The sequence below is a fragment of the Philodulcilactobacillus myokonensis genome (assembly GCF_027923585.1).
Taxonomy (GTDB): Bacteria; Bacillota; Bacilli; order Lactobacillales; family Lactobacillaceae; genus Philodulcilactobacillus; species Philodulcilactobacillus myokonensis.
Genome location: NZ_BRPL01000002.1, coordinates 1 through 57,671 on the forward strand (window position 1 = coordinate 1; position 57,671 = coordinate 57,671).

Annotated in this window: 49 protein-coding genes and 2 rRNA genes; 19 read left to right on the forward strand and 32 right to left on the reverse strand. The window is 35.7% G+C overall.

Going from position 1 to position 57,671, the window contains the following annotated elements:
- Nucleotides 1–18: 18 nt before the first annotated feature.
- Together WR164_RS00035 and WR164_RS00040 are read right to left on the reverse strand one after the other, a co-directional pair.
- Nucleotides 19–2,930 (reverse strand): 23S ribosomal RNA (locus WR164_RS00035).
- A gap of 230 nt (nt 2,931–3,160) precedes the next feature.
- Nucleotides 3,161–4,736 (reverse strand): 16S ribosomal RNA (locus WR164_RS00040).
- The 16S and 23S rRNA genes sit together here, the layout of an rRNA operon.
- Nucleotides 4,737–5,205: 469 nt before the next feature.
- Here WR164_RS00040 and WR164_RS00045 point away from each other — a divergent pair.
- From WR164_RS00045 to WR164_RS00055, 3 genes are all read left to right on the forward strand, one after another.
- A complete protein-coding gene (locus tag WR164_RS00045) occupies nt 5,206–6,384 on the forward strand; it encodes a thiolase family protein (protein WP_286135489.1) in 1,179 nt (392 codons plus the stop codon).
- Between the two features lie 92 nt (nt 6,385–6,476).
- The gene (locus tag WR164_RS00050) at nt 6,477–7,010 is read left to right on the forward strand and encodes a GNAT family N-acetyltransferase (RefSeq protein WP_286135490.1); all 534 of its coding nucleotides are present in this window, start codon (nt 6,477–6,479) and stop codon (nt 7,008–7,010) included.
- A 12-nt stretch (nt 7,011–7,022) separates the two neighbouring features.
- A complete protein-coding gene (locus WR164_RS00055) occupies nt 7,023–7,214 on the forward strand; it encodes a hypothetical protein (protein WP_286135491.1) in 192 nt (63 codons plus the stop codon).
- A 58-nt stretch (nt 7,215–7,272) separates the two neighbouring features.
- Here WR164_RS00055 and WR164_RS00060 read toward each other — a convergent pair whose 3' ends face one another.
- The 5 genes from WR164_RS00060 to WR164_RS00080 all read right to left on the reverse strand — a co-directional run bounded on the left by WR164_RS00060 (nt 7,273) and on the right by WR164_RS00080 (nt 17,153).
- The gene (locus WR164_RS00060) at nt 7,273–8,703 is read right to left on the reverse strand and encodes a sucrose-6-phosphate hydrolase (protein ID WP_286135492.1); all 1,431 of its coding nucleotides are present in this window, start codon (nt 8,701–8,703) and stop codon (nt 7,273–7,275) included.
- Between the two features lie 85 nt (nt 8,704–8,788).
- Nucleotides 8,789–12,580 (reverse strand): helicase-exonuclease AddAB subunit AddA, encoded by a 3,792-nt coding sequence (gene addA / locus WR164_RS00065; protein WP_286135493.1) that lies wholly within the window; start codon nt 12,578–12,580, stop codon nt 8,789–8,791.
- On the reverse strand, nt 12,577–16,137 hold the full coding sequence (locus tag WR164_RS00070; protein ID WP_286135494.1) for a PD-(D/E)XK nuclease family protein: 3,561 nt from the start codon (nt 16,135–16,137) through the stop codon (nt 12,577–12,579). The genes addA and WR164_RS00070 overlap by 4 nt, the downstream gene beginning before the upstream one ends.
- An 83-nt stretch (nt 16,138–16,220) precedes the next feature.
- Nucleotides 16,221–16,580, reverse strand: a complete 360-nt coding sequence (locus WR164_RS00075) for a hypothetical protein (protein ID WP_286135495.1) — start codon at nt 16,578–16,580, stop codon at nt 16,221–16,223.
- A gap of 15 nt (nt 16,581–16,595) precedes the next feature.
- Nucleotides 16,596–17,153: an SDR family oxidoreductase gene (locus WR164_RS00080; protein ID WP_286135496.1), complete on the reverse strand. Its 558-nt coding sequence runs from the start codon at nt 17,151–17,153 to the stop codon at nt 16,596–16,598.
- Between the two features lie 181 nt (nt 17,154–17,334).
- Between WR164_RS00080 and WR164_RS00085 the strand changes: the two genes are divergently transcribed.
- The 4 genes from WR164_RS00085 (at nt 17,335) to WR164_RS00100 (ending at nt 20,289) form a co-directional block, all read left to right on the forward strand.
- Nucleotides 17,335–17,943, forward strand: a complete 609-nt coding sequence (locus WR164_RS00085) for a hypothetical protein (RefSeq protein ID WP_286135497.1) — start codon at nt 17,335–17,337, stop codon at nt 17,941–17,943.
- Between the two features lie 277 nt (nt 17,944–18,220).
- Nucleotides 18,221–19,159 (forward strand): aldo/keto reductase, encoded by a 939-nt coding sequence (locus WR164_RS00090; protein ID WP_286135498.1) that lies wholly within the window; start codon nt 18,221–18,223, stop codon nt 19,157–19,159.
- Between the two features lie 120 nt (nt 19,160–19,279).
- Nucleotides 19,280–19,879 carry an NAD(P)H-binding protein gene (locus WR164_RS00095; protein WP_286135499.1) on the forward strand — a complete coding sequence of 200 codons (600 nt, stop codon included), beginning with the start codon at nt 19,280–19,282 and terminating at the stop codon, nt 19,877–19,879.
- A gap of 14 nt (nt 19,880–19,893) precedes the next feature.
- Nucleotides 19,894–20,289, forward strand: a complete 396-nt coding sequence (locus WR164_RS00100; RefSeq protein ID WP_286135500.1) for a MerR family transcriptional regulator — start codon at nt 19,894–19,896, stop codon at nt 20,287–20,289.
- Between the two features lie 69 nt (nt 20,290–20,358).
- Here WR164_RS00100 and WR164_RS00105 read toward each other — a convergent pair whose 3' ends face one another.
- Both WR164_RS00105 and WR164_RS00110 read right to left on the reverse strand, forming a co-directional pair.
- Nucleotides 20,359–20,715 (reverse strand): type II toxin-antitoxin system PemK/MazF family toxin, encoded by a 357-nt coding sequence (locus tag WR164_RS00105; RefSeq protein ID WP_286135501.1) that lies wholly within the window; start codon nt 20,713–20,715, stop codon nt 20,359–20,361.
- A gap of 4 nt (nt 20,716–20,719) precedes the next feature.
- The gene (locus WR164_RS00110; RefSeq protein WP_286135502.1) at nt 20,720–20,950 is read right to left on the reverse strand and encodes an AbrB/MazE/SpoVT family DNA-binding domain-containing protein; all 231 of its coding nucleotides are present in this window, start codon (nt 20,948–20,950) and stop codon (nt 20,720–20,722) included.
- 209 nt (nt 20,951–21,159) lie between these two features.
- On the opposite strand from WR164_RS00110, the gene WR164_RS00115 reads away from it, so the two are divergent.
- Nucleotides 21,160–22,470: an NCS2 family permease gene (locus WR164_RS00115; protein ID WP_286135503.1), complete on the forward strand. Its 1,311-nt coding sequence runs from the start codon at nt 21,160–21,162 to the stop codon at nt 22,468–22,470.
- Nucleotides 22,471–22,553: 83 nt separating this feature from the next.
- Here WR164_RS00115 and WR164_RS00120 read toward each other — a convergent pair whose 3' ends face one another.
- Nucleotides 22,554–22,955 carry a hypothetical protein gene (locus WR164_RS00120; RefSeq protein ID WP_286135504.1) on the reverse strand — a complete coding sequence of 134 codons (402 nt, stop codon included), beginning with the start codon at nt 22,953–22,955 and terminating at the stop codon, nt 22,554–22,556.
- 680 nt (nt 22,956–23,635) lie between these two features.
- On the opposite strand from WR164_RS00120, the gene WR164_RS00125 reads away from it, so the two are divergent.
- Nucleotides 23,636–23,833, forward strand: coding sequence for a helix-turn-helix domain-containing protein (locus tag WR164_RS00125; RefSeq protein WP_286135505.1), 198 nt, complete (start codon nt 23,636–23,638; stop codon nt 23,831–23,833).
- A 46-nt stretch (nt 23,834–23,879) separates the two neighbouring features.
- Here the strand turns inward: WR164_RS00125 and WR164_RS00130 are convergent, their stop codons facing one another.
- The 3 genes from WR164_RS00130 to WR164_RS00140 form a co-directional block, all read right to left on the reverse strand.
- On the reverse strand, nt 23,880–25,151 hold the full coding sequence (locus tag WR164_RS00130; protein ID WP_286135506.1) for an ABC transporter permease: 1,272 nt from the start codon (nt 25,149–25,151) through the stop codon (nt 23,880–23,882).
- On the reverse strand, nt 25,144–26,040 hold the full coding sequence (locus WR164_RS00135) for an ABC transporter ATP-binding protein (protein ID WP_286135507.1): 897 nt from the start codon (nt 26,038–26,040) through the stop codon (nt 25,144–25,146). Before WR164_RS00135 ends, WR164_RS00130 begins: the two co-directional genes overlap by 8 nt.
- An 89-nt stretch (nt 26,041–26,129) precedes the next feature.
- The gene (locus WR164_RS00140; RefSeq protein WP_286135508.1) at nt 26,130–26,747 is read right to left on the reverse strand and encodes a uracil-DNA glycosylase; all 618 of its coding nucleotides are present in this window, start codon (nt 26,745–26,747) and stop codon (nt 26,130–26,132) included.
- 255 nt (nt 26,748–27,002) lie between these two features.
- Between WR164_RS00140 and scrK the strand changes: the two genes are divergently transcribed.
- The 3 genes from scrK (at nt 27,003) to WR164_RS00155 (ending at nt 29,470) form a co-directional block, all read left to right on the forward strand.
- The gene (gene scrK / locus WR164_RS00145) at nt 27,003–27,884 is read left to right on the forward strand and encodes a fructokinase ScrK (RefSeq protein WP_286135509.1); all 882 of its coding nucleotides are present in this window, start codon (nt 27,003–27,005) and stop codon (nt 27,882–27,884) included.
- Nucleotides 27,885–28,042: 158 nt separating this feature from the next.
- Nucleotides 28,043–29,044, forward strand: coding sequence for a zinc-dependent alcohol dehydrogenase family protein (locus tag WR164_RS00150; RefSeq protein ID WP_286135510.1), 1,002 nt, complete (start codon nt 28,043–28,045; stop codon nt 29,042–29,044).
- A gap of 36 nt (nt 29,045–29,080) precedes the next feature.
- A complete protein-coding gene (locus WR164_RS00155; protein WP_286135512.1) occupies nt 29,081–29,470 on the forward strand; it encodes a VOC family protein in 390 nt (129 codons plus the stop codon).
- Between the two features lie 66 nt (nt 29,471–29,536).
- Here the strand turns inward: WR164_RS00155 and WR164_RS00160 are convergent, their stop codons facing one another.
- The 7 genes from WR164_RS00160 to WR164_RS00190 all read right to left on the reverse strand — a co-directional run bounded on the left by WR164_RS00160 (nt 29,537) and on the right by WR164_RS00190 (nt 35,857).
- On the reverse strand, nt 29,537–29,788 hold the full coding sequence (locus tag WR164_RS00160; protein WP_286135513.1) for a hypothetical protein: 252 nt from the start codon (nt 29,786–29,788) through the stop codon (nt 29,537–29,539).
- Nucleotides 29,789–29,893: 105 nt separating this feature from the next.
- Nucleotides 29,894–31,108 (reverse strand): glycoside hydrolase family 25 domain-containing protein, encoded by a 1,215-nt coding sequence (locus tag WR164_RS00165; protein WP_286135514.1) that lies wholly within the window; start codon nt 31,106–31,108, stop codon nt 29,894–29,896.
- A gap of 255 nt (nt 31,109–31,363) precedes the next feature.
- Nucleotides 31,364–32,629: a GH25 family lysozyme gene (locus WR164_RS00170; RefSeq protein ID WP_286135515.1), complete on the reverse strand. Its 1,266-nt coding sequence runs from the start codon at nt 32,627–32,629 to the stop codon at nt 31,364–31,366.
- Nucleotides 32,630–32,742: 113 nt separating this feature from the next.
- Entirely contained in the window at nt 32,743–33,465 is a 723-nt protein-coding gene (locus WR164_RS00175) for a hypothetical protein (protein WP_286135516.1), read from the reverse strand.
- 51 nt (nt 33,466–33,516) lie between these two features.
- Nucleotides 33,517–34,311, reverse strand: coding sequence for a metal ABC transporter permease (locus tag WR164_RS00180; RefSeq protein ID WP_286135517.1), 795 nt, complete (start codon nt 34,309–34,311; stop codon nt 33,517–33,519).
- Nucleotides 34,311–34,964 (reverse strand): ATP-binding cassette domain-containing protein, encoded by a 654-nt coding sequence (locus tag WR164_RS00185; RefSeq protein ID WP_286135518.1) that lies wholly within the window; start codon nt 34,962–34,964, stop codon nt 34,311–34,313. Before WR164_RS00185 ends, WR164_RS00180 begins: the two co-directional genes overlap by 1 nt.
- Nucleotides 34,961–35,857, reverse strand: coding sequence for a metal ABC transporter solute-binding protein, Zn/Mn family (locus WR164_RS00190; protein ID WP_286136857.1), 897 nt, complete (start codon nt 35,855–35,857; stop codon nt 34,961–34,963). Before WR164_RS00190 ends, WR164_RS00185 begins: the two co-directional genes overlap by 4 nt.
- Nucleotides 35,858–36,075: 218 nt before the next feature.
- Here WR164_RS00190 and WR164_RS00195 point away from each other — a divergent pair, with 218 nt between their 5' ends.
- Complete coding sequence (locus WR164_RS00195) at nt 36,076–36,936, forward strand: N-acetylmuramoyl-L-alanine amidase family protein (protein ID WP_286135519.1); 861 nt, start codon at nt 36,076–36,078, stop codon at nt 36,934–36,936.
- 35 nt (nt 36,937–36,971) lie between these two features.
- Here WR164_RS00195 and WR164_RS00200 read toward each other — a convergent pair whose 3' ends face one another.
- On the reverse strand, nt 36,972–37,883 hold the full coding sequence (locus WR164_RS00200; protein WP_286135521.1) for a UbiA family prenyltransferase: 912 nt from the start codon (nt 37,881–37,883) through the stop codon (nt 36,972–36,974).
- Between the two features lie 145 nt (nt 37,884–38,028).
- Here WR164_RS00200 and WR164_RS00205 point away from each other — a divergent pair, with 145 nt between their 5' ends.
- From WR164_RS00205 to cydC, 5 genes are read left to right on the forward strand one after another with little or no spacing between them, the layout of a single operon-like run.
- A complete protein-coding gene (locus WR164_RS00205) occupies nt 38,029–39,204 on the forward strand; it encodes an NAD(P)/FAD-dependent oxidoreductase (protein WP_286135522.1) in 1,176 nt (391 codons plus the stop codon).
- Nucleotides 39,205–39,220: 16 nt separating this feature from the next.
- The gene (locus WR164_RS00210) at nt 39,221–40,660 is read left to right on the forward strand and encodes a cytochrome ubiquinol oxidase subunit I (RefSeq protein ID WP_286135523.1); all 1,440 of its coding nucleotides are present in this window, start codon (nt 39,221–39,223) and stop codon (nt 40,658–40,660) included.
- Nucleotides 40,657–41,682 carry a cytochrome d ubiquinol oxidase subunit II gene (gene cydB, locus WR164_RS00215; RefSeq protein ID WP_286135524.1) on the forward strand — a complete coding sequence of 342 codons (1,026 nt, stop codon included), beginning with the start codon at nt 40,657–40,659 and terminating at the stop codon, nt 41,680–41,682. Before WR164_RS00210 ends, cydB begins: the two co-directional genes overlap by 4 nt.
- A 21-nt stretch (nt 41,683–41,703) precedes the next feature.
- The gene (gene cydD / locus WR164_RS00220) at nt 41,704–43,440 is read left to right on the forward strand and encodes a thiol reductant ABC exporter subunit CydD (RefSeq protein WP_286135525.1); all 1,737 of its coding nucleotides are present in this window, start codon (nt 41,704–41,706) and stop codon (nt 43,438–43,440) included.
- Nucleotides 43,441–45,186, forward strand: coding sequence for a thiol reductant ABC exporter subunit CydC (gene cydC / locus WR164_RS00225; RefSeq protein WP_286135526.1), 1,746 nt, complete (start codon nt 43,441–43,443; stop codon nt 45,184–45,186). It begins immediately after the preceding gene.
- Here the strand turns inward: cydC and WR164_RS00230 are convergent.
- From WR164_RS00230 to cls, 10 genes are all read right to left on the reverse strand, one after another.
- Nucleotides 45,175–46,146, reverse strand: a complete 972-nt coding sequence (locus tag WR164_RS00230; protein WP_286135528.1) for a polyprenyl synthetase family protein — start codon at nt 46,144–46,146, stop codon at nt 45,175–45,177. The two genes, cydC and WR164_RS00230, sit on opposite strands and share 12 nt — an antisense overlap.
- A gap of 103 nt (nt 46,147–46,249) precedes the next feature.
- A complete protein-coding gene (locus WR164_RS08430; protein WP_507763361.1) occupies nt 46,250–46,507 on the reverse strand; it encodes a hypothetical protein in 258 nt (85 codons plus the stop codon).
- 915 nt (nt 46,508–47,422) lie between these two features.
- Nucleotides 47,423–48,211 carry a hypothetical protein gene (locus WR164_RS00235; protein ID WP_286135529.1) on the reverse strand — a complete coding sequence of 263 codons (789 nt, stop codon included), beginning with the start codon at nt 48,209–48,211 and terminating at the stop codon, nt 47,423–47,425.
- Between the two features lie 52 nt (nt 48,212–48,263).
- Nucleotides 48,264–49,196, reverse strand: a complete 933-nt coding sequence (locus WR164_RS00240; RefSeq protein WP_286135530.1) for a DMT family transporter — start codon at nt 49,194–49,196, stop codon at nt 48,264–48,266.
- A gap of 116 nt (nt 49,197–49,312) precedes the next feature.
- A complete protein-coding gene (locus tag WR164_RS00245; RefSeq protein ID WP_286135531.1) occupies nt 49,313–50,017 on the reverse strand; it encodes a hypothetical protein in 705 nt (234 codons plus the stop codon).
- Nucleotides 50,010–50,726: an ABC transporter ATP-binding protein gene (locus WR164_RS00250; protein WP_286135532.1), complete on the reverse strand. Its 717-nt coding sequence runs from the start codon at nt 50,724–50,726 to the stop codon at nt 50,010–50,012. The genes WR164_RS00245 and WR164_RS00250 overlap by 8 nt, the downstream gene beginning before the upstream one ends.
- 60 nt (nt 50,727–50,786) lie before the next feature.
- Nucleotides 50,787–51,602: a ThiF family adenylyltransferase gene (locus WR164_RS00255; protein WP_286135533.1), complete on the reverse strand. Its 816-nt coding sequence runs from the start codon at nt 51,600–51,602 to the stop codon at nt 50,787–50,789.
- A 499-nt stretch (nt 51,603–52,101) separates the two neighbouring features.
- Nucleotides 52,102–53,337: an MFS transporter gene (locus WR164_RS00260; RefSeq protein WP_286135534.1), complete on the reverse strand. Its 1,236-nt coding sequence runs from the start codon at nt 53,335–53,337 to the stop codon at nt 52,102–52,104.
- Nucleotides 53,338–53,448: 111 nt separating this feature from the next.
- Nucleotides 53,449–53,868, reverse strand: coding sequence for a hypothetical protein (locus WR164_RS00265; protein WP_286135535.1), 420 nt, complete (start codon nt 53,866–53,868; stop codon nt 53,449–53,451).
- 36 nt (nt 53,869–53,904) lie between these two features.
- Nucleotides 53,905–55,356 carry a cardiolipin synthase gene (gene cls / locus WR164_RS00270; protein ID WP_286135536.1) on the reverse strand — a complete coding sequence of 484 codons (1,452 nt, stop codon included), beginning with the start codon at nt 55,354–55,356 and terminating at the stop codon, nt 53,905–53,907.
- Between the two features lie 97 nt (nt 55,357–55,453).
- Between cls and WR164_RS00275 the strand changes: the two genes are divergently transcribed.
- A complete protein-coding gene (locus WR164_RS00275; RefSeq protein ID WP_286135537.1) occupies nt 55,454–56,113 on the forward strand; it encodes a hypothetical protein in 660 nt (219 codons plus the stop codon).
- Nucleotides 56,114–56,205: 92 nt separating this feature from the next.
- Here the strand turns inward: WR164_RS00275 and WR164_RS00280 are convergent, their stop codons facing one another.
- A complete protein-coding gene (locus tag WR164_RS00280; RefSeq protein ID WP_286135538.1) occupies nt 56,206–56,889 on the reverse strand; it encodes a CPBP family intramembrane glutamic endopeptidase in 684 nt (227 codons plus the stop codon).
- Between the last annotated feature and the right edge of the window lie 782 nt (nt 56,890–57,671).

Below are 57,671 nucleotides of genomic sequence, written 5' to 3' on the forward strand. Positions count from 1 at the left end.
TCAACCGTTCCACCTTTTGTGGTTAAGTCCTCGATCGATTAGTACTAGTCCGCTTCATGCATCACTGCACTGCCACTTCTAGCCTATCTACCTGATCATCTTTCAGGGATCTTACTTTCCGAAGAAATGGGAAATCTCATCTTGAGGTAAGTTTCACACTTAGATGCTTTCAGCGTTTATCTTATCCATACATAGCTACTCAGCAGTGCGCCTGGCGGCACAACTGATACACCAGCGGTATGTCCATCCCGGTCCTCTCGTACTAAGGATAGATCCTCTCAAATTTCCTGCGCCCGCGACGGATAGGGACCGAACTGTCTCACGACGTTCTAAACCCAGCTCGCGTACCGCTTTAATGGGCGAACAGCCCAACCCTTGGGACCAACTACAGCCCCAGGATGCGATGAGCCGACATCGAGGTGCCAAACCTCCCCGTCGATATGAACTCTTGGGGGAGATAAGCCTGTTATCCCCAGGGTAGCTTTTATCCGTTGAGCGATGGCCCTTCCATATGGAACCACCGGATCACTAAGTCCGACTTTTGTCCCTGTTCGACTTGTATGTCTCACAGTCAAGCTCCCTTATGCCTTTACACTCAATGAATGATTTCCAACCATTCTGAGGGAACCTTTGAGCGCCTCCGTTACAATTTAGGAGGCGACCGCCCCAGTCAAACTGCCAACCTGACACTGTCTCCCGCCACGATTAGTGGCGCGGGTTAGAGTGTCCACACAACAAGGGTAGTATCCCAACAACGCCTCCACCGAAACTAACGTTCCGGTTTCTACGGCTCCTACCTATCCTGTACAAGTCATGTCAACACCCAATATCAAGCTACAGTAAAGCTCCATGGGGTCTTTCCGTCCTGTCGCGGGTAACCTGCTTCTTCACAGGTATCTCAATTTCACCGAGTCCCTCGTTGAGACAGCGCTCAGATCGTTACACCTTTCGTGCGGGTCGGAACTTACCCGACAAGGAATTTCGCTACCTTAGGACCGTTATAGTTACGGCCGCCGTTTACTGGGGCTTCATTTCTGAGCTTCGCCGAAGCTAACTCATCCATTTAACCTTCCAGCACCGGGCAGGTGTCAGCCCTTATACTTCATCTTACGATTTTGCAAAAACCTGTGTTTTTAATAAACAGTCGCCTGAGCCTTTTCACTGCGGCTGCACTTGCGTGCAGCACCCCTTCTCCCGAAGTTACGGGGTCATTTTGCCGAGTTCCTTAACGAGGGTTCACTCGCTCACCTTAGGATACTCTCCTCGACTACCTGTGTCGGTTTGTGGTACGGGTAATTAGTTGCTCACTAGAAACTTTTCTCGATAGTGTGACGTCAGTTACTTCCTTACTAAACTTCAGTCCTCATCACTGCTTGTCAACCCGGTCATAAGCATTTGACTCATGACCTGACTTACAGTTTGAACATGCACATCCAACGGCATGCATAACTTAGCCTCCTATGTCCTTCCATCGTTCAAACACAACTAACTAGTACAGGAATCTCAACCTGTTATCCATCGCCTACGCCTTTCGGCCTGGGCTTAGGTCCCGACTAACCCTGGGAGGACGAGCCTTCCCCAGGAAACCTTAGTCATTCGGTGAACCAGATTCTCACTGGTTTTTCGCTACTCATACCGGCATTCTCACTTCTAAGCGCTCCACAAGTTCTTACGATCCTGCTTCAATGCCCTTAGAACGCTCTCCTATCACGTGACGAAGTCACGTCCACAATCTCGGTAACATGCTTAGCCCCGGTAAATTTTCGGCGCAAAATCACTCGACTAGTGAGCTATTACGCACTCTTTAAATGATGGCTGCTTCTGAGCCAACATCCTAGTTGTCTATGCAACTCCACTTCCTTTTCCACTTAGCATGTATTTAGGGACCTTAATTGGTGGTCTGGGCTGTTTCCCTTTCGACGGTGGATCTTATCACTCATCGTCTGACTCCTGGATATAAATCAATGGGCTTCGGAGTTTATCTAAACTTAGTAACTCAAGATGAGCCCCTCGTCTAAACAGTCGCTCTACCTCCATGATTCTCAACTCCAAGGCTAACCCTAAAGCTATTTCGGAGAGAACCAGCTATCTCCAAGTTCGTTTGGAATTTCACCGCTACCCACATCTCATCTTAGCACTTTTCAACGTACACAAGTTCGGACCTCCGGTGCGTTTTACCGCACTTTCATCCTGGACATGGGTAGATCACCTGGTTTCGGGTCTATCATTACATACTGAAACGCCCGTTTCAGACTCGCTTTCGCTGCGGCTCCGACTTATCATCTTAACCTTGCATGTAATCATAACTCGCCGGTTCATTCTGCAAGAGGCACGCTATCACCCGTTAACGGGCTCTAACTGCTTGTAGGCACATGGTTTCAAGAACTATTTCACTCCCCTTCCGGGGTGCTTTTCACCTTTCCCTCACGGTACTGGTTCACTATCGGTCACTAGTTAGTATTTAGCCTTGGGAGATGGTCCTCCCGGATTCCGACGATGTTTCACGTGTATCGCCGTACTCAGGATCCTGAACTGAGGGATTTTAATTTCACTTACGGGGCTGTCACCCACTTTGGCAAACCTTTCCAGGTTTTTCAGTTATTAAAATCTTTGGTAACTCAAATGTTCAGTCCTACAACCCCAACGAGCAAGCTCGTTGGTTTGGGCTGTTCCCCGTTCGCTCGCCGCTACTAAGGGAATCGAAATTTCTTTATTTTCCTGCGGGTACTGAGATGTTTCAGTTCCCCACGTTTACCTTTGATTAAACTAAGTTTAATCAATAATAACTCGTTAAAGCTATTGAGTTTCCTCATTCGGAAATCTCCGGATCAAAGCTTACGTACAGCTCTCCGAAGCATATCGCTGTTAGTCACGTCCTTCATCGGCTTCTAGTGCCAAGGCATCCACCATGCGCCCTTCATAACTTAACCTAATTGCCACTACGTGGCGCTTTTGGTTAATTGAGTAATTACGAAAATATATTTATTGAACTCAAAATAACACGGTGTTCTCGGTTGAAATTGAATAATTATATAAATTATCAATTCAATAGAAATTAATATTATCTAGTTTTCAAAGAACAAAGTAGAGAAGCGTAAGCCTCTCAAAACTAAACAAGACATTCGCACAACATGTGTAAGTTTCCGAATTAAATCCTTAGAAAGGAGGTGATCCAGCCGCAGGTTCTCCTACGGCTACCTTGTTACGACTTCACCCTAATCATCTGTCCCACCTTAGACGGCTAGTTCCCCGAAGGGTTACATCACCGGCTTTGGGTGTTACAAACTCTCATGGTGTGACGGGCGGTATGTACAAGGCCTGAGAACGTATTCACCGTGGCATTCTGATCCACGATTACTAGTGATTCCAACTTCATGCAGGCGAGTTGCAGCCTGCAATCCGAACTGAGAACAGCTTTATGGGATTTGCTTGACCTCGCGGTTTTGCAACTCTTTGTACTGTCCATTGTAGCACGTGTGTAGCCCAGGTCGTAAGGGGCATGATGATTAGACGTCATCCCCGCCTTCCTCCGGTTTATCACCGGCAGTCTCACCAGAGTGCCCAACTAAATGCTGGCAACTGATAATAAGGGTTGCGCTCGTTGCGGGACTTAACCCAACATCTCACGACACGAGCTGACGACAACCATGCACCACCTGTCAATCTGTCCCCGAAGGGAACACCTAATCTCTTAGGCTAGCAGAAAGATGTCAAGACCTGGTAAGGTTCTTCGCGTAGCATCGAATTAAACCACATGCTCCACCACTTGTGCGGGCCCCCGTCAATTCCTTTGAGTTTCAACCTTGCGGTCGTACTCCCCAGGCGGAATGCTTAATGCGTTAGCTGCGGCACTAAAGGACGGAAATCCTCTAACACCTAGCATTCATCGTTTACGGCATGGACTACCAGGGTATCTAATCCTGTTCGCTACCCATGCTTTCGAGCCTCAACGTCAGTAACAGACCAGATAGCCGCCTTCGCCACTGGTGTTCTTCCATATATCTACGCATTTCACCGCTACACATGGAGTTCCACTATCCTTTTCTGCACTCAAGTTTTTTAGTTTCCAATGCACTTCTTCGGTTAAGCCGAAGGCTTTCACATTAGACTTAAAAAACCGCCTGCGCTCACTTTACGCCCAATAAATCCGGACAACGCTTGCCACCTACGTATTACCGCGGCTGCTGGCACGTAGTTAGCCGTGACTTTCTGGTTAGATACCGTCGAGATGTAAACAGTTACTCTTACACCTGTTCTTCTCTAACAACAGAGCTTTACGAGCCGAAACCCTTCATCACTCACGCGGCATTGCTTCATCAGACTTTCGTCCATTGTGAAAGATTCCCTACTGCTGCCTCCCGTAGGAGTCTGGACCGTGTCTCAGTTCCAATGTGGCCGATTACCCTCTCAGGTCGGCTACGTATCATCGCCTTGGTGAGCCATTATCTCACCAACTAGCTAATACGCCGCGGGTCCATCCAAAAGCGATAGCAGAGCCATCTTTCAAACATAAACCATGTGGTTTATGTTGTTATACGGTATTAGCATTTGTTTCCAAATGTTATCCCCTACTTCAGGGCAGGTTACCCACGTGTTACTCACCAGTTCGCCACTCGGTTAGATCTTAAGTCAAATTAATGCAAGCACCAACTATCATTAAGGAAACCTCGTTCGACTTGCATGTATTAGGCATGCCGCCAGCGTTCGTCCTGAGCCAGGATCAAACTCTCATTTTAAAAATGAAAAGTTTAATACAAAGCTCTTCTTAAAATAATTAAAAACGAATTAACTTCGTTCGCATAAGTTTGTTTGTTTTATATAAATATAAAACGCCTTACACATCTTAGGTTGTTTAAATATCTTGTTCAGTTTTCAAAGACCTACTTGTTAGCATTGCATCTCTGCAACGCAACATTAATTATCATATCACTTGGTAATTAATATGTCAACAACTAATTTGATTAATTAATTGTTGAAATATTGCTTAACTCGTAAGCAGCATTTATTATAATAGCACAATCATTATCAAATGACAACAATTAATTTTAATAAAAACAATTTATTATGTTGCCTCCAAAAGACAACGTTTACAATAATATCAATTATGTAGTAATTAGTCAAATGTTTTTTTAAATTTAAACTGTTTTTTATCTTAAACATCCATTACAATGATTCAATATAAATAAAATAAAGGAATGATAATTATTGAAAAAAGTTGCTATCGTTAGCACAGTCAGAACACCAATTGGAAAAATCGGTGGAGAATTATCCAGACTATCTTCCGTTCAATTAGGGACGATCGTTACGAAATCTGCAATTAAAAAAGCACAACTATCCCCTAATCAAATTGACCAGGTTATCTTCGGAAATGTTTTACAAGCTGGTTCTGGACAAAATGTTGCAAGACAGATTCAACTTCACTCTGGCATTTCCAATCTTAAAACTGCATATACAGTTAACCAGGTATGTGGTTCAGGAATGAAAGCAATTCGATCTGGACAAGCAGCTATCGTCATGGGCGATGCTAAAATTGTTGTTGCAGGCGGGACCGAAAGTATGTCAAATGCACCCTTTTTAAATCAGTCCATGCGCTTCGGTCATAAATATGGAAACATTAATATGATTGATAGCATTCAAAACGATGCATTAGATGATGCATTTTATCATTTACCAATGGGTGCGACCGCTGAAAATGTTGCCAAAAAATTTAATATAAGTAGAAAAGATCAGGATCAGTTTGCATATCAATCACACAGAAAGGCAGTCAAAGCCCAATTAAGCCATAAGTTCGACGATGAAATCGTTCCAGTTAAGATAAAGGATAAACAAAATCAAGAAAAGATCATTGCAAGAGATGAAGGTCCAAGAAAAGATACATCAATGACAAAACTTGCTAAATTAAGAACCGTTTTCCAAAAGGGAGGAACCGTAACCGCCGGAAATGCTTCTAGTTTAAATGATGGCGCTTCCGCATTAGTAATGATGGATTACGACTTAGCAAAAAAAATGAATTTAAAACCATTAGCGATAATTGAAAATTACGTGGAAACCGGCATCGATCCTAGAATTATGGGCTACGCTCCTTACCGAGCCATTAAGCAATTATTGAAAACATCAGAACAGAAGCAATCAGACATCGATTTATTCGAAATCAACGAAGCATTCGCCGCACCCAGTGTTGCCATCCAAAAGAATCTTCATTTACCATCTGAAAAAGTAAATATTAATGGCGGTGCAATCGCACTTGGTCACCCATTAGGTGATTCCGGTGCTAGAATCGTCACTTCATTAATTTACAATCTAAAACATGAACACAAACGAAATGGGATTGCCTCAATGTGCATCGGAGGTGGCATGGGCATGGCACTTCAAATCAAAGTATGAATACTAATGATTGCAATTTAAATTATTTTAATATAGAATATCTAAGAATAAATACGTCAAAAATTAAAATAGAAGTAAGGAGATGTTCACTGATGAGTGCAATTTACTTAAGAAAAGCAACTGAAAAAGATTTACCAAGCATTTTAGACATTATTGATTCAGCTAAGAAGTACCTTAAGGAACAAAACATCGATCAATGGCAAACGGGATACCCACACGAAGATGATATCAAAGAAGATATTAAAAATGGCGTTAACTACGTTTTAATCGTTGGCAATCAAGTTGCCGGAACCGCTACCCTTGGTCAAGGACTAGATTTAAGTTACTTAAAGATTAAAGATGGTCAATGGGAAAATCCTAGAAACTCACACTATACTGCTATTCACCGGGTTGCAATTTCTAATAACTTTCGCGGTAAAAAACTATCTCAAAAGATGATGAGTGGTATGATCACCATTTCATTAGTATTAGGCTACCGTGATATTAGAATTGATACCCATCCTGATAATAAAGGCATGCAACACGTCATTACTTCTAACGGTTTTGAAAAACGTGGAATTGTAAAGACCGCTGATGGTGACCAACACGATCCACTTAGATACGCATACCAATTAGTAATTGATTAGAGGCCATTAAGCATGACAGCAGCTGATTATGCGGTTCAAATTAAATTAGTGATTATGTATGCAATTGGCATCATTGCAATGTTATCATTGCTTTTTTTCATTTGGCATCGATACCATCAATGGTTTAAAATCACTTCAACGGTGGTTGCATTAATAACGATTGTAATGATGGTCATTTTAATTACAGCAATTAAATTGCCATAAAATAAAAACGGTTCATGAATTAAATTTCATGAACCGTTTTTTCGTCTTTCATATTAAGTTAATTTAATTTCTTTAATTGGGTTAGTTCAACTGCTTGGCAGTCAATCCAAGTTGCATTAATGACACTGTGGCTAAAGAAGACCCTGCCGGACATTAATTTTTCTCCGCCGTTAATGTAAATTTCAAATAAAGAATTATCAAGATAAATCTGGCAATCAGAAACCTTGGCCGTATCCATATTAATAATTCGCTGTTCTTCGTTCCCATTTTTATTTAAACGATGAAGGGTTAGGCGGTTATTATCGTCGTCAACATCAATCAACAAATGACTTTCACCAGAAGTAATTGCGAACTGGCTCCCTTTATTTTCAGTGGGAGCAAAGTCCAATAAACACTGCTTAGGAACTTCCATCCCATTAATTGACTTCAATTCATGGTCAGATAACCCCTTGTTTTCTGCAGCTGGTTTTTGGGTCAACTGTTCACCGTCTAATGATAGTTCACGGACCAGTGACAAAGCATTGGTCCAGCCGTCTTCTGCATCGGGCTCTTCAAGGTCTGGCATTCCAATCCAACTTACTTCAAGCACACGCCCATCAGGAGCATTGATTGCCTGGGTTGCATACGATTCAAAACCATTATCTAATTGTTGAATTTTAGATGGGTTAATAAATTTCATTTTATCCCAATTAAAATCTTTTCCAACAATATAGGTATTTGGGTACTTATTAGCGTATTTCAAATGTTTATGACTCATTCCCTGAGGGCAGAAAATAATTACCGGACGACCATCAATAAAGACTAAATTAGGGCATTCAACCATGTATCCTAAGTCATTAGTGCCAATATCTAATTTTCGGTAATAGTACCATCCGTGATCAAGGTACTTAGAGCGGTAAACTAAAATTTCACCACGGCGGTTATCTGTTTGAGCACCAATAATTGCATAATAATAATTAGCATGTTTGATAATCTGCGGATCACGGAAGTTGCCGGTAATCCCTTCGGATGGCTGATCAATTAACGGATGAGCGAGCTTCGTAATTTGGTTATCCTGGTTCACAAAAGCCCCGTTTTGCTTAGCTTTTCTAACACCATTATCCCAAATATTACCCGTATACATTAAAAATAATTGATCATTAATTGGCAATGCAGAGCCGGAATAACAACCATTTCGGTCGTTGGATGAATCTGGAATCATTGGCTGATGGACATCTTGCCAGTGAATTAAATCAGGTGAAACAAGGTGAGCCCAACTTTTCAAACCGTGAACAGGTCCAAATGGGAATGATTGGTAAAATAAATGCCACTGATGATTATAGTAAGAAAAACCATTCGGGTCGTTTAACAAACCACTTTCTGGTTGGATGTGATAACCCAAGCGCCATTTAGAATCCCGCACTTTAGTCTTTAGTTGGTCAACAGATGCTTTTGACCATTGATCATATGGCAGATTTAAGCGTTCCGCTGTCCAATACTGCTTGTCCATATCAGTAATAACTCCTCTCACTTTTGATGGATTTAAAATCCTTAGTATTTCTATTTTATCATATTTCATGAATCAAAGAGTGAAATTACTTTTTTTCGTTTAAAGGGATGGGTCGATCAATTGAAAGCAAATATAAGTAACGCTGATCAACCGGCCGGTGCAAAATCCGTTTCAAAGCAATTCCATACAGGTTCACTTGACCCTGATAACGCTTGATAATTTTATTAATTCGCATTTCATCATGTGCATCCCTAACATAATCAGTCTTGTAGTCAAACAGGATTACTTTATCATCTAAATCCAAATATCCATCAATAATTCCGTGAATTAATACTTTTGGTTTTGGATCACGGAAGTCTTTAAAAATCCGATTGGCTGAAATCAATAGTGAAAACGGAACTTCCCGGTGAAGTGACCTTGGATGTTTCAAAATAATCTTACCAATTGAACTTTGATAAAACTTCATAATATGATTAGCATCGATTTTTTGAGCAACTTCAGGCGTGACAAGTTGATTTTTAACTAAATCATTAATCTGTTGCTGCACCGTTTCAAGCGTAATTGGCTTTTCAACGTTCAATTTCTGTAAAACTAAGTGGGTTGCCGTTCCAATATCAGTTGATTGGGGTGTTTCGACCGTTTGCATAAATTGCGGACGGTTGAAATTCTGGGTAGTGTACCGGTTGGTTTTCCTAGGGTCCAACGATCCGTTAAAATTACCTAATTCCAAATTATCGGGATCATCAAACAACCGTTTAATTTCTGAAACGGACTGGTAAGCAGTCGTATGGGTTGCCATTTGATTAGGATATTGAAAATCCATAATGGATTTAATTGAATCGCTAGCAACGTTTTTAGGATCATAATGTTCTAAATCTAAATCAACCTTGGATTGAGTTTCAGGATTCGGTGCATCCTTGGCCAATTCCTGTTTATCAATAAATTGTAACTTAAAATGTGATTGGTCATTAGATAAAACGGTTGAATGGGCATCATAATTCCATTGTTTTTTAAAATCTGGATGGCGGACCAATGCCGGCCCAATCAAATCCAAATCATTTTTAGCGTGGCTTCTGGCGGTGAAATTCAAAACGGGATTTTTTGGATCTTGATCGGATGCCATCGCTTCATTTTCCCAACCACTCAATAATTTTTCAACTGGGTTGATTTTCTTCTTAGAACGGCTGGCGTTTTTAATCGCACCCACAATGAACAAACGCTGTTCAGCCCGCGTCATTGCAACGTATAATTTCCGCATTTCTTCTGATAAATCAGCATTCTTTTCGTTCGATACGATGACCTGTTTTTGCAAAGTGTCAATATTAACCCGGTCCTTAGGATTAAAATAGGTCATCCCAAGCCCTAATCGATCATTCAAAACGAAGTTCCCGCGGATTTGATTAAAGTTAAACTGGTGGGCAGCATCAATTAGGAAGACAACCGGGAATTCCAATCCCTTGCTTCTGTGAATCGTCATGACGTTGATTGCATCCTCAGTATGGGAAATTTGAGCAGCAGCTAAATCATCATCGTGTTCTTGAATCCGACGAACGAAGCGGACAAATTGAAATAAGCCTTTGAAACTAGTCTTTTCGTATTCGGCTGCCCGATCGTACAGCGCATGTAAATTAGCCTGACGCTGCTTTCCCGATGGCATTCCGCCAACGTAATCTAAAAAACCGGTCTGCTGATAAATATACCAAATCAAGTCAACTAACTCATGTTGCTGGGCAACGTTTCTAAAATCTGTTAATTGTTCTAAAAATGCCTGGACTTTTTGGTAAACTTTATCCCCAAAATCAGAATTCTCAATTTTATCACCATAAGTATGGTAGAAGTGTTTTAAAGCGTTGAAATAATCACCAGAACGTTGATTAATCCTTAAGTATGCCATTTGATTTTCATCCATTTGAACGATGGGCGAACGTAAAACGGCAGCCAGTGGAATATCCTGGTACGGATTATCAATAATGCTTAGTAGTGACATCATAATCTGAATTTCAGTGGTTTTAAAATACTTTTGAGAATCATCAATTTTAACTGGCAATTGGTATCTGTGAAAAATATCAGCAATCGTTAAATTGTTATTATGGGTTGAAGATAGAATCGCAATGTCATGGTACTGCATTGGACGTTTGCGGCCTAATTTTCGATCAAAAATTTCAGCATGTTTGCTAATTAAGCCCTTAATCTTTTGAGCCACCAATTCAATTTGACCCTGGGCACTATCCTTAATTGGCAAGGTGTTCTCATTCGGATCGCCTTGATTAAATGAATCCTGATCATGACTATTATAAATTAAAACGTCAACCTGAGCTGGCAAATCAGCTGGATAATAAGTGGCCCCTACTTTCAAAAGGTTAGGATGCTCGTTATTAGACGAATCATAATAATCAATTCCACCCAGCCGTTCATCCATAATCTGTTTAAAAATCATATTAACAAATGAAATTACGTTTCGATCAGAACGGAAATTTTCAGCTAAGTGAATGACCCGCGAACCATTTTTTGGATGCTGGCTGTATTTTTTAGAACGGTTCATAAACATCTTAGGATCAGCCAGTCTAAAACGGTAAATCGACTGCTTAACATCCCCGACCATAAATAAATTACCTTCTGGTTTGGCAATCGAGCTTAGGATTTGATCCTGGAGCCGATTATTATCCTGGTATTCATCAACCATGATTTCATTGAACTGCTTAGTTAAATTTGCACGAACCGCTTTTGCCTTGTCCTGCTTACCATTCAAGATCCGGTCAGCATCGTGTTCAATATCAATAAATTCTAAAACATGCTGTTCCTTTTTGTACTGCTGATAAGCATTGGAAAAGGCATGGACAACCTGAATCAATTCTTGAATCAGCCCATAGGCATTTTTCATAATTGATAAATTATCTTTTTCGGATAATTCGAAGAAATTAGAGCCAATTTGATTCAACTGCTTTTTAGCAGCATTTCGGGCATCCTTAGCTTGGTCATGAAGGGATTTTTGATCATCCGGCATTTTCTTAGAGACACTTGGGAAGTTCTTGAACTTAATGCTTTGAAAGGTATTTTTTAATTCGTCCCAGCTTTTAGTTTTTAGTAGATGCTGGTATTTTTTAACCGTTTCCAATTCTACTTTTAATTGGTCAGCATCTTTCGTCTGATCCTCTCTGTCAGCAATGCGAAGTGCCGATTCAAAACCTAATGCAGAATTCTGCAGTTCATCTAATAAGACTGGCAATAAACTTTTTTGATAGAAGTCGCTTTGGGTAATTGAATCATTCACATGGTACATATCTGAAATATGATCAAGCCATGCCGAAGGATTTTGATTGACGTTAGCATAATCATAGGTCTGATAAACCAGATCCATTAAGCCGTCATCATCCCGGTCACCAGAAAAGTTTTCGGTTAAATCAGCAAATTTATGGTTGGAATCGTTGGCATATAAATCCTCTCTGACGTCATTCCAAACGTTCTCACGCATCATTTCACGTTCAGTATTATCATTTAAAATTCTAAAATTGGGATCTAAATTAATAATGTAATAGTAATGTTGGATAATACGCTGACAAAAGGCATCGAAAGTACTGATATAGGCAACTGGAACCTTCCTTAGTTGAGTAATCAACCGGTTCTTCTGCTGATTATCAGTTGTCTTTTTCAACTGTTCCCTGAGTGCCGTTTGAATCCGATCCCGCATTTCCTTAGCGGCCGCCTTCGTGAAAGTTACAATCAAAAGCTGATCGATACTGGTTCCATTCAAGACTTTATGAATCACACGGTCAACTAGGACCCGTGTCTTTCCGGAACCAGCAGAGGCTGAAACTAAAATATTACCGGGACGTTCATCTTGAACTGCCTGCTTTTGAGCTTTAGTATATTGAATCATTTTTTATTGCGCTCCTCTTCTAATAACCGTTTCATATCATTCAAACTTAACTTATGAATTTCATGGTACCGATTTTCTTCCAGTAGTGGATCAAATTGCATGATTGATTTGTATGGTGAATACTGAATCGCACTTCGTTGTTGTTCTTCCGTTGGATAAATCTGAATATCGCCATCAAAAATTCTTTGAGCCGCACCTTTAATTAACTTTTGATTGTGATCAAGCATCATTTCTAAAACATCGGGTTCGATTACCTTGTTGGGTTTGCCAATCGTTCCGCTCTTATTTAATTTAAACGGGAAGACGTGGGACTTCCCATACTTTTTGTTTTTAACTTCTTGATCTAGATTCTTCATTAAATCGGGATAATCAACTAATAATCCGGCATAACGTTGTTTATCAAGCATTGAAATATCAGTACCATGTCGCAAAATGGTATTTAAGTCTAACTTAGGATTATAGACGTGCAGATAAAGGGCGCCAGCGATTTCCGCCTTCTCCTTCTGACTAAAGCGGGATATGTTGTTCTGCAGGACGTCTAGATAGGTCATCATCTGCATTGAATTTCCGTGATAAACCTGTGAAAAATCAAAATCTTTATTGCCAGACTTATAATCAATGATACTTAGAAATTTTTCGCCAGCCGCGACCATTTCATCGATTCGATCAATTCGCCCTCGAACGACAACTTCACGGTCATTGGGCAATTCATATTTCAATGGATTCAGATCATCCTTATTCCCAACGTGTCCAAATGCCACTTCGGTATGCTTCGGCCGCATCGGCGTTCTTTTACTCTGCATCTTAAACGTATGTGCCATCCGTTTAATCGTCTTAATCAATTGACCCTTAATGTAGTTCATTCGGTTCGAACTATTCAAGATGGCATATTGATAATCCTCTTCTTCCAGTAATTTAGCAACGACTTCATCTACTAATTGGTTCATATCCTGATCATCTAACTTAGCTAAATCGATGTGTTCCCGATTGATGATCCGCATTAAATGATCAAGCGTAGCATGGAAGAATTGACCAGTACTGGCGGGCGATAACTCAAAGACATCCCGTTGCTGCAGCTTTAATCCATACTTCAAAAAGTATTCATATGGATCATTATAAAATTGTTCAAGCTGAGAAATCGAAGTGTGAATATGATCACCGTAAAGATCGGTGATGATCTTGGGTGCTAGTTTTGGTGGCTGATTTTGGTAATTTAAACTACCCAATAGTTTATTAGCTAATTGATGATAATCTGGATGTTTCCGGATTAATTGATTAATATACTTCCAATTATCATCGACCGGTTTCTGATTCAATTTGGCATCGTGAACAGCTTGAATAAGGTGCCTTAAAGTCGTCCGGTAAGTCCCCACAAATGGCATGACATCATGATCATCCGCAATTGGTGACATCATCGGATGGGATTCCTTCAAATTAAAATGCCGCATGATTTGTTGAACGTATGGTGAAATTTTGACTTGTGAATCAGACTGGTCATCACTGCCTAGACAATAGGTAAAGATTAACCGATCCGAACCGCTCATGAATGCTAGGTAGTTTAAATACGGATCATTCGCCATCTGCATCTCACTATTATCATTCAAGAATTGATCATCGCCCCATTGGTTAGCTAGGTCATCTCTGTCGGCATCATTAAATAGTGATGTATTTTCAACCCGGTCCGGCATGACATCATCGGTTGAACCAATCATAAAGACAATTCGATAATCCTTCATCTGAACAATTCCACTTTCGGAGACGGCAACCTGATCTAAGGTTGAAGGAATCTGGGCGTAATTAGCACCTTCAAATCCCGCTTTCAATAGTGCTAGAAAATCATCCAATTTAAATGGACGGTCGCCTAGGATGCTAACAAAATTATCCAAAAGATTGCAGAAGGTATCCCAGACCTGTTCCGGTTGGGCAGCTTCTTCTAGGCGTCCGGCTTGGTTAGCTTGGTCTCGCCATTGAGTTAGGCGAGTGACAACCCCATTTTGGACGAGAAATTGATACAAAATTTTAGCGGCATCTTTACCATTCCTGGCCCGCCTCATTTTACGGTAAAATGGCGGAAGCGTGTTGCGGACGAAATGGCGAATCAAATTAATCTGGCTTTCAATGTTTTGATCTTCCTCTGGACGCTTTCCCATATCAACGTCCGAAAGCCATGCGTATTTCCAGTCATCCTTTTGAGTCCAGCGACTGCCTTCATAGCCACTTCTTAAGACCTCGTTTTCACACAAAGCTAAATCAGTCCTGAAGGTTTGAATTGAAATGGGTTGGCCATCAATTTCTGGAATTAATAGTTCCGTTTTCAAAAGCCGCATCACATCTTGATAACGGTAGTTACGGTGCCGTCCTGGCCGTTCGATTGAAAACAATGCATCAATTAATTCAACTAGTGGGTGGTCGTCCATTGATTTCTGGACATCATTAAAGTATGGAATATGTTGCATTTCAAAAATTGGTTTTAAAATATTCTGATAACGATCTAAATGCCTCGTCATAATCAAGAAATCATGATAATGCAGATTGGTCTGTGCTACCATCTGGCGAATTTTAATTGCAACTTGGGCAACTTCAGCATACGGATTATCGGCTTGCAAAACCTGGATGGAATCCTGATTTTTCAATTGATCCGGTTTAATGTTCTGAAAACTATGGGATGCAATCCAATAGTGGTCTAATTTTTGTAAATCGGAATTAACCCGTGGTTGATCCGCGTGCAAGTCGGTTAAAATTGGAATCCGGTTCTGTTTAGCAAATTGGTAAAGCTGATAATACAACTTAGCAGATTGATAAAATAAGTTCGATCCATCGGGCAGTTCAAATGGATATGGACGGTCTAAATTCAAATCAACCGTGACAGAATCTGAACGTTCCATCAAGATTTGAACTAATTCCCTTTCTTGCGCGGTCAATTGTGAAAAACCACTGATGTAAAAACGGGTGTGGGAAAGATTATAATCTGATAAATAAGCACATAGTTGTTTCAAAATATCAGCTTGATAAAGGTATTTGCCATCCGTTTCCACCTCAAAGGCCTTATAGATAATCGCAAAATCATGCATCTTATCGTTTAAATTGGAATTAAAATGCTGATCACCCTGGTCTAAAATTTTCTGTAAATCATCAGCGCTAATTCGACCCGCCTGCATTTCGGCAATCTGGGATGCAATTTGCAATATGAATCCTGGTTGCCCCGTTTCGCCACGGAACACCGTTAATTCATTTTGATGGTCCAAAATAATCTGGTAAATTAACATGTTAATCCCGGAACTATTTAATTCTGGATGTTGATAGACCGCCTGTTGTTTTAAGAAGTACCACACTAAACGGCTAATCGAAAAAATCTGGACGTTCGTCTGGGCATAGGTGTCTAAATTTTTCCGATTTAAACGTTTTAGGGTCGATATTTCTGATTCGAATTTAATATGGTTAGGAACCAGGTAAAAGTATTGATCATGCGGATGCTTTTGCATTGAATGCATTAAATCATCGGTCAGTTTTCGTTCATGATCATAACTTGCCGTTCCTAAAATAAACTGCAATGACATTTAATAACCCCCAAAAATAGTCATAAATTCAATTAAAAAAGAGCTGATTTAAAAACAGCTCTTTCATCATCTAACTTCATCTTTTAATTTTTAATTTTATTATTCATTAAGACCTTGTCCAAAGCTTTATTAACGTTTTGAACCTTTTGTGAAACATTACCACCTGAACCAATCATATTCAACTGTTGTTCCTCAATTGCCCAGCGAGCTAAATCATCGTTTACGGGAACAATATCCCTAACTACGATTAATTGGAAATTATGTTTTTGCTCACGAGCCCTTTTTTTCATAATTTTAATATAATCAGAATAATTAGTTATCATATAAGGTCCGGATTGGGTATCAGGATCATAGTATTGAATAATCATAAAATGGGATGTTCTTTGAGCTTCATTCAAATTATTCTTCATGGCATCAATCATATTTTGATTAATCATTGCCATTCTTACACCTTCTTATTATTGATCAATCATCCCAAGTGATTCACCAATGAATTTCTTTTGCAAAACAATTTGGTTAATTATTGAGATGATACTATCGATTGAAACTTTTCCAACTGAAACGGGGGCACCTTCTGGAATAATTTTCAAATAGCCGCTCGTTTGTTTAACAATTTGAGTGGGACGCAAAATTGTGTATGAGATTTCAGATTCATCTAATACCTTCGCAGCATAACGTTGCTGATTCAAATATTCTTTGACGTTACTAACGTTTGGATACGTTAATTGGCCGTTTACTTCATGGTCAATGCCAGCCGTTGAAAGCATCACAAATTGTTTAACTGGCGGTTGAACTTCACGAATGGCATCAAACAAAGCTTCAAAATCCAAATCAACATCGAGCGGGCCTAAAAGTGAAACAATGACGTTAACTTGATTTAGCGCTTTTTGATAACTTTCTTTTTTAGTGAAATCAACCTTTGCTAGCCTTTGAACATTCAGCTGATCAGATGAATCAAATTGATGGGTTAATTGTTCAGCAAGTTTTCCATCACCTAAAATTAAGACTTTTTCCACAATTGGGTCTCCTTTTTAATTAATATCTTTAGTTTATCAAAATAACGGCAATGCGTTAATAGATATCCGGAAGAATTAATTAAAAAAACGGTTGAAATTAAATCAAAGTGCGTTATAATTTATTACATAAATGTTACAAAAATATTACTTAACCGTTACATATAAATTAGGAGGATTTGTCATGAAGAAATTAGTTCAGGTTTTAACCGTTTTATCAATTGGATTGTTAGCATTCGTGGGAAGTAATCGTGCCAACCAAGCGAGTGCTAAAGGGGTTCATCATCATGTGCAGACCACTCTGAAAGCTTATCCCAAGAATTTAAGAAAAACTTGGTACCATTACGTGGGTAAGTTTAATGGTAAAAATTACTATAATAAGTATTCATTTAACGCTCATCAAATGAAAGAAACCTTATACTTTAGACATAATAATAAAATTTCAGAATTTCACACGGTTAACCCATTAAAATCACATCCCGTCAACTACGAAGTTCCATTCAAAGAAATTATGCACACCCCCAAGTCTGAAATGAACTGGGATATTGCTAACAATGAGAAGATGAACGGTCGTAAGTACATTAACGTGACCGGTTGGTTTGCTGGCGCTGGGAACGGTAACTTCTTCAACGTTTCCAATCAAAAAGTCAATGGTAAAAGTACTAAGATGTTAGCAGATGGTACTGGGATTAGTGCCTGGATGGATGCTAAACGTTCATTCTACTTTAATTCTAAGTTAGCTGCTCGCCATGCTGTTAACCAACATTTCGATCACTTTGATTACTATGCATAATCTGTTTAAAAAATTCATTTATTTTTATAATCGGCATGCAAAAATTATAGTTGCAATTTGGGGATTCATCACTATATATGTTTACTCCAACATCTTATTTGCAGTCACAATGTTTATCATTCTAATCATTCCAATTATAATTAAGGATGTTTATTACAAAAATTAAGCTTTCCACTATCAATCGGTGGGAAGTTTTTTTAATGCAAAATAGTTGTTCCAACCTTAGATGTGTTCGATAATTATATCAGACACTTATTTATTAAGGAGGAATTTCATAATGGTAAAAATCGGTAAATCAAACGTTGAAACCACCCAATTAGGCTTAGGTACCAATGCCGTTGGTGGTAACAACTTATTTCCAAATTTAAAAGATGAAACTGGAATCCAAATCGTTAAAACTGGTTTAGACTCTGGTATTAAAATGTTAGATACTGCCTTTGCTTATGGCATGGGCCATTCAGAAGAATTAATTGGTAAAGCAATTCAAAATTATGACAGAAAGGGTTTCGTAATTGCAACCAAGGGTGCTCAAGACGTTGTGAACGGCAATGTTCGTATCAATAACTCACCTGAATTTCTAAGACAGGCGGTTGCTGATAGCTTAGAACGCTTACACACTGACTATTTAGATGTTTTCTACATTCATTTTCCTGACAAAAATACACCGAAAGATAAAGCTGTCGCTGCTTTAAACGAATTAAAGCAACAGGGTAAGATCAAAGCCATTGGTGTTTCTAACTTCTCATTAGACCAATTAAAGGAAGCTAACAAGAATAACCAAGTTGACGTTGATGAAGATCAATACAGCTTAATTCACCGTGGTGCCGAAAAGACCCTCTTCCCATATCTACGTGAACACAACATTTCATTCGTTCCATTCTTCCCACTTGCTTCCGGCCTCTTAACTGGTAAGTACAGTAAAGAAGTTAAGTTTCCAAAGGATGATATCAGAAATGGGAACCCTGATTTCCAAGGCAAACGGTTCGAAAAGATTGTTGATGCGGTCGATAGCATCAAACCATTGGCTAAGAAGCATGGTATTACCACCGCTGAATTAGTCCTTGCATGGTACATTAAGAACCCTGACGTAACCGTTGTGATTCCAGGTGCTAAACGTCCAGAACAAGTCAAAAGTAATGCGAAGGCTTTATCAGTTAAATTATCAGATGATGAATACAAACAAATTGATGATGCTTTTGCTGAATTCAAAGATTAATTAATATCATTAAATTTATAAAGTAGCGTTGAAATTCAAAATTTCATCGCTACTTTTTGTTTGACTTAAAGTTAGCTTTAAGGACTATCTTTAAATTAATCATCCAAAGGAGGAATTATGATGGAAAATTTCTTAATTATTGGTGCCACCGGTTCGATTGGTAAAACCGTCACCAAACAGTTCAAATCAAATTCAGACGTTCATTTAACATTAATGGCTAGAAATACCGATTCAATTCCAGCATCTAAACAAGTGACGAAAGTTAATGCCGATATTCTAGATCCATCGTCATCAAAATACTTTCAAAATCAAGACGCTGTCTTCGCAGCCTTAAGCGGTAATTTACCTGATATGGCCCAATCCATCATGAATGCCATGCATCAAAATGACGTTCAACGTTTAGTCTTCATTAGTTCCATGGGAATTTATAACGAAATTCCGGCATCTGTGGGTGCCACCGGTAATTTAAAATATAATCCATTTTTAAAGGGTTACCGTAAAACGGCCGATTTAATTGAACAAAGCGATTTAAATTACACGATTGTTCGTCCCGGTTGGTTCGATAACGGCAGTGATGATTATGAAATCACCCAAAAGAATGAACCGTTTGGTGGCCACGATGTTTCAAGAACCGCCATTGCCGATCTGGTTCAAAAACTATTGATGAATCCTAAATTCCAATCCAGAAAAAGTATTGGCATTAATCGGCCTCAATCATAAGGAGGAAAATTTGATTGAATATTAAAGAAGCAAGCCATAAAATTGGCGTTTCATCATCAACAATTAGATACTACGAAAAAATTAGCTTGATTCCGCCGATTTTAAGAAATCAAATTGGAATCCGTGATTTTGATCAGCACATGATTGCTCGCATTAAATTCATCAAGGAGATGCGGGCAGCTGGGATGAGCATTAAAGCCCTCCAGAAGTACATCCATTTGTTTGATAAAGTGAACAATAGTCAAAATGAACAGATTGAATTATTAAAACAGCAAGTTGAAATCATGGAAGAAAAACGCGATGACATCCAATTTGCGATTAACCATTTAAATTATAAAATCAACCACTTCTATGACCATACGTTAAAGACTGAGCAGGAATTGAAAGCATTGGAAAAGAAAAAGCATTAAATTTAATTAGCCCAACTCAAAGGGAGGCTGGTAATTTTTACCAACCTCCTTTATAAGATTATAGTAATATTATTTTTCATCGGCATTTATAATATATTTTATGCATCTCACTACTTTAGAAAAATTTTCTTTTTTCATCTTATCAATAAATTTAACTTGTCTATATTTATAATCAAATGTATGGCATTGAAGTGGATTAACAAATCCATTTACATTAGAATTAATTGAATCAATTTTAATAAGCAATCCGTATTTTACTAAATAATTGTGTTCAGTATGAGTAATTGGACAAACAAATACCAAATCAGTTAATTTACTATATTTACTATTACTTATTACTAAAGCAGGACGACGTTTCCTAATTTCATGACCTGAACTAGGATCAAAATTAATGGAAATAATATCTCTTTTATGTGGTATATACAATTAATTAACTCCATTCTTTATCAGATAATTTTAAATTTTTGCTAATATCATCCTGTTTAATTTTTTTATTAAACCATTTACCTTCAAATGGGTTCTTACTATCAGATACTGGAGTATATATTATTGATCCGTCCTTATCTTTACGAACGCTCATTTTAATATTATCAGGCATATTAAAACTCTTAGGGACTGTTAATGATTTTGAATTACCGGTTTTTCTAATTTTTACAAACATTATTAGCTTTCCTTCTTTCTTATATGTGTATACACAGTGTACACTGTGATACTATTATTATCAATATTAATGTTTATTTACTAATCTCTAAATCAGTAACTCCCTTCTTATTTATTGTTCGTTTATTGTAATTAATACGGTATAATGTTATTATAATAGGTGTTAATTATCATTTAAACACGAACGATATTTAAGGGGAGCGTTAATTTATGGGCGAAAAAATCGCTAATTATTTTCATTTTCATGAATTAGGAACTAACTTTAGAAAAGAAACTTTAGCTGGTTTAACTACATTCATGGCCATGGTATACATTTTATTCTTAAACCCGAACATTTTAGGTGCCACTGGAATGGACAAAGGAGCAGTCTTCACTGCCACTGCATTAGCCAGTGCCCTTGGTTGTTTCATCATGGGGATTGTTGCCAACTACCCATTCGCACTATCAACTAGTTTGGGAATGAATGCCTTCTTCGCATATTCAGTCTGCATTGGAATGAAAGTTCCATGGCAAACAGCGTTGGCTGGTGTCTTTGTTGCATCCATCATTTTTATGATCTTAACTGCATTTAAGATTCGAGAAATTGTGATTGACGCAATTCCAAACGACTTAAAGAGTGCGATTGCCGGTGGAATTGGTTTATTCATCGCCTTCATCGGTTTAAGTGATGGTGGATTAGTGGTTGCCAACAAGAGTAATTTAGTAGGCCTTGGTTCATTAAGCGTTAGTACGACTTGGTTAACCATTTTTGGCTTAGTTGTTACCATCATTTTAATGAGTATGAGAGTTCCCGCTGCCATTTTTATTAGCATGATTTTAACTTCCATTCTAGGGATGGTTACAAAATTAATTCCCATTCCAACCCAATGGGTATCAAGCGTTCCTAGTTTAAAGCCAACCTTCTTAGTTGCTTTAAAACACATTGGCAGCATTAATTCACTGCAGTTAATCGTCGTTGTCTTAACGTTCTTACTAGTATCATTCTTTGATACCGCCGGAACCTTAGTTGGCTTAGCTGAACAAGCCGGTTTCGTTAAACACAATAAAATTCCACGAATCGGTAAAGCACTAGCTGCCGATTCAACTTCAATGGTCGTTGGTTCACTCCTTGGTACTTCTCCCGTGGGTGCATTCGTTGAATCATCATCAGGAATTGCCGTTGGTGGTCGTTCTGGATTTACCGTTGTTGTCACTGGAATCCTATTCATCTTAGGAACATTCTTCTCACCATTGTTAGGTGTTGTTACCGATCAAGTTACCGCTCCAGCATTAATCATTGTTGGGATGTTAATGGCAAGTGCTTTAAAGAATATTCACTGGGAAAAATTCGAAATTGCCGCCCCCGCATTCTTAATTTTAATTGGAATGCCACTAACTTACAGTATTTCAGATGGGATTGCTTTAGGCTTCATTGCCTACCCGATCACAATGATTGCTGCAAAACGTGGCAAGGAAGTTAACGGCATCATGTATGCATTGGCCATTATCTTCGTCTTTTTCCTTTGGATTTTAGAAAAATAAAAATACTTTAATCATATAAAATAAAAAACAATCTTAGCTTAGCTAGTAAAGTTAAGTTACGATTGTTTTGTTAAATTACATTTTTATTTTTGATCAATTAATTTGATTATTCTATTTTTTTCATTAGATGAAACCTTCCATACAACTTGTTTTATGCCAAATATAATTCTACTACTTGCATAATTATTTTTATATAAATTAAAGAAAATATGTGCATGCGGCTTAGTCTGTTTAATTTCAACTCTATATAATAGTTTTGAATTATTTGGAAGAGACTTACCATTATCGGTGTTATCTCCTAATTTATCTCCATAAAAGTCTGACATATAGTCAATCACTTTTTTATTATGTGTTGTTTTTTTTAATTTATTATCCTTATAAATATTAACAGTATTTTCATTTATCCTATTTTGATTTATGATATGAATTCCTGTTAAACAAATTATTAATATTAATAATATATAAATAACATATCTCTTTTTCAAATAAATTATCTCCTTTATTCATAATAATAATAAATTATTTTAAATAAAGCAATAATTTATTATTGTTTTACAATAAAATAATATTGTTTTATAATATTATTTATTAAATTAAAAGAAGGATTTATCAATGAATTTATTTAATAAAATATTATTTAATATTATCCAATTATTAATAAGCGTTTTTTCATCTTTATTATATTTTTTGAATCTTATATTTTTATTTGTATTTATAATAATAATATTTCATTTGGATCACAACAGTTTAATAAAGTATTCTAGTTTAAGTATCAGATCACATATATACTTACATGCTTCAATAATAATTTTCATGATAATAATTATGATATTAAGTTTAATCATAATTTGCCATTATATTCAACAATTAATTAATAATTTGAAGTTAAATAAGTATTTTGTGGATGCTAATGTTTTATACATTAGAAATACAATATTTAGTATGTTAACGTTAATAATTTGTAATATATTTTTAAATGTATACCTATTTATAAATAAAATAAATAATATAACAAATATATCCATAATTTCACATACATCAATTATGAATTATATAATTTATTTTGTAATTTTAGTTATTTCCTATGTTATCTATAATATATTTAAATATGGAGTAAAACTTCAAAAAGATTCAGATAGCTTTATATAAAAACGGAGAGATATCAATGATTAAAATAACACTAAATATTGTTATGTTAGAAAGAAATATGTCTTTAAAAGAATTATCTAGAAAAGTGGGAATAACTCAATCGAATTTATCTATTTTAAAAAATAATAAAGCCAAGGGTATCAGATTTAATACTTTAGAAAAACTTTGCTCAGCATTGAAATGTCAACCTGGAGACATAATAAAAAATGATTAGATATCTATAATATCTAATCATTTTTTATTATAATTCTTTCATTAATTTACTTAGCATCTTGAATACCATGTTTTAAACGTCTAAAGAAGCCACTATCATCGTTTTGCAACATCAAACTACGGTAAATTTTAGTAATCAACCAGGTCAAAATAATTAACGTTGCAAGCAAGATTGCCAGTGAAATTGTAATCTCAATGCTGGTAACGTGGCCATTGATCATTCGAATCGGCATAAAGAACATCGAACTAAACGGAACGTACGAAAGCACTTTTGGAATCATCGTATTGGATGACGATTGAAAATTAATCGCAATGATAAAGAAAGCGAGCACGATGAAAACGACTGGTTGGGCAGCTTTAGCAGAATCAGAAGCCTTGCTTACTAATGCACCACAAAGTGCTGAAATGATAAGGTATAATCCAATTCCTAAGATAACAAATAATAATCCAGGGCTTAAAACATCGTGTAAGATTAAGGATATCATCCGCTGATTTTCAGCATTACTCAAGAATTGATGGACCATATGAATTCGTGAAATGAACTGGTAGATAATGCCACCACCAATAATGTAAATCAAGAACTGGGTAATCACACATCCCATGATTCCGAAGACTTTACCTAAGAAATATTTGGCAGCCGTGGTACTTGAGAAAATGACTTCGATTACCTTAGCACCCTTTTCTTCAGCGACCGATTGAGCCATGACCGAAGCATACGTTAATAAAATCATATAAGTAATGAAGATGATGATAAAGAAGGCAAATTCCTTCGCCCCACTTTGATCTTCTGATTGGGAAGTCTTTGATGCTTTCGGATGCTTATTCAAAATTGATTTAAATGTCGGTTGAGCATTTAACTGGTTGATTTGATTAATTGATAAATGGGCGTTCTTTAAATTCAATTGATGTTGAATTTGATTGATTGAACCCATCAAATCACTCTTAATATCAGAATCAATCTGGTCTTGTCCATGGTAAGTAGCAGTAATCCGATTATTTTTAACGTTTAAGACGACGTATCCATCTAAATCCTGGCTTTTAGTCTTACTTTGAGCAGTCTTTTCATTGGTAACTTTAGCGTCAATATCATCACGATGCTGTTTAATTAACGATTGCCGCAACGACGGCTGGCTTGAAATGATGGCAACTTGGTCGGAACTATCGTTCGATGCATCAGATGAACTGTTCTGGGCAGTAAGAAAACCAATCCCACCAGATACTAGTGCTAAAATAAACGGCATTAAAACCATCAATGCAAAACTCCATGTTTTCACTTGTCTTATGTACGTTTCAAAAGTAACAATCCACATTTTACGCATTGCTATCCCTCACTTCCATTCTAAAGATTTCATCTAGTGTTGGTGGCTGTTGACTAAATTCTTCCACGTATTTTCCATGGGTGATTCGATCAAACAGATCCGGGCCAGCGCTTGGATCATCTAACATTAGGAGGTAACGATGCGGTTCTAAAGTTTTAACATTCATGACATGGGGTAAATTAGATAGTTCCGCTGAACTTTGTTGCGTCGTAACATAAATCTTATTTTTACCAAATTGGTCACGGACGGAATCCGTCGTGCCGTTCAAGACGACGTGTCCATTTTTTAGCATGACCAGATTATCACACAACTCTTCAACGTTATTCATATTGTGACTTGAAAAGATAATCATGGCACCGCGCTGTTTGGCATTAATTATATGCTGCTTAAGCAAATCAGCATTGACTGGATCTAAACCACTAAAGGGTTCATCTAAAATAATCAATGAAGGTTCATGAATTAAAGTACAAATTAATTGAACCTTTTGCTGATTCCCCTTTGACAGTGATTTAATCTTGGTCTTTAAATCACCTTTCACATCAAATTTTTGCATCCACCGTTTAATTTTCGGGCGAGTGGCTTTAGCACTTTGGTCCTTTAACCTAGCAAAATAAATAATTTGCTGTTCTACCGTTAACTTAGGCATTAAGCTTCGTTCTTCCGGTAAATACCCAATTTTGTCGAACGTTTGTTCAGTAATTGGTTGCTGATTCAATTTAATTTCACCATCATAATTAATAAAATTAAGGATACTATGAAAAGTAGTTGATTTACCAGCACCATTTTGACCAATCAATCCCGTAATTTTACCAGGTTGAACGTTGAAACTAACGTTGGATAACGCCTGAACGTTCCGAAAGGCCTTACTAATGTGATTAATAGTTAGCATGCTTCCACTTCTTTACTTCAATTTTGCTAATTGTGATATTTAGCATATTATCAAAGTAACATATATGTGACTAAATTCAAAATTAATTTTTAACGCTTGATAATTTGCTTCAGTTTTTGCATGTCTGCTTCAGCTACCGGACGTTTACTGGGAAACCGGCGGGCATACGAAGGATGATACGTTGGAAAAATCCGGTAGGTGCGTGAACTTAATCCGTATTGATTCCCTCTTCTCACCCTAATCTGGCGTTTTAATAATTTCCCGTGAACATCACCAATTTTAAAGTGATCACCTAAAAGCCTTTGCAAGCCGGTATTTCCAAGCGTTACTAATAAATCATTTTCTTTTGGTAACTGGCTTAATTCATAATCTAAAATCGGTGCATAATCAAACATTTCTTGTTTTGTTGGTTTTCGATCCCGTTTACGGCCATTTTTAATAGAAATTGGTCTAGATCTAACTACCCCGGTAATATAAATTTGATCACGAGTAATTCCTAATAATTTAAGCCATTGATCTAATTGTTTGCCAGCGGGTCCCATAAAGCCCTTTCCGACTTTAATTTCAATTCGACCGGGAGCCTCACTCAAAATCGTAAAGCGCGGTGTTAAAGAACCGGAGCCGGGAACAAAGCCTTCTAATCTTGGATTCTTACTTGCAATTTGTTTTGCCATTTTAATTTCACTTGGATTTAAAAATGTTGCCATTAGATCATCCTCTTTTAATTTTTCGATTATAATATGCTAAGAAATTTAAATTTAGATACCAATTATAAGCATGAATTGGTTATAATAATAATGAAACATGTTTTCAAATGTGTTAATCTATTCTAAATATATCATTTTATAATGTTATATTAATCATATATCTAAGTGATCGAAGTTAAAATTAAAATTAATCTATGAAACGCTCATAAAAATAAAATTTATTCGTTTCAATCCGTAAGGAGTTTCCAAAAAAATATGTTATTAGGAAGTATTGAAGCCGGTGGAACTAAATTCATCTGCGCAGTTGGTGACGAACACTATCATATTGTTGATAAAGTCAGAATTCCAACTGAAACCCCAGACGTAACTTTAAAAAAGACCGTTGAATATTTCAAGCAATTTAAAAATTTAGAGGCAATTAGTATCGCATCATTCGGTCCGATTGAAGTCCGTCACCATTCTAAAAAGTACGGGTATATATTAGACACGCCTAAAATTAGCTGGTCAAACGTTAATTTTTTGGGTTACTTAAAACAAAATTTTTCAATCCCCATGTACTGGACAACCGACGTAAATGGATCCGCATACGGTGAATACATTAAAGCATCCGAAAATCATGAGAAAATCCGTTCCCTCATCTATTATACAATCGGCACTGGCGTCGGTGCTGGTGGTGTCATTAATGGTAAATTTATTGGCATTTTAGGCCATCCTGAAGTGGGTCACGTCAACGTTAAGCGTCATCCGGATGACTTAAAGTTCCCTGGAATTTGTCCATATCACGGTGACTGTTTAGAAGGCCTTGTATCTGGCCCCACTTTTGAAGCTCGATTAGGGAAAAAAGGACCGGAAGTGCCAATCACGAACCATGTTTGGGATATCATGGCATACTATGTTGCCCAAGCCTTAATTCAAATTACATTAATGATTAGACCCGAACGCTTAGTTCTCGGCGGTGGCGTTTTAAATGAAACCTTTCTTAAAAAGATTAGGAAACAATTTAGCCTATTAATGAATGGTTATATTAAAATCAATAATCTTAGTAAATATATTCAATTACCATCAGTTAAAAATAATGGATCAGCAACCCTAGGTAACTTTGCATTAGCCATGCATGTTTTAAAACAAACCAAGTAAAGGGATATTTATCATGGAAATAAGCTTTTAAAATAATCATAATAGCGCTTTCATAATTTATTTTTTCATGATATAATTACCCATGAAAGTTAAAATAATAATTAATGTAAAATTTTTAATTTTACGAACATAATTTATTTATGGAAAGGATCTTTTCAATGAAAGCCTTAGTTTTAACTGGCGTTAAGCATCTTGAAATCCAAGATATTAAAAAACCAGAAGTTAAACCCGATGAAGTTTTAGTTAACAACAAATATGCTGGTATTTGTGGTACTGACTATGCTTTATATAATGGTCTACCAGGTTCAGCCGATGCAGTTCCACCAATCGTTTTAGGACATGAAAATGCAGGTGTAGTTGCAGCTGTTGGTTCAAATGTTCAAAACTTCAAAGTTGGTGACCGTGTCACTGTTGACCCTAACGTCTACTGTGAAAAATGCCGTTACTGTCGTACTGGTCGTCCAGAATTATGTGATAACTTATCTGCAGTTGGTGTTACCAGAAATGGTGGTTTAGAACAATTCTTCACTGCTCCAGAAAAGGTAGTTTACCACTTACCAGATAACGTTGCATTAAAGGATGCCGCTACTTCTGAACCAATTTCATGTGCCGTTCACGGTATGCATTTATTAGACATCGAACCTTACCAAAAGGCATTAGTTATTGGTGATGGTTTCATGGGTCTTATCTTTGCTGAATTATTGAAGTCATACGGTGTTAAGTCCGTTGATTTAACTGGACGTCATGATGACAAGTTAGCTAAAGAAAAGAAGATCATTGGTTTAAACAAGACTATCAACACTACTAAGGAAAAGATTCCTGCTGATTACGATGTTGTCATCGAAGCTGTTGGTCAACCTAAGACACAAGAACAAGCTACTGAAGCAACCGTTAAAGGTGCTCAAGTATTAATGTTCGGTGTTGGTAAACCTAACCAAACATTCTCAATGAACACTTACGAAATCTTCAAGAAGCAATTAACTATCAAGGGTGCATTCATTAACCCTGATTCATTCGAAAGCTCAATCTCACTACAACAAAGCGGTGATGTTAACGTTGATCCAATCATCAATAACGTTATCTCATTAGAACAAGTTGAAAGTGTATTGAACGGTACTTCTAACCTTAAGGGTAAATGTGTCGTTAAGATTGATGACTAATTAAATTAATTAGTTTCACAACTGGAGGCCTTGATTATGGCATTAAGTGATTACTTTACTGGAATCCAACACGTTGGAATTCCAACTGATGATTTAGAAAAAACCATTAAATTTTATAAAACCTTAGGCTTTACTAAAGCCGGTCAATTCAAGAATGGTAAACAAACATGTGCATTCATGAAGTACAATAACATCATGATTGAAACATGGAGTGGTGACCCTGTTACCCATAAAGATGGCGCTATCAATCATTTTGCCATGAATTGTACCGATGCTGAAAAAGCATTCAAGGAAGCTAAAAAATTAGGTTTACACATCTTAAGTGATAAGCCACAAGTTATTCCAACTTACTGGGATAACGGTATTAAATTCTTCCATGTTTTAGGACCCAACCACGAACATGTTGAATTTTGCCAAATTCTTTAGTTTATAAATCATAATAAATTAAAACTCCATCCAATTTAAAAATTGGATGGAGTTTTTTTAGTCTATTTAATTTTTAACCCGATTATAGATATTTATGCCGACAATTAAATCAACACCAAATGCTTTTCTGATTTCTTTAATTGCATTTGATTCATTATCCGATTCGTTGATAATATTTCTAATTTGACTTAAATTTTTAGAATCATTTAAAATGTGATTTAATAATTTTTCATCTTGTGCATTTTCTCGATTACTTTTCTTTTTACTAATGTAAATAATTAATAATATTAATATAATTATGAATATCGCAATTATCATTGAATAAATTTCTTATCATTCCTCCTTTTTATGATTAAAATCATTTTACAATAAAAAACGAAGGATAAATTTCATTATCCTTCGTTTTATCGCTTTTAATTTAAATTAATGCCAAATTGCTTTAACGAACTTCTTATTTGAAGTAAAGGTTGCACCATAAGAATTAGTTGCCTTTGTCATGGTTCGATACCACTTAAATGAATTAACTTTTATAACGACGCCACGCTTAAAGTGATTAACTTTTTTGCCATGGTAGTAGACATTAATTCCATTTTTAGCAGTAACTCTGAATTTCTTAATTTTACTAGAAGAATAATAGTTAGCGTGAATATAAGCTTTTCGTTGAGCGGCAGCTTGCTTAGCAGCTTGAGCTTCAGCAGCCTTCTTAGCAGCTGCTTTTTTAGCTTTTCTTTCAGCTGCAACTTTAGCAGCTTGGGCTTTAGCCTTAGCAGCTGCTTTTTTAGCGGCAGCAGCTCGTTGGGCAGCAGCCTTTTGTGCCGCAGCTTCTTTTGCAGCATTACTTTGGCTATTACTATTATTTTGCTGGTTATTGCTTGAATTATTATTCTGATTATTACTGTTGCTGTTATTACTATTAGTGGTGGTTTGGCTATTATTACTATCACCAATCCAATATGAAATTGGTTTTCCTTGGTCTGGAATAGTAGAAGCATCAACACTTTCACCTAAACTAACACTTGGGTAACGATCAGAATATTGCCATAAATCATAATGATAAGATGGATCAGGCTCAGAAGCCGTATCCGGTTGATAATCACCATATCCAGCGACCCATAAAGTATCGTATGCATTACGATCAGCACTATTTAAACTACTTAAATAGGAAGTATTACCATACAAGATAACGGGACGATTGGTTAAAGAATGCATCGTTTGTGCCCATGCAATCGTTGCTACATCTGGTGGATAATACCCTTCTAAATCATTGACATAGAATTTTGCATTAGGATCCTGATTATATAGTGATCGTGCTTCTGCTTGTGCCTGAGCAACAGAATAATAAGTCGAATAACTATAAATTCCAAATGGAACATTATACTTGTTCAATTCCGCAGAATTATTAGCGAAATCTGCATCTTGATAAGTACCTTGTTGAGCTTTCAAGATTTCAAAACTGGTTTCATTTTTCAATCCTTGAGCTTGATTATCACTAAAGTTTCCTTGCCAATTTGATAAATCAAAAACCGGTTTCATTGATTGCATTGCAAAAGTATGATTACCTGCAGAAAACGTAAACAGTGAAACAAAGCCAATTCCTAACCCCAGGGCTGCCTTTTTTAAAGTCCGGTTAATTTTCATTTTTAAACATCCTTTTTAATTTTTTGTCTAATATCCATTCATTTAACAACCATTATAGTTATTATACAATGATGACTTTACACAGTGATTACATTCAGAAAAAGATTTAATTACGTTAAAATTGAAATTATTTCAACTTTAGGATGTGACTGACCTAGCAGTAATTATATTTTTAACAAGAATATTTTATACACAAAAAGAACGTAGTTTAGAAAAACTAAATTACGTTCCTTTACTAATGAATTGTTTAAAAAATTAACGCCAAATTGCCTTAACGCACTTCTTATTGGAAGTAAACGTCGCACCATAAGAATTAGTTGCTTTAGTCATGTTTCGATACCAATTAAATGAACTAACTTTTACGACGACACCACGTTTAAAGTGATTGACTTTTTTACCATGGTAGTAAACGTTAATTCCATTTTTAGCGGTAACCCTGAATTTCTTAATCTTATTAGAAGAATAATAATGAGCATGGATATAACGCCGTTGAGCAGCAGCCTTCCTGGCAGCCTTTTTAGAAGCTTCTTCAATTGCTTTTTGTTTAGCAATTGCTTTAGCCTTGGCTTTCTTTTTAGCTTGTTGCTTTAACCATTCTTGGTGTTGCTTAGCAACCTGTTTAGCTTTATTGATTGCTGCTTGGTTTTTAGCATTTTGTTCTGCTTGATTATTATTACTTTGATTGTTTTGGTTCGTTTGCTGATTATTATCAGAATTATCAGAATTATTTTGGCTAGTTGAACCACTATTATTAGTATTACTTGGTTGAGTAATTTGAGTACTCTGATTATCATCTGAACTATTACCGGTCCAATATGAAAGTGGTTTCCCCTGATCAGGAATTACAGAAGCATCAACTTCTTGTCCCAAACTAACACTTGGGTAAGAGTTACTATACTGCCATAAATCGTAATGATATGATGGATCCGGTTCAGAATTAGGATCCGGGGTGCCATTATATGGGTATGCGGCCAACCAAAGTGTATCATAAGCATTCCGAGCATCAGCAGAAATGGCATTCGTCATGTAAGATTGATCACTATATAGGATTACAGGACGATTAGTTAATGAATGCATTGTTTGGGCCCATGCAATCGTTGCGGCACTTGGTGGATAATAAGTCCCCGTAGCATTATTTTCAACATCATTTACGTAGAATTTAGCATTTGGATCCTGATTATATAATGATTGGGCTTCATTCTGGGCTTGAGCAACTGAATTATAGGTTGCAAAGCTATAAATTCCAAATGGAATATTATACTTATTTAATTCAGCTGAATTATTCGAGAATGCATAGTTTCGATAGGTTCCCTGCTGGGCATTTAAAATATCAAAACTGGTTTCATTCTTTAAACCTTGGGCTTCATTATCACTTAAAAATCCTTGATAGTTAGAAATATCAAAAGCTGGTTTCATTGATGACATCGCAAAGGCATGGTTACCAGCTGCAAATGTAAACAACGAAACAAAGCTAATGCCGATTCCCAAAGCCACCTTCTTCAAAGTATAATTAATCTTCATTTGAAACATCCTTTTTTAGTTATTTTGCATTGCCATTTGCTTCATTAAATAACCACTATGGCTATTATACAATGATGACTTTACGCGGTAATTACAATTAGAAAAAGATTTAATTACTTTGAAACGGAAACGGCTTTTTTAAGGACATTACTAGGATTACCAGTAATGGTATTAACTAACTTACTATCTTGCCATTTAACGCTACTTGCACCTTCAGTACTATCTGATTGAAGTAAAATACTACCACGCTTGTTAGGGTATGGTAATGTATGGGTTTGTAAGTATTTAACGGCTTTCTTAGCAGTTGGTAAGGCCTTGCTATTACCATTAGTGGAAACATTATTTCCGTGAACAGTAATTGACCAATCACCCATGTTGAAGTGAACGTAAACTTGACCGGCACCGTTATCTTGGGTTCCTTTAATATTATAACCTAAGTTAACTGGTTGGCCACCCATGTCACCCTGGTAGTTGATTTGTTTTTCAGCTTCAGAAGCACTGGCGTACTTTTGAGTAGCAACGAATGAAGCTTGTTTGGCCTTTTTAGCACTCTTAGCTTCATTCGTTTTATTAGACGGTTTCATGCTAGCCTTGTCACTTTGTGAATCAGATTTTGATGAATTTTGTGAACTACTTTTAGCATTATTTGAATTTGATGAATTAGAACTACTACTAGCATCAGAATTAGAACTATTGCTAGAACTAACACTTGAGCTTTGACTACTACTACTTGGTTTCATAGAACTGTTACCCTGGCTGCTATTGCTTTGACTTCCACAACCAGTTAAAACTAAGCCGATCACAACGAAAGGCAATAATTTCTTCAATGTTTTCATTTATTTATAAACTCCTTTTTTAAATCTATCCTGAGTATAACAAATTTTCACTTAATCATCAGACAATTTATTGTAAATGATAGCAATTAGATAAATAATTCCTTCAATCGATGCGATGAAGAAACTGACGGGCCAGTTAGTTGTATAGCTAAGGTATAACCCGAACCAGGTTCCGAATAAAGAAAATAGGAACGTTAACGTCATCATCCCAAAAATTGTATGTGAAAAGTACTGTGCTGCTGAAGCGGGGACGGTAAGTAATGCAAAAATCAAAAGTGATCCAACCACCTGGGCAGTTACACTAACAGTTGAAGCTAATAAAATCAAGAAAGCAATTGAAATCATTGTATTATAGCTTGCATTATAACTCGAACCCACGCTATCAAATGAATTATAAGCCAATTTACGGTACATTAAAAGGACAATGATAATGATGAAAATACTAAGTGAAATGAGCATTTTGACATCATTAAAATCAATTCCGACGATACTACCAAATAAAATGCTGGTGGCATAACTGGATTGACTGTTGGCAAGCGATAGGAATAAGATTCCTAAACCAATGAAGACCGCTGAGAAGACACTAATTGATGATTCACGGCGGCTCATTCGATTCCCAACGGTTCCAATCATTAATGAACTAATAATTGTGAACAATAGCATCCCTAAAATGGGTGAAATTCCAGCAAAAACACCGAATGCAGCTCCTGAAAATCCAATTTCTGACAGTGTATGGGTGAAGAATGAAGTCTTTCTAGCAACAACGAAAACTCCCATTAATCCACATAAAATGGAAATAAAGAAACTGGCAACAAAAGCATACTGCATAAACGCATAACTTAACATTAATCCTGACCCCCAATCCTGTTCATCGTTCCTCTATGATCAGCAATGTGTAAGTTATAATCACCAAATTGTTGAACCAATCCGGGATCGTGGGTAATAAACATGACTGCTAGGTGGTTCTTTTTAATGATGGATTTTACCAGTTTCAATAAATCAACTTTAGCATATTTATCCAAACTGGCGGTCGTTTCATCCATAATTAATAACCGGGGTTGACTTGCTAATGCCTGAGCAAAGTAAACCCTTTGCTGTTCACCACCGGATGCTTTGCCAAGTGGTTCTTTTTTAATCTTGCTTAAATCGGTTGATTGAATGATGGCATCAATCTGACGCCGTTCTTTCATACTGAGCCATGGCAGAAATTTATTTTGCAGGCCTAATCCAATAAAATTTTTGATGCTTAAAGCATAATCATCATCAATATTCCGAAATTGGGGAATGTATTTAATCTGATTGCGCTTGATTTTAAAATCAACGTGATCCTTCTGATGATAATCCTTTAAAAGCGTTTTGATTAGGGTTGTTTTACCAACCCCGTTTTCACCTGTGACACACGTTAATGAATTGCTGTATATATCAAACGAAAGGTTGGAAATCAAACTACGATTTTCAACCTCGACGTTTAATCCTTTAACTGATAGAATTTTGCTCATTTAGTTTCTGACCTCTGAATCTTTGCTAATTGATTGTATTGAGACATCATCCATTGTTGATAATTCATCCCTCTAGGCATACTTTCAGTAACCTTTAATACTGGAATGTGCTTCTGAGCAGCTAAATCTGATAGATGGTTAACGACCTTATCATCTGTCTGGATATTTTTAACAAAGAAAGCAATCTTGTGGTGATTGATATCGTTTTGAATGCCCTTAATTTCTGAAGGAGTTGGATCAGCCTCTTTTTCAATGGCCTTGGCAAATCCACTATCATTTACTTGGTAACCCATTTCCTGTAAAGCATAGTCAAAGACCGGTTCGCTGACGTCAACAACTGACTTCTTGCGATTCTGCTTCAATTGAGCGATCTTCTTATGAATTGGCTTCAATGAGTTAATGTACTTTTTAGCATTGGCTTTGAATTGAGCCTTATGCTTTGGATCCTGTTTACCAAATTTATCTGCTAATGTATTTGCTAATTTAACCATTGTTTGGCTATTATACCATATATGAGGATTATCGTTGTCCCCCTTCCCCATTAGTTTACCAACATTAACTGAATCATTGTTGGAATTATTAAGCATTTTATTAATCCAAGTATCATAGCCAATCCCGTTATAAATAACATCCTTAGACTTGGCAACTGATTCTGATACTTGTGGGGTTGGTGTGTAACTATGTGGATCAACATCAGGATTATTAATAATTGAATGAACAGTCCCATATTTTCCTAGAACTGATTGAGCTGTATTTCCATAAAAATCAATTGATGATGTAACGTTAATTCCCTTATTTTTAGCAGATTTACTACTACAGCCAGTCAAAATTAAGATTGACAGGACGGCTAAAGCAAGAATTTTTAAACCTAAATGTTTCTTCAAAATAAACATCTCCTGAAAATTTTTCACTTATTACTTAATCTGAAATTATTTAATCGATTAACGATCAGTTCAAGAATCATTCATTATTAATCCCTCTGTTTTTAACCATCTTCTTTTATTTTTTAATTTGGTTACTAAAAGTTAGTTTCTTTTATCAAATGTATTGTACTATAATTTAAGGCATAATAACAAAAATAATATATATTAATTATTAAGGAATGACTGATGTGGAAAAATTAACTCATTTTAAAGATGCCCCGTTGATTATTTGGATTTTAAGAATCCTACTACTAATCAGCGTTATCATGGTAATTATCATTAAAATCAGTAGTTATCTAAGTGAACCGCGTGTGATTGCGCAATCTGTTAATTTACGGACAAATCCTAACCCACAATCTAAAATTATTAATCAAATTCCCCATAACACGCGAATTAAAGTCATTCAGAAAGATAATACGACCAAATGGTGGTATATCAAAGATGGCAAACAGAAGGGCTGGATTGCCGCTTGGCTTTTGAAGAATGAAGATTACAATTCTAAAAAAGCTTCTAACATCTCTGAAGCAACCATCGTTTTAGACCCTGGTCATGGTGGAAATGACTCAGGAACCCTATCACAAGACGGTAAGATGGAAAAGACTTATACCTTACCAGTTGCTAAAAAAGTTTTGCAATTAATTAAAGCTCAAAATTCAAGAGTCATCATCTCTAGAACCAGTGATCAATCGGTTAGTTTAGGAGCAAGAACAAGGTTGTCAAATCAAAATCACGCCAACGTCTTTATTAGCTTTCATTTTAATTCATCGGAAATTGACGAAGGTGATAACGGCTATGAGGTCTTTAAAGACCATGACAATGCAAATCGATTGGCCAATCAATTAGACTCAGGCTTCAGCGACTTACCATTAAATAACCGTGGTGTTGATATTGGTAATTACTACGTTTTGCGTGAAAATACCCAACCAGCCGTTCTAATTGAAATGGGCTTCATGAATAATCCCAGTGACTTTGAGCATATCAAAAGTAATGATTATCAGCAAAAAGTTGCTGATGACGTTGAACAATCGCTACAAAAATATTTTAAATAATAATCAAAATTCTCGGAATTAAATCCGGGAATTTTTTAATATCCAAACATGTTTTTAAGCACCAGAGCAATCAAAGTTAATAGCAATAAGTCCAAAGTATTTTTAATCGTTAAAACAAACGTCTTTGCTTTTAAATGAACTTTGAAAAATTTCTTAGTCCGCAGCCAGATGAATGGAATTGCTAACAACGTGATGAGCATGATTGCTGGAAGATAATTTAAAATTACTGCCATAATTAAGGTAATGTACATCAAAACATAGTTAAATCCGTACAACTTAAGTGAATTGAATTGACCGATGTAAGTCACAATCGTTTTTCGCCTTAAACTAAAATCTTCTTTAAGATCACAGATATTATTAGCCAGCATAATATTGGCAAGGGCAAGGATTGGCATGCCAGATGCGAGCAGAGCACTACCAAAAAATGATAAGTGAAAATCACTAGTGGGTACATTAATCATGATATAAGCATAGATCACACCCAATCCCATTGTCATACCTGATACGATTTCACCAAAAGGAGTAGTTGAAATTGGCAGGGGTCCAGCATCATAAAAATATGCAATCGCACAACCCAGTAGGCCAATGATTAATAGCCACATCGTCGTTTCAAACAGCAGGATAATACCAATCAGAACGACCAAAAATAATAATGAACCGTCAATAACGATCGCCATTTTTTCAGAAATTTCATTATTACCCAGGACGTTGACGTGATCAAAAAATTCAGTGACGTGCAATTTTCCTGCCCTGCGATGATCAGCAATACTATCAGTCGTATTCGCAAACATTTGTAAGCACAACACCGCAATAAAGAATAGCAACGAGAGCAGCGGATGAATTTCAAACGATTGATATTGTACAAAAATAATTCCAAACAGAAGTGGTAAAAAAGTTGCCACAAGTGATTTAGCATTAACTAAATCCAAAAAAGATTTGATTGACATAAAATTAACTTCCTCATTTCGATTTCATTTCTAATTATAAGCCGCTTTTATCATTATGACACGCTTACACATTGCCCTTTTCGATTCATCGTATTATGATATATGTAAGGGCTTTCAAATAAACCGTTAAAGAGGAAGTAATCAAATGAATCAAATTTTAATCTTAGGTGGCGGTTTTGCTGGATTACGTGCTTGCAAGCTACTTGCTAAAAATAAATTAAATTTAAACGTAACCCTTATTAATCAAAACACATACCATTATAATTCAACCGCATTACATACGGTTGCTGCTGGAACTAATTTACCTGCTAATGTTGAAATGAACATTCAAGATTTAATTAGCCCTAAAATTAATTTTATTCAAGATCAAGTAACAGACATTGATCATCAAAAACAAGTGGTGATACTCAAAAATCATTCTGCAATGAAGTATGACTACTTATTCAACGCCCTGGGCTTTGAACCAGAAACTTTTGGCACCCCTGGCGTAGAAGAGAATGCACTTCAAATTGCCAACGTTAACACATGCGTTAACGATTACAATATTATTCGAAACCGGCTTCAAAAATATGCGGATGACAAGGATCCTAAATACATTTCGATGGCCGTAATTGGTGGTGGCTTCACTAGTATTGAACTTTTAGGTGAATTAACCTACCAGATTCCAAGATGGGCCCAAAAATACCATTTTAATCCAAAAGATTTTAAATTATACTGCATTGCCCCTAGTTTCCTACCAATGTTTGATTCCAAATTAGATCGATATGCTAAGAATTTCCTCGTGAAACACGGAGTCCAATTTATTACCGGTGGCCTTGCCAAACGGGTCAGCAATGATGGCGTTTATTATGGCGACGATAATAAATTTATTCAAGCTAAAACTGTCTTTTGGGGTGCCGGAGTTCAGGGTAACCACTTGATTAAAGATACTGGATATGATCAGCATCGCAATCGGGTTGCCGTAAATAACCAAATGATTCCCAAAGCCTTTCCAAATGAATACTTGATTGGTGATGTTTCAGCCGTTTTAAATCCAGCTAACCAGCGAATGTATCCCACCACCGGTCAGATTTCCACTCGTGAAGCTGATATCGCGGTTGATAATTTTATTGCCCGTTTAAATCATAAAAAAGGCACACCGTTTACCTATCAATCACTTGGGACGGCATGTTCACTCGGTCCTAAAACGGGAATTGCAGAAGTTAACATGTTTCACCATACCTTTAAATTTAAAGGTTGGATGGTACCATTTATGAAACACTTTATTAATCAGCGAACCGCATTTGAAATCTCCGGTTTAAAAGCCGCACTTCAAGAATAGAAGGGAAGTTTAGATAATGTTAGATTTTGGAATGAGTGTTTTACCACTTGCTCGTTTCCAATTTGCAATGACCACGATTTTTCACTTCTTCTTTGTTCCAATGTCAATTGGACTATCGCTTGTCGTTGCCGTCATGGAAACCATGTACGTCATTAAGAAACAAAAAATTTATCAAAATATGGCTAAATTCTGGGGTAAAATTTTCCTATTGAGTTTTGCCGTCGGGGTCGTTACCGGTTTAATCCAAGAATTTCAATTTGGAATGAACTGGTCCGAATATTCCCGTTTTATGGGTGATATTTTTGGAGCACCGCTTGCCATTGAAGCTTTGTTGGCATTCTTCCTTGAGTCAACATTCATTGGCGTTTGGATGTTCACTTGGGATCGTTTCAAACCATTTTGGCACGCCGTCATGATCTGGATGGTCTTCTTGGGTTCATCCATCTCAGCCCTCTGGATTTTAACTGCCAATTCATTCATGCAGCATCCCGTCGGTTTCAAGATTTCTAGTGCCACCGGCCGCGCTCAAATGACCAGCTTTAAAGCATTATTAACGAATCCACAATTATGGTACGAATTTCCCCATGTCGTCTTTGGTGCCTTTGTCACCGGTGCTTTCATCATGGCCGGGATGTCAGCCTGGATGATTTTTAGAAAACAATCAACTGAATTCTTCAGAAAATCAATGCGAATTGGCTTAGTCATTGGTTTCATTGCATGCCTAGGATCCGCCGCTTCCGGTGATCTACAGACACGCTACGTTATGAATGAACAACCAATGAAATTCGGTGCCACTGAAGGAATTTATAACAAGACTGCTGACCCAGCACCATGGGCAATTTTTCAATTAACCAATCCAACTAAAAAAACTGCCAACGCTAAGATTGAAGTTCCGGATATGTTAAGTATTCTTGCTTACCATCGATTAAATGCTTCCGTTAAAGGAATGAACGAAGCTAATACGAGCTTACATCAAAAGTATGACCATCAATTCGGTAAGAAAATGAACTATTACGTTCCAGTTAACACCCTCTTCTTCGCCTTTCGAACCATGGCAGCCGGCTTTGGTGCTTTAGCTGGCCTTGCCGTTCTTGGACTCTGGTTCTCAAGGAAGCGCAAGAATACGATTGGCAAACAAAGATGGCTCACCATTTTACTTTCAATTGCAACCTTTGGACCATTTATCGTTAATACCAGTGGCTGGCTAATTACTGAACTTGGCCGTGATCCATGGGTCGTATATGGATTACTACCAATTTCAGCTGCCGTCTCACCAAGTACGAGTGCTGCTGCTGTTTTATTCACTAATATCGTTTACTTCTTATTATTCTTAGCATTAGCTAGTTTCATGTTCTTCTATGCCAAAAAGGCATTGTACAAGGGTCCCGAATCAGTTGATGACACTCCTGATCAAAAGACAGAGGATCCATTTTCTAAGGAGGCCTTTTCAAAATGAGTTTCTTACAATTACTTTGGTACGCAGTGATTGGATTACTATTCATCATTTTCTTGGTCTTGGATGGTGCTGATTTTGGTGCCGGCATGGCAACCAAGTTATTGGCATTCAGGCCCAATGAAAGTAATTTAATTTTAAGAACCATTAGTCCCCACTGGGATGGGAACGAAGTCTTTCTCGTTACCGCTGCTGGTGGCATGTTTGCATCACTGCCACTTTGGTACGCCAGTTTATTTTCTGGCTTTTATCTATTACTATTTTTAGCACTAGTTTCATTGATTTTTAGAGGCGTCTCATTTGAATTCAATAACGTTGCTGAAACACCATTCGGTAAGAATGCCTGGATGTGGATCAACTGTATTAGCAGCGCAACGACTACCTTTTTCTTTGGCATGCTATTTACTGACATGATTCAACCACTTCCGATTGATAAAAATGGCAACGTCTTCGTTTCATTAAGTAACGTCATTAACCCACTTTCAATTTTGGGTGGGATTGCACTGACTGCTTTTTGCCTTTATCAGGGATTGCATTACATTTCATTGCATACCGATGGCATGATTAGATATAAGGCCGCCCGTTTAAACATCAATTTATACTGGCTTGCCTATCCGGTTGAATTTTTATTTGTGATTGCACTATTCTTCCAGACGAATTTCTTTGTAAACCACCTGGTAGCTACAATTGTCTTTTTAGTTCTAATCGTTGCATCTACCATTAGTGGCCAATTCATGACGTTTAGTGATAAAGAAATCAAGGCTTACCTATCAAGTACCCTCTCAATTGCATTCTTAGTAATGTTAATCTTTACTGGATTATTCCCCAACGTCTTGATTGCTAAAAATCCAGCCAACTCACTTTTAATTAAAAATGTTTCGTCATCACCGTACACATTGAAAGTCATGACGATTGTTCTATGTATTCTATTGCCAATCTTATTGATTTACTTTGCATGGAGCTATTCGGTTCAATGGAAACGATTCACATTAAAAGACATCGCTAAAAATGGTTCGCAATACTAGTTTAAGAAATCGAGGAATCACATGTTTGATAAAGAATTAATGAATTTTCCCGGAATTAAAAAATTAATCACTAAACTAGGATTACTAGCATTCATCCAATCTCTGGCAATTGTTTTCGAAGCGCTCTTTTTATCGCGCGCAATTGTTAATGCTTGGATGTTGAAAAAAGTAACAGCATCGTTTGATCCCATGCTGTTCTTTTTTCTTACATTCATGCTTCGTTATCTAATTACCAGGATTGAACAACAGATCTGTGATCGATGGGCTAATCAAACCAGTGCCGATTTAAAACAGCGGCTGCTGAAACACATGTATAAACTGGGACCGACCCTAGTTAGCCAATTTGGTTCAGGAAACTTAGTCACGTTAGCATTGGATGGCATGGATAAAATTAAAAACTATTTCAATTTAATCATCTTAAAAATGATTAATTTAACCATCATCCCCATCGTCCTATTAATTGCCGTCTTTTTTAAGGACCACCTTTCAGGCATCGTTTTGCTCTTAGTATTTCCCATCATCATTTATTTCATGATCATTTTAGGGGTGGCTGCTAAAAACAAATCCGATCAGCAATACGATACCTATACCAAAATGTCGAATAACTTTATCGAAACCATTCGGGGATTAAAGACCTTAAAACTATTTGGATTAAGCCATCAGTACCGAAAGAATATTTACAACGTTTCCGAAAATTACCGCAAATCAACGATGAGCATTTTAAAGATTGCATTGCTTTCGATGTTTGCATTGGATTTCTTAACTACGATTTCAATTGCGATCGTCGCAGTTTTCTTAGGGGTTCGGTTAATTAACGGTAGCATTACTTTATATCCGGCCTTAGCCGTTCTAATTATTTCACCGGATTACTTCCTGCCACTACGTGATTTTGGTAATGATTACCATGCCACGTTGAACGGTAAAAATGCACTGAAACAATTGATAAAAGTTATTCGGGTTCCGATTGTGAAGGCCAAGGTAGCATTAAAACCATTTCAAAGCTGGCAACCCGGCAGTACATTTCAAATTAATCATTTAAATTATCGGTACCCTCATGATGAAAATAACAGTTTATCCGATATTTCATTTCAATGCCATGGCAATATGAAAATTGGTATTGTCGGGCCATCCGGCGCTGGTAAATCCACCCTCTTAAATGCCATTGGTGGTTGGCTAACCCCTAGTAATGCTTCCAATTATCCGTTTCAAATCAATCATCAAAAAATAGATAGTTTAGCCCAAAGCAATTGGCAGCAGCACATTAGCTACATCCCACAAAATCCATATATTTTTGCTGGAACAATCAAAGCTAATATTGAATTTTATCGTCATGATCATAACCGATATCGAGTATCCAAAGCAGCGGAAGCAGCTGGTTTGGCATCATTTTTAAAAAGCCTACGGTATGGGATTGACACCCGCATTGGTAAGGGTGGCCGTAACATTTCTGGTGGACAGGCCCAACGCATTGCCCTGGCTCGAATTTTATTCGATCAAAACCGAAGTGTATTGCTTTTTGATGAACCGACCGCCCATTTGGATATCGAAACTGAGTATGAACTTAAAAAGACAATGTTACCGATTTTAAATCATCATTTAGTTTTCTTTGCGACCCATCGTCTCCACTGGATGAACAACATGGATTATTTACTAGTTGTTCAAAACGGACGGATTGTTGAACAGGGAAAACCTGAAGCGTTGATGGAAAAACACGGTGCATGCTACCAATTGGTAATGCAGATTCGAGGCGAAGAATAGATGTTTAAATTCTTAAAACATGACAAGTGGATTCGACCATTCTTGAAGAAGGATCGAAAACGACTCTTGATTACATTTTCACTAGGGATGCTAACGAGTATCAGTGCAATCGGCTTGATGTTCGTTGCTGGCTATCTAATTAGCCGTTCAGCAACCAGACCCGCTAACATCCTGATTGTCTACGTCCCAATTATTTTAGCCCAGGCGTTTGGAATTGGCCGGCCACTCTTCAAATACCTAGAACGGATTAAATCGCATGACTGGGTATTGGGCGTGACTTCTAAACTCCGTAGTTCTCTATACCGGATTTTAGAAAAGCAGGCGTTTTTCTTGGATGAGAAATACCAATTTGGCAGCCTCTTAGATCTATTAGCAGATGATATCGATCATTTAGAGAATCTATATTTAAAGACCATTTTCCCAACCTTAATTGCTAATATAACGGGTCTAATCGTCATTATTGGTTTAGGAATCATCAACTGGGTCATGGCATTAATCATGTTAGGATTTTTCATCATGATTTTGTTTTTAATGCCCTGGCTTTCAATTGTTTTATATGGCAAGTTACAAACTAATAAGAAGCAATTAACCAATCAAGCGTACAATCATACGACGGATACAACGTTGGGCATCACCGATTGGATGATATCCGGAAGACAAAAGGATTATTTAAAACGGAATCTGGAATTCGACCGGCAAATTTCAATTGATGATCATCAATTGAACCATTTTGAATGGAACCGGGATTTAATTACTAAAATCATCCTTGATCTAGTCATCGTGATTGTCCTAGTTTGGGGTAACCTTAATTTTATTGGCTCGCAAAGTGCCGCTAATTACATTGCCGCATTTGTCTTAGGAATCTTCCCGTTGATTGATATCCTGGTTCCAGTCTCCCAAGCAGTTGAGGAATGGCCAATGTACCGTCGTTCATTGGTTCATTTGAACCAATTATCTCAAAATGAGCCCAAAATAAAACGCGTTCCAAACTCTGATCTTAGTCCTGCTCAATTTCAAAAGATCACAATGAAGAACGTGTCATTTCACTATTCAAATGATACACAAACAATTTTAAGAAACATTTCAATTCAGATTAAAAAGGGTTCTAAATTAGCCATTATCGGACCCAGCGGAGTGGGTAAAAGCACCCTCCTACAATTATTTTTAGGAATTATTAACCCAACGAGTGGAAACGTTCAAATTAATGATACGGACGTCAACCAACTGAAGTTTAAATACCAAAAATGGTTCAGCGTTTTAAGTCAGCAGCCGTTCTTGTTCAACACGTCCATTTTAAATAACGTCAGGATTGGCAATGAAAACGCGTCTGATCAGGAAGTTAAACAAGCACTGAAAGACGTCAGATTGGATCATTTTATTCATACGTTACCAGATGGATATCAGACCAATATTCAAGAAAGTGGTGCCCGTTTATCTGGTGGTCAAAAGCAGCGACTATCACTAGCGCGCATTTTGCTTCAGAATCATCCGATCGTCATCTTAGATGAACCAACCGTGGGTCTCGATCCATTAACCGAAAATCAATTAATTGAAACCCTTACTCAAGTTTTAAAGCATAAGACTGTGATCTGGGTTACTCACCACTTACAGGGACTATCAAAAATGGACCAAGTCATTTTCTTAAAAAATGGCAACATCCAAATGGCGGGCAGTCCAAAAGAATTAAGCCATCATAACGCTCACTATCGCCGGTTAGCAGCCATGGATAAAGGATTAGTCAAATAGCATTTTCACAATATCTAAAATAATTTGCCTTGCTTGATTATCAGGAAGCTTTCGAATTAATTTTTTGATTTGCCAAGTTCGTTCTTCTAAATCCTGATGGGCATGTGCTAACGCCCCATCATTTTCAACCATTGTTTTCACTTGATAAAGATCAGCTGGTTTCAGTTGGTCTTTTTTAATGGTTGCAATTAATTGATCCCGATCATTCGTCTGCATGGCATAGATAATTGGCAAGGTGTAAACGCCGCCTAAAACATCGTGGAGTGTAGGTTTTCCCGCCTGCTTCGCATTATCTTCAAAGTCAATTAAGTCATCCCGCATTTGAAATGCCATCCCAATCTGTAAACCAATTTTCTGAATTAATTGGATGGTATTTTCATCAGCACGTGAAATGATGGCACCATTCCCAGCCGCAATCCGAAATAGTTCCGCCGTTTTTCCTTTGATTGAATCCAAATATTGGGATTTGGTCCGGCTTAAATCATACTGGGTTTGATTTTGCTGCAATTCGCCGTTCAAAATACCGCCAACACCGTTAATATTATATTTTAACTGTTCAATATTCGGCATAGCATTTAGTACCAATCTAAAATATTTTACGAATAAAAAATCACCTAAATAGATGGCGGTCCGCTGGCCGAAATCTTGATTAAGAGTTGTGACCCCCCGTCTTAAATCTGATTGATCTAAAACGTCATCATGCACAAGTGAAGCTAAATGGATCAATTCAATTGAAGCGGCTACCTTTTCAAAATAATTATCATGGTTCTTTTGGGTCCCAAAGTTAGTAAACAGTAGTAATAATGAGGAACGCACCATTTTTCCGTTGCCATCGATCAAATTATCAATACCGTTTTTAAATAAATTGCTGTTGACCGTAATTTGGTCGATCATAATCTGCTGGACAGTCTGCAGTTGGTGCTGTAATTGTGGGTATTTTTTCCATAAACGAAGGTCCATGTCATTTCTCCTTAAGACGTCTTTAATATATTATTAATTGTACAACGTTTCGCAACCCCTGACTAGCAGACAATTAGGAAGATTTATATTAACCTAACATAAATTAATTAAACATATTTTTAATATAGTTAGCTATACTAACCTTTTTTACATTAATGGATATTTTTCCATTCATTCCATAAAAAATTTGTTTTATATTTTTATTTTTGGGATTCAAATAACAGATCACTTCATAATAACTATTTCCCTTATATTCTTCTGGCAATGAAGAATAGTCTTTAACATTCCCTTTTACAAGAATGTTCTGTTTATTATTAGGTAAATTTAAAGTAACAATTTGATTTTTACGGATTGAACTAATGTCTTGAGAGTGTCAATAATCTTGTGTAAACACTCCAATTTAGATATTAATTTTATATTAATCTAAAAGTACATTTTTCTTGAAATTATGACTTGATTCATTTTAATAATAATAATTATTTAATATTATTTTGTTATATCCATTATTTTTAATAAACTATGGGAAATAAAATAACATCAAGACTGATTTATCATCATGTGATTATATTAGATAAATAATTAGGTTAAATATATATACTATAGAAACACATATTAAACAGTTTATTATTTTATAAATGTTCTTATAATTATTTTTTTTCTTAAAAAAGAATAATAAGCAAAAAATGTCTACAATTAAAATAATTATTCCTACACAATAAATCAATTTATGTCATCACCTTGTAATATTAATTTCAATGTATTTTTTATTATAATATATTTATTGTGAATTTAAATAGACATTATTTCTTTAATTTTAATACTTTATAATTTTTTTATACTAATATGATTGTCTTTAATACTAATACACAATTAGTATTGTATTTCTTTGCTTGTGAAATTATTATTTCTAGAATCAACGGCTATCATCATTCATGGTGATTATAGTTCTAGTTTAATATCTACTTTTTCATTATGAATTTTACTAATCAACTTATCCCAACTGAATATGCTAGGTGATTTTATAGTTTGTGCCCTATTATTTTGTTTACTCATAATGTTATCAATTCCTTTAATTAAAATAACTTATCCAAAAATAATGGCGACAATTTCTACATAATGATTTCAATAGTAATTGATGAAGCCACTAATCAATTGAAATAAGTAATTCACCCAATCAATTGAATATCAAAAACATTCCTTTATTTAAGCTATTAAATTTTAAAAAGTCTAACTTTTGTATTGCACTTCATAATTTTAGAAGCATTTCTAATTTACACTATGCATTCATCATAAATTCACCATTACTTTCAACGGAAACTTTCTGACTAAAATGGCTGTTTTTATGATGTTTCATAATAATTTGAATATTATAATATTTATGATTCTTTTTACTAATTGGTTGATAAGAAACGTCTTTCTTGTTCAAGCCTTTGGTACGACTAACAAAGTCATCAAAAGCGCTTTGATAAGAATTAACCTTGTTCCTAGATGAGCTTTGTCGCTTAGAATGATGTTTAATAACAAATGGCTTTGGATAATTACCAAAGGTTACCTTCCGCATTTGATAAGCCATTTTTTTAGATGGGTAGTAGAATGAAACATAACCGTGAACTCCACCCATATAGGCAAGCACTTTGATTCGTTTACCCTTATACTTAGGATGCATGACACGCCAAATATCATCACTGCTATAGGTATCATGCAGATTAACATTATCGAATCCGACGGACAACCAGTTTTCATGTTCTACCGGATGGGAATAATAAGCAGCGATGACATTCCTTTGCCTAATATTAATTTTACCATTTGGTCCAATTTTAAAAGAATGGAGCCTACCGTTATTAAATTCAGTAAGTAAATTTTTATAATTGTATTTTGAAAAACTAACTTTTATATCGTGATGCTTACTATCATTAATATACCAATTACCACGATATTTTTTTGGAAAAATTTTAAAAGTCCGTGAGGCATGGTGAACCGTTTTAGCATTAGCATCGATCCCGATATTCAATAATATCAAAGCAGATGCAATCACTGTTGAAATCAAAATAAATATTTTCTTCATTTCTTTATCCCCTTTTAAATATTTTAACATAATCATTTTCGGATCAATTTAATTAAAATAACTTAACCAAAACGACCCCTAAAATCATGATCGCAATTCCAGCATACTGGCGGCCACCAACGAATTTCTTGGGTGAATCGAAGACCCCAAATTTATCAACGATCAAGCTACCAATGATATTACCAAGAAGTGCTAAGACAACAGCGGCCCCGGTTCCAATCCGGGGTGCGATGAAAAGGTTCCCTAAAACGAAGAGACTTCCCATGATACCACCAATCCAGAGCCACCATGGATTACCTTTTCCAATTGCCCGTTTCAAATGATTAAAGTCATGTTCAAGAATGCCAACGAAGACAATTAAAGCAATCGTTCCAGTAATAAATGAAACGTATGAGGCTTTGATGGGTGAATTTAATGCGACCCCTAATTGACCATTAATTGCCGTCTGGGAAGCTTGACACATCCCGGCAATCACGCCAATGATCTGCCATAACAACGCTCCATGCGACTTGGTTTCTTTATCTTGGCTCAATAGACCGGGTTGAACCACCACAATCAAAACGCCGGCAAAGAGAACCAAGACACCGACTAAGCGGATCCAGGTAAACGGGAATTCAGGTGAATGGAATAACCCAAAGTTATCGATCATCATGCTCATGATGATTTGACCCAGAATTGGCATAATTACGGTTTGAATGGCACCTAAACGGGGAAACAATAGAACGTTGGCCGTAATTGCAATGTCACCTAGGATTCCACCAAGCCAAATCCACCACGGATTAGCAACTAAAGCTGCTTTTGAAATCCAAAGGCTCTGTCCAATTAGTAGCGTTACAATGGCAAGAAAAATCGTTCCAACGGCAAAATTAGTCGTCGTCGCTAAAAATGGCGAACCAGCCCGTTTGCCTAAACTAGAATTGATCGACGTCTGAAGCGGTAATTCCACCCCAATCAATAGTCCGATAATGACATTTGCAATTAACAAGCAATCAACTTCTTTCATTTTTATACGTATATCTAAATATTAATGATTTCATTTTAAAATGAAAAGAAAAAACGCTCATCTAGATAATCTAGGTGAACGTTTTACACTAATCGTTTTTATCTCAGTACTTCATCATTCTTCAAGTAATGTTTACAATATTGAACTAAAATTAATGAAACAAATACTAAAATAACGGCACATAATAATGAAGTATATGCTGAATAAGCGCACAAAAATGACAGTGGATTACAAAGAATTGCTACTAAAATAATTGAGCTAATTACAGTAGCTACTTTTGATGATAGTCTGACGCCAATTACAATTGAAGTAGTGATAACAAACAATGATAATAAAACAACAGCAAATGTTACAGCTATAAAACCTATGTAATTAACATCAGGTGGAAGAACATTAGTGATTCTAGAAAAAATAAGGAATAAAATGTTTACTAAAAATGATCCAACTAATTGCGCTAATATTGATACTAATAAAAAAGCACACAATTTCGTTTGAAATATTCCGGTCCTTCCATTGGGATAAAGATATAAAAATACTTTATTATCTCCCATGTAATTAGAAATTATATATTTTACGGATCTAACACTAATATAAATTGAAATTAATAATGCGGATAAAAGACTTGAAAAACCGATTAAAGAATTAAAATGTTCAAAAATAGAATCATCAGATTCACGATCCAAATATCCGACCATGAAGAAGAATATTAAAATCAATAACTGAATTAATAATGAAATTATAAATGTTGATTTAAATGTTTTTTTAAAGTTAGAAATTTCATATTTTAAGTCATCATTAGTCATTATTATGCACCTCCCTATAGTAGTCTTTTATACTACCATTATACTTTTTATCTATTACTTGCATAGAAATCTTGGGAAGTGTTGTTCCATTATTCAAAAAAATCACACTATCCACTAAACCATTAAGATCAGATAATGAATGACTCGTTATAATTATGCTCTTCCCTTTTTCTCTTAATTCCTTAAGAATTGATTTAAATAGGTCAACTCCATCTACATCTAAACCATTAAATGGCTCATCCAAAATGATTACAGTTGGATCACTAGAAATAGCTAAAGCTAATAGCAATCTTTGCTTCATTCCTAAAGATAATTTACCTACTTCCGTATCTAAAGTTACATTTAATTTTACTTTTTTCAAAAGATTTTCAGTTGAATCTACTTGTCTAACTTTCATGTAATGCTCATGCTGTTTAAATAAATTATTAATAGATAATTTAGAAATACTTTCAGGATATTTCAACATGACACCAAATTTAGGCAACAAATAATTAATATTTTTAGATGTCATTTGACTATCATTAATTTCTACTATCCCTGTATCTGCATTAATAAGATTAAGAAGCACCTTTAAAAAAGTAGTTTTTCCCGCACCATTTGGACCAATTAATGCACAAATTTCTTTTGAATTTAATTCAAAATTAGCATTAGACAAAATTTGTTTCCCACCTATTTTTTTATTTATATCTTTCATAGAAATTATTTTCATATTAAAATTACCTCAATCAAAATTTGATATAGTATGTAATTATCAAATAAAATTTTTTATTTAAAATTTTTCATTCTGATTAAAAAATTTAAATTTATTACGATAAAAATCGCCAAGAAATTGGTCTTTATATCTATTTTTAACTACATAATTAAATACATACGTTGATATTACTAGAGCACTCATAAATCCATTTAATATTGAGCCAGAGTTTTCAATAACATAATTATCAATATTAATGTTAGCACTTTGCTTTAAAGCAATTTTTTGAAAAACTTTATAATTACTTTTTGTGATAAAATCATCAGAATGCATTAAAAATGAGTATCCTCCATATATGATTTTTGTTTTAGGGTATTCGTTAAAAATATTATTTAATATGTCCATTTGTAATTTAAAATCATCAGCACAATTTATAAAAAAATCAATTTTTGATAAATCAATTTTTTGTTTTAGATTATCATAAGAAGAAATTTTTTCATTAATAACCTTTACATTAATATTTGGAAATTTAGATTTTATTACACTAGTTTTTAGCTTACCTACATCAGATAAATTATAGTTTTGAGCCATTATATTTTTTTCTTCAATTCTATCTCCATCAATTAATATAAAATTATGAAATCCTAATTTAGTAAGTACTTCTAGTATATAGCTTCCAGCAGTTCCTAATCCAAGTAACAGTATTTTAATATTATTAATTTTATTTTTATATTCAGGATAGGTATAAGAAGGAAAACAGTCTATAAAATTACTTAATCTAATATGTTTATTATCAACCGTACTATTAACTGGATACATCCATTTTTCTTTTATGAAAAAATTAAATATGGAATTAAATTCTTTATCAGTTAATTTGGGTAATTTACTTCTCAATTCACTTTTAGATATTGGATTTTTTACTGATTTAATAAATGAAAATATCTTACTATTATTACTAGAATGTATTTCTTGCTTTATGGAAGGGTTACCTTCATATAAGAATAATTTATTTTGATTAAAATACCAACCAATTTTTTTAATTTATATAACATAAAATATCATCGTTCTTTCAAAATTATAGAAATAAAATGGTCAATAGTAATTATTACTATTGACCATCTAAATACTAACCAAAGATACTCCACCATGAAGCAACAGTTAATTTAGATTCCTTTTCTTCTACATCAATTGTCATGAGAAACTCGCCTCTTTATTAATTGGTATGATTTAATAATATCACTATTTTTTAATATTTCAATAGTTTTTCTTATCTTTTTTTAATTTTATTAATCAAATATTAATAATAGGCAGATAATTATTTAAATATTATTCACAAATAAAAAACGCTCACCTAGAAAATCTAGGCGAGCGTCCTTTAGTTTATAAATTAAATTTATTTTGCTGTATTATGACTTAAACGACGAAGTGCTGGAATTGACATCATGGTAAAGAAACTAATGATGTATGCGACTGATAAACCAGCCATGATAACGCCGAATGAATAGTGATCCATCATGAAACCAATCAAAACGGGTGAAAAACCACCGATGACCCGGCCAGTGTTCATAATCGTATTATTAGCAGTGGCCCTGATTTCAGTTGGGTATAATTGACTCATGATGGCACCGTATCCACCGTACATCCCGTTAGAGAAGAAACCAACAACTGCAGCAAACAGTAGTAAGCTCCAGGCATTAAAGGCATACATCAGACTGAATAATGAAATGGCAGCAGCAATCAAGAAGATGCCAAATGCTTTTCTAGGACCGAAGTAATCCAAGATGGTTCCAAAGGTCATCATCCCTAAACTCATGCCAATAATCGTTGAAATCATCCAGGTTGATGAACCGGAAACACTTAAATTTAACTGTTTTTGCATAATTGATGGTAACCAGTTCATTAAACCATAGTAACCACCGGTTTGAACCGTGATCATAATGATTAAAGCAATTGTCTGCCATGCTAATGCCGGGGTCTTAAATAATTCAGTGATTGAAACTTTGGGTTTGCCAACGTGTTTCGTTTCATCAACAAAGGCTTTACTTTCGTGCATGTGGCTTCTGACGAAGTATGCCAATGCAACTGGAATTAAACCAACTAGGAACAATGCGTGCCAACCAAACATCGGAATGATAAACGATGCTAAGATGGCAGCGATGATTGCACCACCCTGGCCACCAATGGATGAGATTGAAGAAATCTTACCAATTTGGTTAGCTCTAAAGTTTTCAGCAATTAACGTCATCCCAGTTCCGTATTCTCCACCGGCACCAATCCCGGCTAGAAAACGGAAAAAGTAGATGGACGTAATTGAATTAGCAAAATACATGGCACCGGTTGCGATGGCAAAGATAAAGATCGTGTATGAAAATGTCTTTACCCTGCCGTAACGGTCGGCCAAAAGACCAAATAAAATACCACCCAAAAGCATCCCCAGATAGGTAATGGACGAAATCATTCCACCAGCAGCACTGCTGATGTGCAAATCCTTGATCATGGATGAAAGGGTAAAGGATACAAATAAGATATCCATACTCTCCAATCCAAAACCAGTTGAAGTTGACGCAATCGTCCATTTCTGGTTCTTACTTAATGAGTGGCTCTGTTTAGCCGTAGCATATTTTTCCATATTAAATTACCTCCAAAATGAATGCTCACTGACATTCGTTATTTTTTCGTTCAAATTAAATTTTACTCAAACCGTTAATAATTATGGCATAACCCGACTAAAAAATCAAATTCACACTTCATCGTGACCGTTATCAGAAATAATCCCGATCGCAATGATGACAATTAATGCAATTGCAAAGGTAATTCTTAAAATTGGATTATCCAAGAAGACAACTAAAACAATGTCTAAAATAGCGTAAATGGCAATGTACATGGCACGATAGAAAATCATGGCAACATTTAAACCATTCATAATTTTAAAGATATTGCGATAAATGAAAATAGCAGTTAAAGTCAGAATAATGAATGAAACGATGACGTAAAAGTAAAAACTGTTGTTGGCTGCAATACTGTCTAATTTATCAATGATGTTGCGGCTTGAATTCCAAATCGGTTGAATCGATGCACTATACATGTGAAGCCCAAATAGAAAAACAATGTATAAAATTGATGCGATAATATTAAAAATATTATATTTTTTAATACTCAATGAAAACATTCCCTTTCGTAAATTAATATCAATATTTTATAAAATTGGTGCTAATAATCGGCAGAAACTCTGTTTAAACAATAACCACCTTGATTGTTGATCAAACATTTTGGGAGTTTGCCTCGTACTATTTCGAATATCATCCAAGAAAATCCGCTTTAATTTTCGGCTAACGGTTGAATCATACAAAAAGGCGTTGACTTCGAAATTAAGTTTAAAGCTGCGGTAATCAAAATTAGCTGAACCAACTGATGAGATTTCCCCATCAACAACAATCGTTTTCGAATGAACGAATCCCTTTTGGTAGTAATAAATCTTGACCCCTTCCTTCGCTAACTGGTGGGCAAAGTACTGGGTGGCACGGTAGACAAAGGGGTGGTCAGGCATATGCGGAATAATGACTCGAACATCAATTCCAGACATGGCTGCAATTCTCAATGAGTCGTATGTACTGTCATCTGGGATTAAATACGGGGTCTCAATCCAGCAGGATTTTTGGGCCATGTGAATTAATTTAATGTATCCCATTTCAATCTGCCTTAAATCCGTATCTGGTCCGCTCGATACAATCTGCATGTTAGTGGGTCCATCGATATTATTCAATGGAAAGTACCTGATGATATTATCCAAACCGGTAATCTGATGCTTCGAATCGGTAACGTTCCAGTCTAAAATGAAACGGGCTTGAAGGCCAAAAATTCCGGATCCAATAATTCTCAAATGGGTATCATGCCACGGACCAAACTTCTTCTTCCGACCTAAATACTGGTCACCAATATTGAAGCCACCAATGTAGGCCACTTTACCATCGACAACCACAATCTTTCGATGATCTCTAAAATTTAATCTAAAATCCAAGAAATTAGTTCGCAAGAATGGTTCAGCCCGTCCGCCCGCATCAGTTAAGGGTTTAAAGAATCGACGGGTCGTTCCAATCGAACCGAATGGATCGTAAATAACCCTAACGTGAACGCCTTTTTTAGCTTTTTCGACTAATTTGTTTAGAACTTGATTTCCAATCTGATCGTTGTAAAATGTATAGAACTCAACATTAATACTGTTCTTTGCTTGGTCAAAATCGGCCAGCATTTGGTCAAATAGATCATTGCCATCAGTATAAATTTTAACATGGTTATGGCGGGCTAGGAACGAAAGATCAGTATTCATAAACATTTCAACCATTGACCTAGAATTATAGACAATCTGGTCTGCGCCCATTGTGTTCAAACGTTTTAGTTGACGGCGCTGTTTTCTCAAAATGCTATCTAGTTGCATCTGATCTTGACTTTGGAGTTTAAACATGTTCTTTTTAGTTAGCTTCCGGCCAATAAAAGAATAAGCTAAAAAGCCAAAAATTGGGATAAACACAAGAACTAATAACCACGCCCACGTTGCAGCAATATCACGTTTAGTTCTAAAGACGGTAATTAAAGCAAAGAAGGTATTTGCGAAAATAATTAATAATATAATTTCAAGAAAGATTAACATTATTCACCCCACTCACGGTCTACTATTATTATATCATTCAAAGTATCGTGATATAATTGTTATATGTTATTTTATTTTGATAAAGGGAGGGTCATCAATGACATCCAATGTTCAATTAAAAAACATCATCACCCTGGAATCTGAATCTGGGCCTTTTATTTCACTTTTTATCTCACTTGATACCGATAATAATTTCAGTGAAATTTTGGATCATATCAAGCAGGATTTTTCAAAAAAATATCCCAATAGTAATTGGGATCAATATCAAAATCAATTAAACGAACGCGCTGTCAGAAGGGCGATGCGCGCTAGTCGATGCCAGAGTCTAGCAATTTACATCGGACCCAATATCTTTCACATTTTCAAATTAAGACATTACCCGGTTAAAACTTACTATTTAATTGATAATACCATGCAAATTATTCCAGTAATCGCAGAATCTCAATTCAAAAGCCTCAATCATTTAGCAAAATTAAAACAAAAGGCAATTAATAACATCAAGTTTCATTACCAGGCATCAATGAAATTCAAACGGGCTAGTAATGACATTAATGAAATCATGCATGCTGCCACGGCGGGTCGAATTGATGCCTTGATGTTGAATAAAAATGTTTATGATCAAAATGACCCTAAAATCAATGGCATTATGAATGATTTAGCCATTACCACCGCTGGTTTTGGTGGGAACGTGTTCGTATTAAAGAATGAAGAAATGCCCGTCAATGATACGAAAATTGCAATGATTTTAAGAATGTAATTGAAATGATTTATAATAAATTAAAAGAGGATCGTAATTTAGTTTTAATTATCGCTAAATTGCGATTCTCTTTTTACATTTTTATAAGCATTTTATAAATATAAATATGAAATAATAACCCACAAATTAGATAATGCATGAATTAGAATGGATGATTTTAAATCATAATCAGTAAAATAATAAGCAAATGATAGCGTGAGGCCTGAAACCATAAGAATTAAAGACTCAGATGAAAATGGCTGCAAATATGAATGCAACATCCCAAATAATATTCCAGTAATGATTGCACTAACGATTGGGTTAATCTTTTTTAATATCCCCCGTTGAAGGATTCCTCTAAATAGAATTTCTTCAAATATTGGTGATATTACCACAACATCAAGGATTAATACTAAAAATAATCCTGTATTTTTTAATTGAAACAAACTAGCTGCATCAGAAGTTGATGTTGTTGATGAAGTTAAAATATATTGAACCAAGTCCTGCCCACCAATATCTATGATCGTTAATACTAATGAAATAGTAGCTACTTTAATCGTTATTCTTTGTTTTATTATCTTTTTTCCATTAATCTTCTTATAAAACCAAAATAATATTGAAAATATCACAACAAAACTAATTAATGTAAAGGCATAGTGATTAAATAAATTATAACTATGTATGTTTTCTGATCCCCAAAAGGACTCACCAACAGTAGGAATTTGGATAACAAAAAATAGAAAGATAAATAATAAAAAATTGCCTACAAATTTTAAAATTTTTGTGATTAAATCCATCTGTTATACCTCTCAATTTAAAAATAAATATTAACGTCACATAATCCATATATATAATATTATCATGTGCAATGTAGTCAATCAATTATGAATATCATATAGGATTTAAAATGGGAATCATAACCCAATTTTAATCAAAACGAGGTTACAATTCCCATTTTTATTTCATAACTAATTACTAAACATAATTACTGATCATGATAAACATGTAAAATATTATTGCTAATAATAAAGGAATTAGAAGGTAAATACTCCACTTAAAAAGTGAAATTTTGATTCCCAAGAAAATAATTAATAAGTAAACGATTATGAATAATAAAGTTCCTAATAAAAGAGCGATAATCCGACCCTCCTTTATTAATCAGCTTATCATATCTTATAATATTATTTAAAATTAGTAATGTCGACATTACAAAATCATAATTATTTTAGGTGGAAATTATTTTATGAAAATTTTATCAATTGGAAATTCAATTTTAATAACAATATTGAACATACCCCTAATAACATTAATTTTATTTGGAATCTTGTTTAACTCATCTTCCTATTTTTATAACCCCAGTGGACAACTATTGGTTTTAATATCCATTGAAATCATTTTAGAGATTGCATTATTAATCCAATTTTTACTTATTTACATTACTAACATTAAATTTAATTGGTATGTCATTTTAACAACAACAATATTTGTATTATTATTAATTCTATATTTCATGAATAATGCCAGCATTAATATGTTAATAATAACTTTGCTATCAAGTATATTATTATTAACAAAGGAA

Bases quoted from the DNA above. Each gene is read 5' to 3' on its own strand.
- WR164_RS00205 (WP_286135522.1), top strand. From the start codon at position 38,029: ATGAATCAAATTTTAATCTTAGGTGGCGGTTTTGCTGGATTACGTGCT.
- WR164_RS00070 (WP_286135494.1), bottom strand. From the start codon at position 16,137: ATGTCATTGCAGTTTATTTTAGGAACGGCAAGTTATGATCATGAACGA.
- WR164_RS00150 (WP_286135510.1), top strand. From the start codon at position 28,043: ATGAAAGCCTTAGTTTTAACTGGCGTTAAGCATCTTGAAATCCAAGAT.
- WR164_RS00280 (WP_286135538.1), bottom strand. From the start codon at position 56,889: ATGGATTTAATCACAAAAATTTTAAAATTTGTAGGCAATTTTTTATTA.
- WR164_RS00170 (WP_286135515.1), bottom strand. From the start codon at position 32,629: ATGAAGATTAATTATACTTTGAAGAAGGTGGCTTTGGGAATCGGCATT.
- WR164_RS00190 (WP_286136857.1), bottom strand. From the start codon at position 35,857: ATGTTTATTTTGAAGAAACATTTAGGTTTAAAAATTCTTGCTTTAGCC.
- WR164_RS00095 (WP_286135499.1), top strand. From the start codon at position 19,280: ATGGAAAATTTCTTAATTATTGGTGCCACCGGTTCGATTGGTAAAACC.
- WR164_RS00075 (WP_286135495.1), bottom strand. From the start codon at position 16,580: ATGGCAATGATTAATCAAAATATGATTGATGCCATGAAGAATAATTTG.
- WR164_RS00130 (WP_286135506.1), bottom strand. From the start codon at position 25,151: ATGCGTAAAATGTGGATTGTTACTTTTGAAACGTACATAAGACAAGTG.
- addA (WP_286135493.1), bottom strand. From the start codon at position 12,580: ATGATTCAATATACTAAAGCTCAAAAGCAGGCAGTTCAAGATGAACGT.
- WR164_RS00260 (WP_286135534.1), bottom strand. From the start codon at position 53,337: ATGGAAAAATATGCTACGGCTAAACAGAGCCACTCATTAAGTAAGAAC.
- WR164_RS00060 (WP_286135492.1), bottom strand. From the start codon at position 8,703: ATGGACAAGCAGTATTGGACAGCGGAACGCTTAAATCTGCCATATGAT.
- WR164_RS00275 (WP_286135537.1), top strand. From the start codon at position 55,454: ATGACATCCAATGTTCAATTAAAAAACATCATCACCCTGGAATCTGAA.
- WR164_RS00140 (WP_286135508.1), bottom strand. From the start codon at position 26,747: ATGGCAACATTTTTAAATCCAAGTGAAATTAAAATGGCAAAACAAATT.
- WR164_RS00125 (WP_286135505.1), top strand. From the start codon at position 23,636: ATGATTAAAATAACACTAAATATTGTTATGTTAGAAAGAAATATGTCT.
- WR164_RS00235 (WP_286135529.1), bottom strand. From the start codon at position 48,211: ATGAAGAAAATATTTATTTTGATTTCAACAGTGATTGCATCTGCTTTG.
- WR164_RS00110 (WP_286135502.1), bottom strand. From the start codon at position 20,950: ATGTTTGTAAAAATTAGAAAAACCGGTAATTCAAAATCATTAACAGTC.
- WR164_RS00135 (WP_286135507.1), bottom strand. From the start codon at position 26,040: ATGCTAACTATTAATCACATTAGTAAGGCCTTTCGGAACGTTCAGGCG.
- WR164_RS00230 (WP_286135528.1), bottom strand. From the start codon at position 46,146: ATGGACCTTCGTTTATGGAAAAAATACCCACAATTACAGCACCAACTG.
- WR164_RS00200 (WP_286135521.1), bottom strand. From the start codon at position 37,883: ATGTCAATCAAATCTTTTTTGGATTTAGTTAATGCTAAATCACTTGTG.
- cydD (WP_286135525.1), top strand. From the start codon at position 41,704: ATGTTTGATAAAGAATTAATGAATTTTCCCGGAATTAAAAAATTAATC.
- WR164_RS00055 (WP_286135491.1), top strand. From the start codon at position 7,023: ATGACAGCAGCTGATTATGCGGTTCAAATTAAATTAGTGATTATGTAT.
- WR164_RS00115 (WP_286135503.1), top strand. From the start codon at position 21,160: ATGGGCGAAAAAATCGCTAATTATTTTCATTTTCATGAATTAGGAACT.
- cydB (WP_286135524.1), top strand. From the start codon at position 40,657: ATGAGTTTCTTACAATTACTTTGGTACGCAGTGATTGGATTACTATTC.
- cydC (WP_286135526.1), top strand. From the start codon at position 43,441: ATGTTTAAATTCTTAAAACATGACAAGTGGATTCGACCATTCTTGAAG.
- WR164_RS00050 (WP_286135490.1), top strand. From the start codon at position 6,477: ATGAGTGCAATTTACTTAAGAAAAGCAACTGAAAAAGATTTACCAAGC.
- cls (WP_286135536.1), bottom strand. From the start codon at position 55,356: ATGTTAATCTTTCTTGAAATTATATTATTAATTATTTTCGCAAATACC.
- WR164_RS00165 (WP_286135514.1), bottom strand. From the start codon at position 31,108: ATGAAAATTAACCGGACTTTAAAAAAGGCAGCCCTGGGGTTAGGAATT.
- WR164_RS00175 (WP_286135516.1), bottom strand. From the start codon at position 33,465: ATGAAAACATTGAAGAAATTATTGCCTTTCGTTGTGATCGGCTTAGTT.
- WR164_RS00085 (WP_286135497.1), top strand. From the start codon at position 17,335: ATGAAGAAATTAGTTCAGGTTTTAACCGTTTTATCAATTGGATTGTTA.
- WR164_RS00185 (WP_286135518.1), bottom strand. From the start codon at position 34,964: ATGAGCAAAATTCTATCAGTTAAAGGATTAAACGTCGAGGTTGAAAAT.
- scrK (WP_286135509.1), top strand. From the start codon at position 27,003: ATGTTATTAGGAAGTATTGAAGCCGGTGGAACTAAATTCATCTGCGCA.
- WR164_RS00090 (WP_286135498.1), top strand. From the start codon at position 18,221: ATGGTAAAAATCGGTAAATCAAACGTTGAAACCACCCAATTAGGCTTA.
- WR164_RS00180 (WP_286135517.1), bottom strand. From the start codon at position 34,311: ATGTTAAGTTATGCGTTTATGCAGTATGCTTTTGTTGCCAGTTTCTTT.
- WR164_RS00210 (WP_286135523.1), top strand. From the start codon at position 39,221: ATGTTAGATTTTGGAATGAGTGTTTTACCACTTGCTCGTTTCCAATTT.
- WR164_RS00160 (WP_286135513.1), bottom strand. From the start codon at position 29,788: ATGATAATTGCGATATTCATAATTATATTAATATTATTAATTATTTAC.
- WR164_RS00250 (WP_286135532.1), bottom strand. From the start codon at position 50,726: ATGAAAATAATTTCTATGAAAGATATAAATAAAAAAATAGGTGGGAAA.
- WR164_RS00155 (WP_286135512.1), top strand. From the start codon at position 29,081: ATGGCATTAAGTGATTACTTTACTGGAATCCAACACGTTGGAATTCCA.
- WR164_RS00245 (WP_286135531.1), bottom strand. From the start codon at position 50,017: ATGACTAATGATGACTTAAAATATGAAATTTCTAACTTTAAAAAAACA.